Genomic DNA, 56,621 nt, shown 5'->3' on the forward strand with positions numbered 1-56,621 from the left:
AACCCCTCCTCAACCCACAGGACCACAACCAGTTCATCTGGGCGTCGGCCCGTTGGCTGCGGGGGGATTCGTGAAAGCGTTCACATTCACAAGCACAGTATGTAATACCAAGGAGAGGTAGCAGCCATGGACTGGCGTCACAACGCCGTTTGTCGTGAGGAAGACCCCGAGCTGTTCTTCCCCATCGGCAACACCGGTCCTGCGCTGCTGCAGATCGAGGAAGCCAAGGCCGTCTGCCGTCGCTGCCCCGTCATGGAGCAGTGCCTGCAGTGGGCGCTCGAGTCCGGCCAGGACTCCGGCGTCTGGGGTGGCCTCAGCGAGGACGAGCGCCGCGCCATGAAGCGCCGTGCCGCTCGCAACCGGGCGCGTAACGCCAGCGCCTGATCCGACGCCACCGCTACGAGCCTCAGCCAGGCGGCGCGTACAGCGTGTACGCACAACCCCGCCCCCGAGTCGCAGCGCGCAGTACCCCCGAAGCGCATGCATGAGCAGTGAGCCCGGGCCGTGATCAACGGTCCGGGCTCACTGCTGTGTTCGCGTCGGTCGCGGCCAGGGTTACTTCTCGGCCCGGACCGGGATGTCGAGGACGACCCTGGTGCCGCGCTCGGGGGCCGGGATCATTCCGAAGGTCCCGCTCAACTCGCCCTCCACCAGCGTCCGCACGATCTGCAGCCCCAGGTTGCCGGCACGCTGCGGGTCGAAGCCCTCGGGCAGACCGCAGCCGTCGTCCTGAACCGTGATCAGCAACCGTGTCCCGGCGGAGGAACCGCCGCGTACCGCCGACACATCGACCGTGCCGGACTCGGCGAGGGTGAAGGCGTGTTCCAGCGCGTTCTGCAGGACCTCGGTGAGCACCATCGCCAGCGGGGTGGCCACTTCGGCGTCGAGGATGCCGAAGCGTCCCGTCCGGCGGCAGGTGACCTTGCCCGGCGAGATCTCGGCGACCATCGCGATGACCCGGTCGGCGATCTCGTCGAACTCCACTCGCTCGTCCAGATTCTGGGACAGCGTCTCATGCACGATGGCGATCGAACCGACGCGCCGTACCGCCTCGTTGAGCGCCTCACGGCCTCGCACCGAGTCCATCCGGCGGGCCTGGAGCCGCAACAGGGCGGCGACGGTCTGGAGGTTGTTCTTCACCCGGTGGTGGATCTCCCGGATGGTGGCGTCCTTGGTGATCAACTCCCGCTCGCGGCGACGCAGTTCGGTGACGTCCCGGAGCAGGACCAGGGAGCCGATCCGGACACCCTTGGGCTTGAGCGGAATCGCCCGGAGCTGGATCACCCCGCCCGCGCACTCGACCTCGAACTCCCGGGGCGCGTAGCCGCTGGCGAGTTTGACCAGGGCCTCGTCCACCGGGCCCCGGGAGGGGGCGAGCTCGGCGGTGATCCCCCCCAGATGCTGGCCGACCAGGTCGGAGGCGAGGCCGAGACGGTGGTAGGCGGAGAGGCCGTTGGGGCTGGCGTACTGGACGACCCCGTCGGCGTCGAGCCTGATCAGTCCGTCGCCGACGCGCGGCGAGGCGTCCATGTCGACCTGCTGGCCGGGGAAGGGGAAGGCCCCGGCGGCGATCATCTGGGCCAGGTCGGAGGCCGACTGGAGGTAGGTGAGTTCCAGCCGGGACGGGGTACGGACGGTCAGGAGGTTGGTGTTGCGGGCGATGACGCCGAGGACCCGGCCCTCGCGCCGCACCGGGATCGACTCGACCCGTACCGGCACCTCCTCGCGCCACTCCGGGTCGCCCTCGCGCACGATCCGGCCCTCGTCCAGCGCCGCGTCGAGCAGGGGACGGCGGCCACGTGGCACCAAGTGGCCGACCATGTCGTCCTGGTAGGAGGTGGGGCCGGTGTTGGGCCGCATCTGGGCCACGGACACGTAGCGGGTGCCGTCCCGGGTGGGGACCCACAGCACGAGGTCGGCGAAGGACAGGTCGGAGAGCAGCTGCCACTCCGAGACCAGCAGGTGCAGCCACTCCAGGTCGGTGTCGCTGAGGGCTGTGTGCTGGCGGACGAGGTCGTTCATGGAGGGCACGTGTGCGAGCGTACCCGCGGATGGGCAATGGCTCCGAACCGTACGCCCGGGCGTACGTGTCAGGGAAGGAGGACCGGAAAACTGCGGTGCTCCGACGGATGGACACGGGCGAATGGTCTAGTCCACAATGCTCAAGACAGAGCTTCCGCTCTCCCCGCACAGGAGAGTGGATCGAGGTACCCGCGCTCTCTGCCCTGACTGCGCGAGCACCTCTCCCCGGCCGGGGGCACCGCACACCGCCGGCCGAGCAGACCGCCCCCCCCAGGTGGTGGTCGGTCTCAACTCCGGGCTGCGGTGCCGGACGGGCTGAGGGTCCCGCTCCGGTGCCGTGGCCCGCGGGTGTTCCACGGGCCCGTCGCGCGATCAGTGGGTCTCGGTGACCTTGGCCAGCGCGCGGGGCGCGTCCGGGTCCTGGCCACGGGCGATCGTCACCTCGTACGCCAGCAGCTGCAGCGGCAGGATCTCCAGGATCGGCTGGACCTCTTCGGCGACCCCGGCCGTCGGCAGCGCGAAGCCCGCGGACGCCGCCGCCACCTGGGCCTCGGGGCCGACCACGAACAGATCCGCGCCACGGCCGCGCAGCCGGTCCAGGACCGGCTGCAGCGCCTCGCCGCCCCGGCCGTCGGTGACGACCGCGATCACCGGGGAGATGTTGTCGACCATGGCGAGCGGCCCGTGCAGCAGATCGGCGCCGGAATAGGAGAGAGCGGGGATGTAGCTGGTCTCCATCAGCTTCAGCGCGGCCTCCTTGGCCGTGGGGTAACCGTAGCCGCGTGAGGTGATGACCATGCGCTCGGCGAAGCGGTAGCGCGCGGCCAGCGCCCTGACCTCGTCCTTGCGGGCCAGGATCGACTCGGCCCGCTCCGGCAGGATCGCGGCGGCCGCACCGTCGCCGCCGCTCAGACCCTCCACGAAGAGGTAGAGGGACAGCAGCGACGCCGTGTAGGTCTTGGTGGCCGGGAGGGCCTTCTCCGGGCCCGCAAGGATGTCGATGTGGTACTCGGAGACGGCGGCCAGGGGCGAATCCGGGTTGTTGGTGACGGCCAGGGTGATCGCGCCGGCCTCGCGGGCGGCCCGGGTGGAGGCCACCAGGTCGGGCGAGCCGCCGGACTGGCTGACGGTGACGACCAGCACGTCCCTGAGGTCGGGCTTCGCGCCGTACGCGGTCGTGGTGGACATGGAGGCGAGTCCGCAGGGCAGGCCGAGCCGGATCTCCAACAGGTACTTGGCGTAGAGCGCGGCGTTGTCCGACGTGCCGCGGGCGGTGAGGAGGACGAAGCGCGGCTTCCTCGCCGCGATCCCGGCGGCCACCTCGCGGATCGCGGGGGCTCCCTCATCGAGGATCCGGCGCAGCACTCCGGGCTGTTCTGCCATCTCACCGGACATGATCCGGCCGGGCTTCTCACGCTCCTCGGACGATGACGTGGCGGGCATGTCGAGCCTCCCAGGAGTGTTCCGGTGCGTCAGGAACGGCGTTCGCCCCAGTCGACCACGGGGAACCGGACACCCGCCAGCGGGGTGCGGCCGGGACGGGTACGGCCATCGTGTCCGCGCCGTCGGGTTCTGCTAGATTGGATCCCGATTGGTCTATACCACATGATTCAATTCTTCAGATCGGCAGGCCCCGCGTGGAAGTTGTCATCGTCCCGGACGCCAAGGCAGGCGGCGAACTCATCGCAGAAGCCATCGGCGCGCTGCTGAGCCGCAAGCCCGACGCCCTTCTCGGCGTTGCCACCGGCTCTACCCCGCTGCCCATCTACCAGGCCCTGGCGGCCAAGGTCCGTTCCGGCGCCGTGGACGCCTCGCGCGCCCGGATCTGCCAGCTGGACGAGTACGTCGGGCTGCCGGCGGGCCACCCCGAGTCCTACCGCTCCGTGGTGCTGCGCGAGGTCGTCGAACCGCTCGGTCTGTCGGAGGCGTCCTTCATGGGTCCCGACGGCTCCGCCGAGGACATCCCGGCGGCCTGCCAGGCGTACGACCGGGCGCTGACCGAGGCCGGCGGGGTGGACCTGCAGCTCCTCGGTATCGGCACGGACGGGCACATCGGCTTCAACGAGCCGTGCTCCTCGCTCGCCTCCCGTACCCGGATCAAGACGCTCACCGAGCAGACCCGGATCGACAACGCGCGCTTCTTCGACAACGACATCACGCAGGTGCCGCACCACGTGATCACCCAGGGCATAGGCACCATCCTGGAGTCCCGGCACCCGATCCTGCTCGCCACCGGCGAGGGCAAGGCCGACGCCGTGGCGCAGACGGTCGAGGGTCCGGTCGCCTCGATCGTGCCCGCCTCCGCGCTGCAACTGCACCCGCACGCGACGGTGGTGGTGGACGAGGCCGCGGCGTCGAAGCTGAAGCTGGCGGACTACTTCCGCGCCACGTACGCGTCGAAGCCGCTGTGGCAGGGCATTTAGGGCCTCCCGTCCGGATCATGCCGGGCTCGCGGGGTCCGGCGTGATCCGGAGACGCAGGACCCTGGCCGCAGCTGACGCGGGAGAGGGCCGGGACGCATCCCTGACGGGTGCGCCCCGGCCCTCTCGTATGCCGACGCGTGTCCTGTTGGACGTCCTCGGCCATCGCCCTCGCGGTACGGGGAAGCGCGGCCGTGGGAACAGGCGCCCTCCCCGCCGGGCGGGCTCGATCCGGCCCGGCGGGGAGGCGTGATGCGGCCCGGCGGAGAGGCGTGATGCCGCCCCTCGCCCCGCATCACGCCCGTACTCAGGCCCGGGGGTGGCCCGTACCGGCGGTGATGATCTCCGCGGCCGCCAGTCCGCAGACGCGGGCCGCGCCGTGGGTGGCGATGTGCAGGGCGCCCCTCGGGGCCGCCTGCGGGACGCCCATCTCGACCACCACCGTGTCGGGGCGCTCCGCCACCAGGGCGTCGAGGGCCTCCGTCATCCACGCGTGACGGTGGGCGTCGCGGACGACCACGACGACGCGCCGCTCCCCCGCGGCCCGCAGCACAGCGGCCACGGGCTCCTCGGTCTCGCTACTGTACGTGTCGGTCTCCGTGCCCGGCAGCAGCCGGCCCAGCTCCGCGGCGACGCCCCACGGGGTCTCGTCGCCGACCGCGATGTTCGCAGCGGAGGTGAACGCCGCGACGTACGCGGCCCCGGTCAGCGGCTCGGCGGAACCGGTCACCCGCACCGCGCGGCGGGCGGCGACCAGGCCGATGTCGGAACGGATTCCGGTGCCGGGCGCGGTCCCCTCCTGCACTGCCGCACCCGGCTCGGAACCGGTCCTGTCCCGGGCCCCCCGCGTCCACGACGCGAGGGCACGTACCCGTGCGGCCGCGTCCGCGAGACGCTCCTCCGCGAGTTCACCGCTGCGTACCGCCGCGACCAGCGCGTCGCGCAGCCGCTGCACCGTGCCGTCGTCCTGGAGACCGCCACCGACGCACAGCGCGTCGGCTCCGGCGGCGATGGCGAGGACGGAGCCGCGCTCGATGCCGTACGTCCCGGCGATGGCCTGCATCTCCACGGCGTCGGTGACGATCAGGCCGTCGTAGCCCATCTCCTCGCGCAGCAGACCGGTGAGGATCCGCGGGCTCACGGTTCCGGGGCGGTCCGGGTCGAGCGCCGGCAGCAGGATGTGCGCGCTCATCACGCACTTGGAACCCGCGGCGACGGCCGCCCCGAAGGGCACCAGTTCACGGGCGTGCAGGGTCTCCAGGTCCACGTCGATGCGCGGCAGCGCGTGGTGCGAGTCGACCGCGGTGTCGCCGTGACCGGGGAAGTGCTTGGTGCAGGCGGCGACTCCGGCGGCCTGGAGGCCTTCGATGTACGCGGCGGTGTGCCGGGCCACCAGCTGGGTGTCGGCACCGAAGGACCGCACGCCGATGATCGGATTGCCCGGGTTGGAGTTGACGTCCGCGGACGGCGCCCAGTTGAGGTTGACGCCGCACTCGGCGAGCCGGCGGCCCAGCTCCTGGGCGACCGCACGGGTCAGCTCCACGTCGTCGACATGGCCGAGCGCGAGGTTGCCGGGGAAGGAGGAGCCGGTGCGCACTTCGAGGCGGGTGACGTCGCCGCCCTCCTCGTCGATGGCCACGAGGACATCGTCACGCACGGCCCTGAGCTGGGCGGTGAGCGCGGAGACCTGCTCGGCCGTACGGATGTTGCGGCCGAAGAGGGCGACGGAGGCGAGTCCTTCGTCGACCCTGCGCAGCACCCAGTCCGGGGCGGTGGTGCCGGTGAATCCGGGTTGCAGTACGGCGAGGGCGTCGCGGGTGACGGTGTCCGTGGTGGATATCAGGGTGGTCATGAGGCAGCGTTATCCCTTCACGGCGCCGGAGGTGAGACCGGTTGCCATGTACTTCTGCACCAGCAGGAAGAAGGCCACTACCGGGATGGCGATCAGCGTCGAAGCCGCCATCAGCGCGCCGTAGTCGATGCCTCGCGAGGTGGTGAAGTTCATCAGCCAGACATTGAGGGTGTACTTGTCGTTGTCCTGGAGGACGACGTACGCGAGGAGGTACTCGTTCCACGCGGTGATCAGCGAGAAGATCGCGGCGGCCGCGAGCCCGGGAGCCAGGAGCGGGAAGGTGACCCGCCAGAAGGCTCCCATCCGGCTGCAGCCGTCGACCATGGCCGATTCCTCCAGCTCCGGCGGAATGTTGATCACGAATCCGCGGATCATCCACGTGGCGAACGGCAGCGTGGAGACGAGGTAGATGACGATGACGCCCCAGTACTCGTTCAGCCCGCCGAGGTCGTTGAGCTGGATGTAGATGGGGATCAGCATGGCCGTCGGGGGCAGCAGCTGCACCACGAGCAGCACGATCATGAAGAACTTGCGTCCGCGGAACTGGAACCGGCCGATGGCGAAGGCCGCGATCGTGGCGAGCAGCATGCCGCCGAGAACGGCGACGCCGCACACGATGAGGCTGGACTCGATGGCCGTACCGAAGTTCGGCTGCTTGATGGCCCGGGAGAAGTTGTCGAAGGTGATCGACGACGGCCAGAGCGTCTGGTCGTAGCTGCGGATCTCGGCGTTCGGCCGCAGGGAACTGACGACCAGCCAGTAGACCGGGAACGCCATCAGTACGAAGGCGATGAGGCCCGCGATGTTGTAGCCGAGCCGGCTCTTCTTGCGGTCCGGGCGGAGAACCTGGGGGGTGGAGGCGCTCACTCGACCTCTCCGATCTTGAGCAGCTGACGCAGGTAGTACACGGCGACGCCGGACAGCAGCAGGACCGTGATCAGCGAGATGGCAGCGCCCTGGCTGAACGAGTTGGACTCGAATGCCTTCTCGAACGAGTAGATGCCGAGGACCGAGTACTCCGGCTCCGGCTTGTTGCCCCGCATCAGGAAGATCTGGCCGAATACGTTGAAGTCCCACAGCACGGACAGAGTCGCGACCATCTGGAAGACGGGCTTGATGACCGGCCAGGTGACGTATCGGAAGATGCCGGCCGTGCCGGCGCCGTCGAGCGCCGCGGCCTCTTCGAGCTCCCTGGGAACCTGCGTCAGCGCGGCGTACAGCGTCACCGAGACGAAGGGAAGGGCTCCCCAGACGACGACCGCGCCGATGATGACGAAGCCCTGCTTGGGGTCGAGGAACCAGTTGTGTCCCTGCGCGTCGATCCCGAAGTACTTGGTCAGCACCATGTTGAGGACGCCGTAGTCGGAGTCCGCGAACCACCGGAAGATGGAAGTGGCAACCAGCAGAGGCATCGACCAGGCCGCGATCAGCGCGGCGGTCAGGAGCAGCCGCACCCAGGTGGACATGCGCTGCATGAGCATGGAGAGGCCCAGGCCGGCGCCCATCGTGGCGGCGACGCAGACGAGCATGAAGATGATGGTCCGCCAGACGACGTTCCAGAACTCGGCGTCTCCCAGGATGTTGGTGAACTGGTCGAAGCCCACCCAGGGGGCAGCCGATCCGGACCACAGCTCGCGGCGGCCCACGTCCTGGAAGGACATGATGACCGTCTTGATGAAGGGCCAGACGAAGACTGCGGCGATGGCGATGAACGCCGGGGCTATCAGGAGGTACGGCAGCAGAGCGCCGGCCTTCCGCGGTTTACGGGTCACACCGTTCGAGGGCTGAGGATCCTCACCCTCAGGAGCCCGCGGGACGGACACCGGCGGGTCGGCTGCTTTCATGTCGGCGGCACTCATTGTGCTTGCCTTCCGTTTCGGACCGGGTACCGGAGGGCGGGGGTGGCAGCCCGTTTCCGGACCGCCACCCCCGCAGATGATCAGTCGAGTCGGTGGCTCATAGACTCACCGGCCCGGACTCCGTGGGCTCGGGGCTCAGGAGTCCTTGTTGATCATCGAGTCGATCTCCGCGTCGGCCGCCTTGGTGGCGTCCGCGACCGACTTGCCCTTGATGATGTCGAGCAGCATGATCTCCAGCGTTTCCTTCTTCTCGATCGCCGTCCAGCCCGGGGCGATCGGCGTGAACCAGGCGTCCGGCACGGCGTTGGCGATGGCCGCGGTCTCCGGCTTGGCCTTCAGCGGCTCAAGCTGCTTGGTGTTGTTCGGAAGGATGTTCTTGGAGGCGAGGACTTCCTCGGACTTGCCACTGGTGAACATCGAGATCCACTCCTCGCCGAGGTCCTGGACCTTCGACTTGGAGATGGTGGCGAGGTCGGAACCGCCGATGAAGGAGGGGAGGGCCTTGCCGTTCGGGCCGGGCATACCCGCCGTGGCGATCTTGCCTTCCAGCTTCGGGTTGCCGTTCGCCTTGGAGTCGACGACGCTGCCGGCTTCCCAGCCGTTGCCGTAGAGAAGCGCGGTCTTCTCGTTGGCCATGACGTTGGCGTGGTCCGCCTCGTCCTTCGTCTTGTCCCCGTGGTTGTACTTCTTGACCAGCTCGACGAAGTCCGTGATGCCCTTCTGGGCCTCGGGGGTGGAGAGGGTGGACTTCCACTCCTTCTTGCCCTCGTCGTACTTGGCGATCCGGCCGCCCTCGGCAGCCACGTAGGACATCGCGGCGTACCAGTAACGACCCGGCAGGTACAGCGGCGAGAACGCCTTGTCCTTGCCGTACTTGTCGCCGATCTTGTCCAGCGCGGTGAACAGCTCGTCCTGCGTGGCGGGCAGGGTGTCCTTGCCGGTACCGGCCTTGAACATGTCCTTGTTGTAAATGGCGACGCGGGCGCCCGCGTAGTAAGGCACGCAGTACTGCTTGCCCTCGAAGGAGCAGGTGTCCTTCAGACCCTTGATCCAGGTGTCCGAGTTCTCGTACTTCTTCGGGTCGATCTCGCCGAGTGCCCCGTTGAGGATGTACGTCATGGTCTCGGTGTTACCGAGCTCCACCACGTCCGGGAACTTGTCACCGGCCAGGGCGGCGTCGAGCTTCTTGGCCTTGTCCGCCCAGGTCTGGTACTGAACGTTGACCTTGACGTTGGGGTACTTCGCCCTGAACTGGCTGTTGACGTCCTTGACCAGTTCGGGCCAGGTGCTCTGCGCGTCCGACATGAGCCAGACGGTGAGCGATTCCTTGCGGTCCTTCGGGTCCTTCGACGAGGCCTTGTCGTCGTCCGAACCACATGCTGCGATCGAAACCAACATGCCTGCGACGCCGATCGCCGCGATGAGCTTGCGCTTCACGCCAAACCCTCCTCAGGGAAACTGCAACCCCGCCCACCGCGAAGACATTCGACGAGTACTGCTGGGGCTGGACCTGGTCTTTAATGGTTTAGACCAGTACCGGGAGCTTGGCCTAGACCTTTTGGGGTGTCAAGGGTGTATAAGAAGTGCACTCGCGTCCGTTATAGGACCGACACCTAAGGGAGGGCGACGAGCCGTGACCGGACCGTGCCACCATGTGAGCCGCGACAGACGGAGGAGCCGGTGACGGCAGCAACGCAGCAGTCGGGAAGGCGGGCCATGGGTGCCGACGGGGGCAGTACGGAGAACGAGACGGGCGCGGCCACGCGGACGGCACGCGTCCCGAAGTACTACCGGCTGAAGCGACATCTCCTCGACATGACGGACACCATGCCGCCCGGCACACCCGTGCCACCGGAACGGACCCTGGCCGCCGAGTTCGACACCTCGCGCACCACCGTGCGCCAGGCGCTCCAGGAGCTGGTCGTCGAGGGCCGGCTGGAGCGCATCCAGGGCAAGGGCACCTTCGTCGCCAAGCCGAAGGTCTCGCAAGCCCTGCAACTCACCTCGTACACGGAGGACATGCGCGCCCAGGGGCTGGAACCGACGTCCCAGTTGCTGGACATCGGCTATGTCACGGCCGACGACACGCTCGCCGGGCTGCTCGACATCACGGCCGGTGGCCGCGTGCTGCGGATCGAGCGGCTGCGGCTCGCCAGCGGGGAGCCGATGGCGATCGAGACCACGCATCTCTCGGCCAAACGCTTTCCCGCGCTGCGCCGTTCGCTGGTGAAGTACACCTCGCTCTACACCGCGCTGGCCGAGGTGTACGACGTCCGGCTGGCCGAGGCCGAGGAGACCATCGAGACCTCGCTCGCCACCCCGCGCGAGGCCGGACTGCTCGGTACGGATGTGGGCCTGCCGATGCTGATGCTGTCCCGGCACTCGCTGGACGGGCAGGGCGAGCCGGTGGAGTGGGTGCGCTCGGTCTACCGCGGCGACCGGTACAAGTTCGTGGCACGCCTGAAGCGGCCGACGGACTGACCCCGGACGTGGCGGCCGACCGGTTTCGGCCCTTGCGTCCCCGCACACGACCGTCGACGGCCCCCTTGGAACGCGTCACTCCACGGGGGCCGTTCGCCTGCCTCCGCGCGGGCCGGCTCTCGCACGTTTGACAACATTCCGAACATTCGATCCCGTTCACGGGACCGTTGTCGGACCGCAATGCGGACAGGGGGTGACGGTGACCGGAAGCCTCCCCTAGATTTCCTGCGCATTACACCAGGTGATCAGCGAGGGGACGGAGTCGCCGCATGGCAGCAGACCCTGAAGGAAAACCGCCCACCATCACGCCCGTTCGGGTGGTCATCGCCCTCTGCCTCGTCGCACCGTTCGTGGCGATGCTCTGGGTGAGTTCGTACGCGAAGGTGGACCCCACCTTCATCGGCATCCCGTTCTTCTACTGGTACCAGATGCTCTGGGTGCTGATCTCCACCGCGCTCACGATGGTCGCGTACAAGCTGTGGCAGCGTGACCAGCGCTCCCGCAAGGGGGGTGCGTCGGCATGAAGGACGGCGTGAACGGCGTCGCGCTCGGCGTCTTCATCTTCTTCTTCCTGGCCGTCACGGTCATGGGCTTCCTGGCGGCGCGCTGGCGCAAGGCCGAGAACGAGGCCAGCCTCGACGAATGGGGCCTGGGTGGACGGTCGTTCGGCACCTGGGTCACCTGGTTCCTGCTCGGCGGCGACCTGTACACCGCGTACACCTTCGTCGCCGTGCCCGCGGCTATCTACGCGGCGGGCGCGGCCGGCTTCTTCGCCGTGCCGTACACCATCCTCGTGTACCCGCTGATCTTCACCTTCCTGCCACGGCTGTGGTCCGTCTCGCACAAGCACGGGTACGTCACCACCTCGGACTTCGTCCGCGGACGCTTCGGCTCGAAGGGCCTCTCGCTGGCGGTCGCCGTCACCGGCATCCTCGCCACGATGCCGTACATCGCGCTCCAGCTCGTCGGCATCCAGGCGGTGCTGGACGTGATGGGTGTCGGTGGCGGCGAGAACACCCACTGGTTCGTCAAGGACCTGCCGCTGCTGATCGCGTTCGCCGTGCTGGCCGCCTACACCTACTCGTCCGGCCTGCGGGCACCGGCGCTGATCGCGTTCGTCAAGGACGGGCTGATCTACCTGGTCATCGCGGTGGCGATCATCTACATCCCGATCAAACTGGGCGGGTTCCACGACATCTTCGCCAAGGCGAACGAGGCGTTCTCGCAGACCAACCCGGCGACCGGCAAGCCGCGCGGCGCGCTCGCACCCGGCGAGGCGGGCCAATGGGGTTACGCCACCCTGGCGTTGGGCTCGGCGCTCGCGCTCTTCATGTATCCGCACTCGATCACGGCGACGCTCTCCAGCCGCAGCCGCAACGTGATCCGGCGCAACACCACGATCCTGCCGCTGTACTCGCTGATGCTGGGCCTGCTCGCGCTGCTCGGCTTCATGGCGATCGCCGCCGGGATCAAGGTGGACAACGGGCAGTTGGCCATTCCCCAGCTGTTCGAGGACATGTTCCCCGACTGGTTCGCGGGGGTCGCGTTCGCGGCCATCGGCATCGGCGCTCTGGTGCCCGCCGCGATCATGTCGATCGCCGCCGCGAACCTCTTCACCCGCAACATCTACAAGGACTTCCTGAAGCCGGACGCCACCCCGGAGCAGGAGACCAAGGTCTCCAAGCTGGTGTCCCTGCTGGTGAAGGTCGGTGCGCTCGCCTTCGTCCTGACCATGGACAAGACGGTCGCGATCAACTTCCAGCTGCTCGGCGGGATCTGGATCCTCCAGACGATGCCGGCCCTGGTCGGCGGCCTGTTCACCCGCTGGTTCCACCGCTGGGCGCTGCTCGCGGGCTGGGCGGTGGGCATGGTGTACGGCACGGCGGCCGCGTACGGGGTCGCCAGCCCGACCCAGGCGCACTTCGGCGGTTCGTCCAAGGAGATTCCCGGTATCGGCGAGATCGGATACATCGGCCTGACGGCGTTCGTGCTGAACGTGGTCGTGACGGTGGTGCTCACCTTCGTCCTGAACGCCGTGAAGGCGCCCGTCGGAATCGACGAGACCGCCCCGGGCGACTACACGGCCGACGCGGGCGACCCGGGCGTCCAGGTCGAGCTCCCGCCGGCCACGGCCGGAGCTCCGGGCGGCGGTCACTGACAAGCGCTCCGACACCGGCCGACGGCCCGCCGAGCCCCCTCCTGCGGGGTTCGGCGGGCCGTCCGCATGGTCGGGGGCCCCGGGCTCCGAACAGGGCCGTACAGCTCGTTCTGCGGGCCCGGCCCACCTTGTACGACACAACATGTGGGGGCTGCCTCATCGGGCGGCCCCCACATGTATGCTCATGCTCGCTGTCGCCGCAGGGGAATCCGGTGCGAATCCGGAACTGTCCCGCAACGGTGTGTTCGGTGCGCTTTTGCGCACCCCCGAGTAAGTCCGAGGACCTGCCGACAGCGCATCCGGCTCGACCGAACCGGATGCCAGACGTCCGGGCCTCGCGGATGGGCCGGTGGACGCCGTACGGAGTGCTGCCCCGCTCGGGCCCGCCTCTGCCCGGCTGCCCCGTTCCCCGCCGGCCCCGAGCCGAGCGAGGGAGAGCACCACGTGACCATCGCGCCAGCCGATCCGGCTTCAGTCGCCGTGTCCGAAGCGGCCGAGTCCGAGGGGACCGCACACGACGGACCGGGGACCGCACTGCTGCGGACCCTGACCGACCTCACCGTCGATCTGCCCGACACCGACCCCGGTCGTGTCGCCGCCGCCGCGCTGCGCGGCCGCAGCGCCCGGTCCGACGAGGCCGAGCTGCGCTCGCTGGCCACCGAGGCCGCCGCGGGGCTGATCTCCGAGGACCCCGCCTACTCCCGGCTCGCCGCCAGGCTCCTGACCCGCACCATCGCGGACGAGGCGGTCGGTCAGGGCGCGGTCTCCTTCTCCGCCTCCGTCGCCGTCGGGCACCGCGAGGGCCTGATCGCGGACCGTACCGCCGAGTTCGTCGCGCTGCACGCGGACGCCCTCGACGCGCTGGTGGCACGCTCGCTCGCCGACGGCGCCGACGACCGGTTCGGTTACTTCGGGCTGCGGACCCTGCACAGCCGCTATCTGCTGCGCCACCCGCACACCCGCCAGGTCGTCGAGACGCCCCAGCACTTCATGCTGCGGGTCGCGTCCGGTCTCGCCGAGGACGATTCGCAGCGCGCCCTGGACGAAGTGGCCGCGCTGTACGGGCTGATGAGCCGGCTCGACTATCTGCCCTCCTCGCCGACCCTGTTCAACTCCGGTACGCGGCACCCGCAGATGTCCTCCTGCTATCTGCTGGACTCCCCGCTCGACGAGCTCGACTCGATCTACGACCGCTACCACCAGGTGGCGCGGCTCTCGAAGCACGCGGGCGGCATCGGGCTCTCGTACTCCCGCATCCGCGCCCGCGGTTCGCTGATCCGAGGCACCAACGGGCACTCCAACGGCATCGTGCCGTTCCTGAAGACGCTCGACGCCTCCGTCGCCGCGGTCAACCAGGGCGGTCGCCGCAAGGGCGCCGCCGCCGTCTACCTGGAGACCTGGCACGCGGACATCGAGGAGTTCCTGGAGCTGCGCGACAACACGGGCGAGGACCAGCGGCGTACGCACAACCTCAACCTGGCGCACTGGATCCCGGACGAGTTCATGCGCCGGGTCGACGCGGACGGCGACTGGTCGCTGTTCTCGCCCGCGGACGTGCCCGAGCTGGTCGACCTGTGGGGCGACGACTTCGACGCCGCGTACCGGGCCGCCGAGGCCGAGGGACTGGCCCGCAAGTCGATGCCGGCCCGCGAGCTGTACGGCCGGATGATGCGTACCCTCGCGCAGACCGGCCAGGGCTGGATGACGTTCAAGGACGCCTCCAACCGCACCGCGAACCAGACCGCCGAGCCGGGCCGCGTCGTCCACTCCTCGAATCTGTGCACCGAGATCCTCGAAGTCACCGATGACGGCGAGACGGCCGTCTGCAACCTGGGTTCGGTCAACCTCGGCGCGTTCGTCGCCGACGGCACCATCGACTGGGAGCGGCTGGACGCCACCGTCCGGACCGCCGTGACCTTCCTCGACCGGGTCGTCGACATCAACTTCTACCCGACCGAGCAGGCCGGCCGCTCCAACGCGAAGTGGCGCCCGGTCGGCCTGGGCGCGATGGGTCTGCAGGACGTCTTCTTCCAGCTGCGGCTGCCGTTCGACTCCCCCGAGGCGCGCGCGCTCTCCACCAAGATCTCCGAGCGGATCATGCTCGCGGCGTACGAGGCGTCCTGCGAGCTCGCCGAGCGGTCGGGCCCGCTGCCCGCCTGGGCCGAGACGCGGGCCGCGCGCGGGGTGCTGCACCCCGACCACTACGACACCGAGCTGAACTGGCCGGAGCGCTGGGACGCGCTGCGCGCCCGCGTCGCCAGGAGCGGCATGCGCAACTCGCTGCTGCTCGCCATCGCGCCCACGGCGACGATCGCCTCGATCGCAGGTGTGTACGAGTGCATCGAGCCCCAGGTCTCCAACCTCTTCAAGCGCGAGACGCTCAGCGGTGAGTTCCTCCAGGTCAACGCGTATCTGGTGGAGGAGCTGAAGCGGCTCGGCGTGTGGGACGCACGGACCCGTGAGGCACTGCGCGAGGCGAGCGGCTCCGTGCAGGGCTTCGCCTGGATCCCCGAGGACGTGCGGGCGCTGTACCGCACGGCGTGGGAGATCCCGCAGCGCGGACTGATCGACATGGCGGCGGCCCGTACGCCGTTCCTCGACCAGAGCCAGTCGCTGAACCTCTTCATGGAGACGCCGACGATCGGCAAGCTCTCCTCGATGTACGCGTACGCCTGGAAGCAGGGGCTGAAGACGACGTACTACCTGCGCTCACGCCCGGCGACCCGGATCGCCCGTGCGGCCTCCGGCCGGGCCGCGGCCACCGCCCCCATCCCCGTACAGCAGGCTTCGACGCCCGACGCCGACGCGATCGCCTGCTCCCTGGAAAACCCCGAGTCCTGCGAGGCCTGCCAGTAATGAGCTCCACCGACTCCGAGAAGAACCTGCTCGACCCGGGCTTCGAGCTGACCCTGCGGCCCATGCGCTACCCGGACTTCTACGAGCGCTACCGCGACGCGATCAAGAACACCTGGACGGTGGAGGAGGTCGACCTCCACTCCGACGTCGCCGACCTCGCGAAGCTCTCCCCCGGCGAGCAGCACATGATCGGCCGGCTCGTCGCGTTCTTCGCGACGGGTGACTCGATCGTCTCCAACAACCTCGTACTGACGCTGTACAAGCACATCAACTCCCCCGAGGCGCGGCTTTATCTGTCGCGACAGCTCTTCGAGGAGGCCGTGCACGTCCAGTTCTATCTGACGCTGCTGGACACCTATCTGCCCGACCCGGACGACCGTGCCGCCGCGTTCGACGCGGTCGAGGAGATCCCCTCGATCCGTGAGAAGGCGCAGTTCTGCTTCAAGTGGATGGATTCGGTCGAGAAGATCGAGCGGCTGGAGACGAAGGCCGACCGCCGCCGCTTCCTGTTGAACCTGATCTGCTTCGCGGCGTGCATCGAGGGGCTGTTCTTCTACGGCGCGTTCGCGTACGTCTACTGGTTCCGCTCGCGGGGTCTGCTGCACGGTCTCGCCACGGGTACCAACTGGGTCTTCCGTGACGAGACGATGCACATGAACTTCGCGTTCGAGGTCGTGGACACCGTCCGCAAGGAGGAGCCCGACCTCTTCGACGACGAGCTCCAGCAGCAGGTCACCGACATGCTGAAGGAGGCCGTGGCGGCGGAGCTGCAGTTCGGCCGCGATCTGTGCGGTGACGGTCTGCCGGGCATGAACACGGAGTCGATGCGGCAGTACCTGGAGTGCGTGGCCGACCAGCGGCTCACCCGGCTGGGCTTCCCGGCGGTCTACGGCTCCGAGAACCCGTTCTCGTTCATGGAGCTGCAGGGCGTGCAGGAGCTGACGAACTTCTTCGAGCGCCGACCGTCCGCGTACCAGGTGGCGGTGGAGGGATCGGTCGCGTTCGACGACGACTTCTAGGTCTTCCGGTCGGATCGGGCCGGATCGGCGAGCCCGGCGCGATCCGGACGAGCTACTCCTAGATCCTCGCCCAGCTTCTGACGTAGGGACGCCGCGCGGCCGCGACCGGTTGCGCGGCGTCCGTCGTTTCCGGGGGTCCGTCGCTCCGTGCCCGTTCCGCGGCGCGCAGCTCGCGGTCGATGCGGCGCTCCCGGGCGAGTCCGGCCAGGGCGGGCAGCAGGACGAGAGCGAAAAGTGCGGCTGTGCCCAGGACGTTCAGGAATGTGTTCATGGCTCTACTCTCGTCCGCGCGGACGGATGGCGGCAGTGGCAGGACTGTCATGGACCATCGAATTACTGCCACACTGGTGTCATGCTGAAGAATGTCGCCGCCCTGCTGCTCGACGAGGTCCATCCCTTCGAGCTGGGTGTGCTGTGCGAGGTCTTCGGGCTCGATCGCAGCGACGAGGGCCTGCCGGTCCACGACTTCGCCGTGGTCTCCGCCGAGGGCCCGGTGCTGCGGACCCACGCCGGATTCACCATCAGTACGCCGCACGGCCTCGACCGTCTGGAGGAGGCCGACCTCATCGCCGTACCGGCCGGCAGCCACTTCGTCGCACGGGACTACCCCGAGGAGATCCTCGACGCCCTGCGCCGGGCCGTGGACCGGGGCGCCCGGGTGATGAGCGTCTGCTCCGGGGCCTATGTGCTCGGGGCGGCCGGGCTGCTGGACGGCCGCCGCTGCACCACCCACTGGCGTCATGCCGACGAACTGGCCCGCCGCTTCCCGCGGGCGGTCGTCGAACCCGATGTGCTGTACGTGGACGAGGGCCCGGTCATCACCTCGGCGGGCACGGCGGCCGGGATCGACGCCTGTCTGCATCTGGTCCGGCAGGCGTACGGCCCCGACGCCGCCAACGCCATCGCCCGCCGCATGGTGGTGCCGCCGCACCGCGACGGCGGGCAGGCGCAGTACATCAAGCGGCCGCTGCCCCGCACGCGGTGCGACACGGTCGGCGGGACCCTGGCCTGGATGGAGCGCCACCTCGACCAGGAGGTGACCGTCGAACAGCTCGCCGCCCAGGCGCACATGTCCCCGCGCACCTTCGCCCGCCGCTTCCAGCAGGAGACGGGCACCACTCCGTACCGCTGGCTGCTCCGTCAGCGGGTGCTGCTGGCACAGCACCTCCTGGAGACATCCGATGAAACGGTGGACACGATCGCCGGGCGCACCGGCTTCGGAACAGCCGCCGCACTGCGCCATCAGTTCGTACGGTCGTTGGGCACTACGCCGAACGCCTACCGCCGCACTTTCCGCGGCCCGGGCGCAATGACCGAAGTCGCCTGATACCTAATAGATCTGACGTCGGATCATTCGTCCAACCGTTGACCACACCTGTCCATGGACCACGGCCCGGGCGACCCAAGAGGGTCGGTCGCAACCGCCGCACCACCGCCCGAGGTGCTGCCCTCTCTGCGCCAATGGCAGGCCGGTGCGGGCGAGTTCACGCTGGCCCAGCGGGCGCGGATCGTGCTGGACGGGGTGCGGGACAGCCGCACGGCCGACGACGCACGCCGCTTCGCGGGTGAACTGACCAGGAAGGCTTCGGTGTCGCGGGGCGCGGCGGCGGCCCGCAGCGGCGACATCGTGCTGCGACAGGACCCGTCCCTGAAGAAATCGCTGGGCGCGGAGGGCTATCGGCTCGACGTCGGCGACCGGGTCACGGTCACGGCCGCGACCTCCACCGGCGTCTTCTACGGTTCGCGGACCGTCCTCCAGCTGCTGAACGACGACGGCCGCGCCGCGCGCGGTTCGGCGACCGACGTGCCCGCGTACCGTGAGCGCGGGGTCGGGGTGTGCGCCTGCTACATCAACGTCTCGATCCCGTGGTTCGAGCGGCTGATGAAGGACATGGCGTCCCAGAAGCTCAACCAGCTGTGGATCGAGGCCAAGGTCAGGAGCGACACCGACCCGGCGTCGGCGTTCTGGGGCTACTACACGAAGCCGCAGGTCCGCTCCCTGGTCGCGCTGGCGAAGAAGTACCACATCGAGCTGGTGCCGGAGATCAACTCCCCCGGCCACATGGACACCTACCTGGAGAACCACCCGGAGCTCCAGCTCAAGGACAAGAACGGCGTCGCCTCCCCGCCCCGGCTCGACATCTCCCGGCCCGAGGCGCTGACGTACTACACCTCGATGGTCGACGAGGCCCTGAAGGTGTGGGACACCCGCACCTGGCACATGGGCGCCGACGAGTACATGATCGGCTCGTCCTACCCGAACCACCCGCAGCTGCAGACCGCGGCGACCGCGAAGTTCGGCGCGAGCGCGACCCCCGACGACCTCTTCGTCGACTTCATCGATCAGGTCGACGCGCAGGTGAAGGCCGGGGGCCGTTCGCTGCGGATCTGGAACGACGGCCTGGCGGGCCGCAACGGCGTCGTCCCGCTGAACCGTGACATCACCGTGGAGCACTGGCTGGGCGGCGGCGCCATCCAGAAGCCGTCCGCGCTGCTCGCCGAGGGCCGGCAGGTCATGAACTCGGCGTACGCGCTCTACCTCGTGCGCGGCGGCTACACGACGCAGACGCGACAACTCTACGAGAGCGACTGGACGCCGCTGCGCTTCGAGGGCGAGACGCTGCCCGCAACGGCCGCGAACCTCACCGGCGCCAAGATCAGCCTGTGGCCGGACAGTGCGGCGGCCGAGACCGAGAACGAGGTGGAGGCGAAGACCTTCATGCCGCTGCGCTTCCTCGCACAGGCCACCTGGGGCGGCCCGAAACCCAGTGAGACGTACGCCGGTTTCGAGGCGCTGGCCCGGCGGATCGGCCACGCGCCGGGCTGGTCGAACACCGACCGCACCCCGCTCGCCGACGGTACGTACCGGCTGACCGCGGGCGACCGGGCGCTCTCCCCCGCCGCGGACGCGGGTGTCTCCCTGGTGGGTGCCGGTGCCGCCTCCTGGACGCTGACGGCCACCGCCGACGGGTACTACACGGTGCGGTCGTCCGAGACCGGTCAGTGCCTGGACGCGGTGCGCGGAAAGAAGTATCTGGGCGCCCCGCTGGAGATGGGGGCGGAGCTCTCGCTCGGGGCCTGTTCGGCGACGGCGCGTACGCAGCGCTGGCAGCCGGACACCGCGGCCGGGGGGCTGACCCTGCGCAACGCCATCTCCCAGCTCCGTCTGACGGAGCGGGCTTCGGACGACGCCGCGGTCCAGACGACGGGCGCGACGCGGCTGACGGCAAGGACCTTCTGACACGGGCGGCACACGGAGAAGGGCCCCGTACGCCGGTTCGGACGGACCGGCGTACGGGGCCCTCGCCGTGTCAGATGCCGCAGTTCGGCGCCGACCAGAAGTGGCTGGGCCCCTGGTTGACGTGGACGTGGTCGCCGTGGTCCGGGTAGCCGGGGCCGAGGATCCCGTTGAAGCCGTGGTTGCGGGCCTCCTTGGCAAGGGTGCACAGCGCGTGCGGTCCGGCGCCGAGGTCGGCCGCGTCCCCGTACAGATGACGGCTGTTGGACGCGCCGCCGACCGCGCTGTTGCAGGAGGTGGAGCGGAATCCGCTGGTGATCCGGATCGACTGGTCGCCGAGCGCGTGCCGCAGCGCCTCCAGTTTCCACATGGTGCTCAGGGCGTTGGCCTTCGCCGTGCCCGCCGCGACGGCACCACCCGCCCAGGTCGTGTTGCACTGGTTGTGTTCGGCGTACGTGAAGTGGGCCGGGGTGCAGTCGTTGTCCTGGAGCTCATAGATCTTGGCCTGGGTGGCCGGACCCGCGATGCCGTCCGCGGCGAGACCGTAGGCGGCCTGGAAACGCTTGACGGCGGCGGTGGTGGCCGGTCCGTAGGAACCGTCGACGGCGAGCACGGAGTTGTAGCCCGGGTAGCCGGCCACCCGTATCTGGAGCTGGACCACGTCATTGCCGGTGGCGCCGGGGGACAGGGTGCGGGTCCACGTGTAGCAGCCGTCGGCCTGTGCGGTGCCGGCGGTGACCACGGCCCCACCCAAGGCGAAGGCCATGGTCATGACAAGACCGAGCAGAAGTCGTGCGGTTCGTCCGAGCATGAGGAGGCTCCCTATCACGACGGGGATGTGGTGAGCGAGCTTGTCGGACGAGTCGACGCGCGTCAACCGCCCATGAGCAAACGGCGGTTGACGGTCGATCAGAGGAGCGGGAACGACGGGCCCGGCCTCCCGCTCAGGGGATGCCGGGCCCGTCGGTGACGGCCGGACGTCAGTCGTTCGGCACGATCTCGTAGCGCGGCGTGTTCTCCGCCATCTGCCGCAGGGCGTCCTTGCGGTCCCGCTTCGAGAGCCGGTCGATGTACAGGTGTCCGTACAGGTGGTCCGTCTCGTGCTGGAGGCAGCGGGCGAAGTAGCCGTTGCCACGGATCCTGACCGGGTTGCCCTTGGCGTCCTGTCCGCGGACCACCGCGTAGTCCGGGCGGGCCAGCGAGGCGTACGCCGTCGGGACCGAGAGGCAGCCCTCGTTGGAGTCGTCCAGGACCCGGTCCTCGGGCGCCAGCTCTTCGAGCACCGGGTTGCAGACGGCCCCCACGTGCCGTACGCCGTCGTCGTCCGGGCAGTCGTAGACGAAGACCTTCAGGTCGACGCCGATCTGGTTGGCGGCCAGGCCGACACCCTCCGCCGTCCGCTGGCTGGCGAACATGTCGTCGATCAGCCGGGCCAGCTCGTCGTCGAACTCGGTGACGTCCCGGCACTCCTTGTGCAGCACCGGGTTGCCCACGACCGTGATCGGACGGGAGGTACCGCGCTCGCGATGTGCCGCTTCGCGCGCCTCGCAGTCCTCCGTGTCCACGACGAAACCTTCGTCGTCGAGGGTGATCTGCTCGTCCGTCTCCTGCTGCGCCATGTCCGCCGTACGCCTTCCTCAAAACCTGAAACCCGGGCATCCGAAGGTCCGGGGCCGGGTACCCGAGCACCGCGACCGGTGCCCGTACAGCCTACGGGCACCGGTCAGCAGACTTCTTCGAGATCTCGCCACTCACGGCTGTCCGGGCTGTCCGCCACCCAGCCGTCCAGCAGTCCGCGCACCAGCCCGGCCGGCGCCGCTATCCCGCACTCGCGCTCGGGCACCCACAGCTCACCGGCGGTGCGGTGCCCCAGCGGGCCCGGATGCCCCGGCTCGCTGTGGTCGTGCGGGTCCAGGTGCTCGCCGTCGCCCTCGTCGCTCTCCATCCTGCTCTCCGAGCAGGCCCGGCAGAGCAGCCGCACGGAGGACGACCAGTCCTCGGCGGCGAACCCCGCGTCGGAGGCCAGCTGTTCCAGCGCGTCCCGGTCCGCCTCGGTGGCCGCTTCGAGCAACACCACCCAGGTGGGAACGGGGGACGGCGCCCACAGCTCGATCTCGTCGAAGACGGGGTACGCCGGGCCGGCCGCGGTGACCCGCTCGCCGTGCGGCACCCCGTCGTGCAGGACGACCTCTCCCCAGCGCCGGCCGGACGACGGCAGCGGGATGGAGAGCACCTCCATCCGGGCCGGATCGAGCCTGCGGCCCCAGACGACCTCGGCCTCGCCCTCCGGCGACAGCCGTACCGCGGCGCTGCCGAGCTCCATGCCGACGGGCTCGCTGTTGGCCGCCGAGGTGTGCTGCCCGGCGCCCGGCACCTTCAGGCCGTACGCCTGCCAGGCGCGGCGCGCCAGCGGCCAGTCCTGCAGCGCGGTGGCGGCGATCCCGACGTTCCACCAGTCGGGAGCGCCGGACTCCTTGTCGAGCAGCGCGACGGCCCTGAGGCCTGCGGCTCTCGCCTGTTCCCAGTCATGCCGGAACTTGTGCAGCAGCGCCAGGTTGAACCATGACTCCGAGAGCCAGGGTTCCAGGTCCGCCGCACGTGTCAGCAGTGCGCCCGCGTCCTCGTACCGGCCGTCGCCGATCAGCGTGAACGCGCGGTCCGTGGCCTGCCGCCAAGAGGCGGAGGGCCGATGCCGTACCTTCCCGAAGATCCTCACGATTCCCGCCCGTCCCGACTGGACACCCTCGTTTTCCGCTCCTCTTCGCATCCAACCATGCCCGGCCGGACGCCCGCTCATTACCCATGGGTTACCCGGGCGGGACGGGGGTCGGACCGTCCCGTGCCAGGACCCGGGCCAGGGATTCCACGACCTCGGGCTGATAGTCGTGACCGGTCCCGAGCCTGAGTTGTTCCAGCGCGCCCAGCGGCCCGATGAGACTTTCCCCGGAGAGGTCGTCGTATGCGTTGACGGCCCTGACGATCCTGGCGGAAAGCGGCTGCTCGCGGAAGGGGTCCGCCTGTCGTTCCACCACGACCGCGACCCCGGTGTCCACCCCGGTCTGCCGGACCACGGCCCCGCCCAGCAGCGCGATGCGGCGCTGCTCGGCGGGGGGCAGGGTGGCCGTCGCCCCGTCCGGGACCGGATCGACCAGGGAGAGCTGGCCGATGTCGTGCATCAGGGCCGCGTACTCCAGCACGGTCAGCTCGTGTCCGGAGAGCCCCAGCTCGCGGCCGACGGCGGTGCAGAGCGTCGCGACCCTGCGGGCATGGCCGTGCGGGGTGTACCCGGCGATCTCGGTGGACCGGGCGAGCGAGGTGATCGTCTGCCGGTAGGTGGTGCGCACGGCGACGAACCGGCGGAACGAGACCTGGGTGAGCAGCAGCGGTACGCACAGGACGGGCAGCGCCCACAGCCCGGCGACGGCCACCCCGAGTGCCATCACGACCCCGGTCGCGCCGACCGCTGACCCGATGCCGATGAGGGCGCGCAGCTCGTCGTGGAGCAGCGGCCCGTACGGGTGGCGGGTGCGCGAGCGCAGCAGCAGCGCGGCGAGCACGGCGTCGCACAGCGCGGTCAGAACGAGGAGCAGGAGCGGGAAGAGCACGTAGTACGGGCCTTCGCCGAGCCGGCTCGCGACGCGGCCGGAGTTGTACAGCGGCTGGAAGCACGCGGCGGCGAAGGCGACGGTCAGGATGCGGCGGGCCACCCGGTCGAGCGAGGGTCCGCTGCCCCGGGCCACGTGCGGCACACAGGCGACGAGCTGTGCCGCGACGAGTACGGCCACCACCTGGAGGACACCGTGGCCGGTGGGCGAGCCGCCGCTGCGGCCGAGCAGGGCGTACGCGAGCGCTCCCGCGGCCCCGAGCGGCGCGGGCTCGCGTTCGCCGGGCAGCGCGCCCCAGCGGGCCAGTTCACCGACGGTGATGAGGACCCCGAAGGCGAGGGCGTGGCCGGGTTGGTGGACACCGTCCCAGAGGGTGTGGCCGAGCCCGGCGGCGGCGAGCGCGGCGGCGGCGCCGCGTACGGCGAGGACGGCCGGGGGCAGCGCCTTTCGCCGGGTGCGGGCCGGGCTCATCCGGGCCGGTCCGCGGACAGCTGCGGACCGGGGGCCGCCCCGAGGCCGTCGGCGGGCGTCGGAGGACCGGGCGCCGTGTCGAACGGGTCCGGCCGCAGTGGACGGGCCGGTGTCGGGGACACCGGCCCCTCCCCGCTCCGTGGCCGCGGAATCGCCTCGTCCGCCGTCACCGCGGTCGACGGCGACCACCCGTGCCGTTCCACTCCGCGCACCAGAGCCCGCACCATCTGCGGATCGAACTGCGTGCCCGAGCACCGCTTCAGTTCGTCCAGCGCCGCGGGCACCGGCCGCCCCCTGCGGTACGACCGGGTCGACGTCATCGCGTCGAAGGCGTCCGCCACCGCGACGACCCGGGCGAACTCGGGGATCGCCCGGCCGCTGAGCCCGTACGGGTAGCCGCTGCCGTCGAGCCGTTCGTGGTGATGCAGGATCGCGTCCCGGGCCTCGCCGAGGAAGCCGATGCCGCGGACGATCTCGTGGCCGTACTCCGGATGCAGTTCGATCACCCGCCGTTCCTCCGGGGTGAGCGGTCCGTCCTTGCGGAGCACCCGGGTCGGGACGCCGAGCTTGCCCACGTCGTGCAGGATGCCGGCGAACCGGAGGACCTCCAGGCGGCCCTGCTCCATGCCCAGTTCACGGGCGATGAGCACGGAGGCCTGTCCGACCCGTTCGCTGTGCCCCCGGGTGTACGCGTCCTTGATGTCGACGGCCTGCACCAGTGCCCTGATGGTGGCGCGGTGGGCGGCGTGCTCGCGGTGGTACTGGGCGAAGACCCAGCAGGAGATGTACATCGGCAGCAGGACGATGAGCGCGGACACCGGACCGTACGGACCGCGCCACAGCACGGCCATCATCAGTCCGGCGAGTCCGTGCACCAGGTGCGGTCCCAGCGAGCGGGACAGCAGCCCGTCCCAGGCGCGCCGTACGGGCAGCCGTTCGGCCGCGACCAGGATGGAGCCGTCCAGAGCGGCCAGGACGAGGCTGAAGGCCAGGGCGGCCGCGCAGGCGGGCAGCAGGGCGTAGGGGAGGTCGGGGAGCCGGTCGGTGCCGGACCCGCCGAGCGTGGCCGCGCCGCCCAGCAGCCCGTGGACCAACGAGGCGGCCCCGACGGTGACGGCGAGCTGCGCGGCTCGCCAGACCCGCCGTGCGGCGGCGGGCCGGTTCTCCACCCGGCCGGCGAGCGATCCGGGGATCGCGACCAGGCCGGCCGCGGCGGGAGGCAGCAGAAAGGCGGCGGCGAGCAGCAGCGGGAAGAACGATCCGGCTCCGATCGGCACGGAGCTGCCGAAGAAGGGGCAGCGCCCGGGGAGTTCACAGGCCAGATAGAGCGCGGTCAGCAGTCCGACGGTGGCCCAGGGGGTCCCGGCGCCCGTGCGCAGCGCGGGCAGCACACAGAGCAGGGCACCGGCCGCGGCCACCAGGACGTACGCGCGCGCTGCCCCGTGTGTCGCTCCCACCCGCCCGGCCCGCCCCCCAACATGGTCAATGGAGGCGCCAGGCTAGCGAGTTGTGTTTCCCACCGAGCCCCGATGAGCCCGATTAGCACATTCGGGTGATGTGGTGCGAACGCGGACGATGCGCGGGCGGGCCGGGCCCCGGCGGGACGGCCGCCGGGCTACGGCTTCATTCCGTGGCGGCGGTCGGCTGTCCGGTCTCCGACGCCGTCACGTCCTGCTCGGGCACGGCCTGTCCCGAGCGGATCAGATCGATCCGGCCCATCACCTTGGAGCGCAGGTCGGTCGGCACGTCGTCCTGGCCGCAGCAGCGTTTCACCAGCTTCTTCACGGCCTGTTCCAGGCCGTACTTCTCCAGGCACGGGGAGCACTCCTCGAAGTGGACCTCGAACTTGGTGCAGTCGCTGTCGGGCATCTCGTGGTCGAGGAACTCATAGAGATGATCGAGGACCTCTGAGCAGTCCGTCTCGTGCGGCTCTCCGCAGCTCATGAGCCCGAGCCTTTCCGATCGTCCGACTCTCCGGCACCGGCCGGGACGAGCCCGCGCTCACGGGCGTAGTCCTCCAGCATGCCGCGCAGCTGGCGGCGGCCCCGGTGCAGTCGGGACATCACCGTACCGATGGGAGTCCCCATGATGTCCGCGATCTCCTTGTAGGCAAAGCCCTCTACATCGGCGAGATACACGGCGATGCGGAACTCTTCGGGGATCGCCTGCAGGGCGGACTTCACATCCGAGTCGGGCAGGTGGTCGAGAGCCTGCGACTCGGCGGAGCGCAGGCCGGTCGACATGTGCGACTCGGCGCGCGCCAGCTGCCAGTCCTCGATCTCCTCGGCGGCGCTGCGCTGAGGTTCGCGCTGCTTCTTGCGGTACGAGTTGATGAACGTATTGGTGAGGATGCGGTACATCCACGCCTTGAGGTTGGTGCCCTCACGGAACTGGTGGAAGGAGCCGTAGGCCTTGGCATACGTCTCCTGGACCAGGTCCTCGGCGTCTGCGGGGTTGCGCGTCATGCGCAGCGCGGCCGAGTACATCTGGTCGAGGAAACCGAGAGCGTCCCGCTCGAAGCGCGCGTTGCGCTCGGCAGTCGTCTCCTGCGCGCGGCCGTCGTCGGTCCCTGTGTCGGTCCCAGTGACCGGACCCACCTCCTCCAACGCTGTGGCGGAGCCGAAACCGGACCCGCTCGAATCGGAGAATAGTCGACCTTGCTTCGATACGGGCTGTCGATCCGATCCGCTCAGTACCCGCTCGGGAGTGGTCTTGGCCGCATGCAGGACCGTCCACTCCAGGTCAGCGGCGTTCGAGCGGCGCGGGCAGATGGTCGAACCCATGCGACGGACTCCCTCTCCACGTACGACGTTGATGTACCGATGACACCGACAACAGTGGCCCCCGGCTCAACATTCCCGGGGTGCGCCCGGCCGCCTGCACGGTGCGACCGGCACCCTCCCCGGAGGGACGAAGCTCACACGAGGGCCGACAGCCACGCGGTCACGGCGGTGGTCAGGATCTCCATCGCCTGATCCTCGGTCAGGCCGGACTTCTTCGGAACGGCGAACCCGTGGTCCCCGTACGGCACCTCGGCGATCCCGTACTCCCCCGGAGGGAATTCGGCGGGCCGCCCGAACGGGTCGTTGCCGCCCTGCACGACGAGCGTGGGTACGCCGGCCCCGAGGAGCTCGTCCGCGCGGGACCTCTCCGGCTTCCCCGGAGGATGCAGCGGGAAACTCAGCGCGAGGACGGCGTGGGCGCCGAGCTCCGTCGCCGTCCGGCACGCCACCCGGGCCCCGGCGCTGCGCCCGCCGGCGACGACGGGCAGCCCCGGGACGGTGAGCGCGGGCCACAGGCCCCGCCATCCGGTGTCCAGGGTCTTCGGGGCGGGCGCGATCCTCTTGCCGGCGACCCGCCACGGCTGCTCCACGAGCGCGACGGCCACCCCGTGGGCGGGCAGCACGGCGGCCAGGGCCCGCAGGTCACGGGTCTCGATGCCGCCGCCCGCGCCATGGCCGACGGCGAGCACCAGGCGTGCGTTCCCCGGGCCCTCAGGGCCCTTCGGGCCTTTCGGGTCCTTCAGCTCCCCAGGGCTCTTCGCGGGCAGCCAGGTGATCCTGGCCGGCCCGGCGTCCGTGTCGACCGTCTCGGTCCTGCGGCCTGTCTCAGCGGTACTCACATGCCCCATCCTGCCTGCTCGGAACGGGGTCAGAACAGCGTGCTCACCTCCGGCGCGGCCAGCTCCTCCAGCAGTTCGGGACCGTTGTTGCGCACATTGCTGACGGCCGTGGCCACCGGATAGGCGCGCATCAGCCCGCCCGGCGGCGGCGCGAGCAGCGCCCGCAGCTCCTCGGCGTCGGTGTGTGACGGATCGAGCCAGGCATCCCACCGGTCAGGGGTCAGCATGAGCGGCATCCTGGGGTGGATGTCGGCGAGCGTGGCCGGTCCCTCGGCGGGGGCGACGGCGAGCGGAGTGGTCTCCGCCTCGGTCGTGATCACCGAGCAGGTCACCCACCAGGCCATCGGGTGGTCGTCCGGCAGGGTCCGGTCGCGCCAGAACTCGTACAGTCCGGCCATCGCGAAGACCGATCCGTCGGCGGGTGTCACGAAGTAGGGCTGCTTGCGCGGCCGCTTCTTCTTCCCCTTCTCCTCCAGCTGCCGCTCATCGGCGCCGGTGACCCACTCGTAGTAGCCGTCGGCGGGCAGAATGCAGCGCCGGGAGACGAAGGGGCGGCGGAAGGACGGCTTCTCGTGGACGGTCTCCGCGCGGGCGTTGATCATGCGTGCCGCCCCCTCGGGGGACTTCGCCCAGGACGGCACGAGTCCCCACTTCAGAGCACGCAACTGGCGAACCGGACGCTGATCGTCTGCGTCTTTCAATGGACGTTCCAGTACGGCGTAGACCTCCTTGGTCGGCGCCACGTTCCAATCGGGCGCCAGGGTCTCCTCCGGTTCCCACTTCTCGACCCGGAAGAGTCCGGTCAGGTCCTCGGGCCGCCGACTCGCTGCATACCGTCCGCACATAAGTGCCAGACTGCCACGACCGCCGCGCCGACAGGACGCCGATACCGCAAGGAGCCGCCCGCACCATGGACAGCACCGACCTGGGCAATCTGTGGGACCGCGTGTTCGGCACCCAGCCCGCACCCGAGCAGTGGCTGGTGGTGGTGACCGGCACGCTCGCGCTGATCGCCGTCGTGCCGAACCCGATATGGCGGCTGACCCGCAACGCGATCACCATCGCGCACGAGGGCGGGCACGGGCTGATCGCGCTGTGCACCGGGCGGCAGCTGTCCGGCATCCGGCTGCACTCGGACACCAGCGGGCTGACCGTCAGCCGCGGCAGGCCGACCGGCATCGGAATGATCCTGACGGCGGCGGCCGGCTACACCGCCCCGCCGCTGCTGGGCCTGGGCGGGGCGTGGCTGCTGGTCAGCGGCAGGATCACGTTGCTGCTGTGGCTGGCCACCGCGCTGCTCGCGGTGATGCTGGTGATGATCCGCAACGTGTACGGGGCACTGGCGGTGATCTTCACGGGGTCGGCGTTCCTGCTGGTGTCCTGGCTGGCCTCACCCGCCGTGCAGTCGCTGTTCGCGTACACCGTGGTCTGGTTCCTGCTGCTCGGCGGCGTACGCCCGGCCTTCGAGCTCCAGTCGAAGCGGCGGCACGGCGGCGCGCCGGACTCGGACGCGGACCAGTTGTCGCGGCTGACCGATGTGCCGGCCGCGCTGTGGCTGTTCCTCTTCCACGCGATGTCGCTCTGCTCGCTGATCGGCGGCGGGCGCTGGCTGCTCGGCATCTGAGGGCCGGTCCCGCACGGCGCCGCCTACCACACATGCGTTACGCACCCGTTTCGACTCATTTGATCGAGATTCGGGTTTGCGGTGAGCCACTAAAGTGAGGTCCATGACCGAACGTTCCGTGCACCCCGCCCTCTGGCCCGCCCCGCATGCGACCGGAGCCGTCGATGCGACCGTCACCGTGCCCGGATCGAAATCGGTCACCAATCGCGCGCTGGTCCTCGCCTCTCTCGCCGCCGAGCCCGGCTGGCTGCGCCGCCCGCTGCGCTCCCGCGACACCCTGCTGATGGCCGAGGCACTGCGTGCGATGGGCGTCGGCATCGAGGAGACGGTGTCGTCCAGCTCCTCCGTCGCGGACGGCCCGGACGCCGCCGGTGAGGCCTGGCGGGTCATCCCGGCCGGGCTGCACGGCCCCACCACGATCGACGTCGGCAACGCCGGCACGGTCATGCGCTTCCTGCCGCCGGTCGCGGCGCTGGCCGACGGCCCGATCCACTTCGACGGCGACCCCCGTTCGTACGAACGCCCGCTGAACGGCGTGATCGACGCGCTGCGGGTGCTGGGCGCCCGGATCGACGACGACGGGCGCGGCGCGCTGCCCCTGACGGTGCACGGCAGCGGCGCCCTGGACGGCGGCGCGGTGGAGATCGACGCCTCCTCGTCCTCGCAGTTCGTCTCGGCGCTGCTGCTGTCGGCGCCGCGCTACAACCAAGGGGTGGAGGTCCGTCACACCGGCGCCCGGCTCCCCTCCATGCCGCACATCCGGATGACCGTCGACATGCTCCGGGCCGTCGGCGCCCAGGTCGACGAGCCGGAGACGGGCGGTGAGCCGAACGTCTGGCGGGTCTCGCCCTCCGCCCTGCTCGGCCGTGATATCATCGTCGAGCCCGATCTCTCGAATGCCCAGCCGTTCCTCGCCGCCGCGCTGGTCACCGGCGGCCGGGTCACCATCCCCGACTGGCCCGAGTACACCACCCAGCCGGGCGACGCGCTGCGGGAGATCTTCACCGCGATGGGCGGCAGTTGCGAGCTGACCGAGCACGGACTCACCTTCACCGGTTCGGGCCGTATCCACGGCATCGACGTCGACCTCGGCGAGGTCGGCGAGCTCACCCCGGGCATCGCGGCCGTCGCGGCCCTCGCGGACGGCCCGTCCACCCTGAGCGGCGTCGCCCACCTGCGGCTGCACGAGACGGACCGGCTCGCCGCGCTCACCAAGGAGATCAACGAGCTCGGCGGCGACGTCACCGAGACCGCCGACGGGCTGCACATCCGGCCCAGGCCGCTGCACGGCGGTACCTTCCATACGTATGACGACCACCGGATGGCCACCGCGGGGTCGATCATCGGCCTCGCCGTCCCCGGAGTGGAGATCGAGAACGTGGCGACCACCGCCAAGACCCTGCCGGACTTCCCGCAGATGTGGACCGGAATGCTCGGGGCCTGAGACATGCGCCGCTACGGCAAGAACCCCGACGAGGACGACATCCGGTTCCGCCCCAACCCGAAGGGCAACCGGCCCCGTACCCATACCCGACCGAAGCACGAGGACGCCGAGGACGGCATGGTCCTCACCGTCGACCGGGGCCGCCTCACCTGTCTCGTGGACGGCCGCACGGTCATGGCGATGAAGGCCCGTGAGCTGGGCCGGAAGGCCGCCGTGGTGGGCGACACCGTCTCCATCGTCGGCGATCTGTCCGGCGACAAGGACACTCTCGCCCGCATCGTCCGCATCGGTGAACGCCGCTCGGTGCTCCGCCGTACCGCGGACGACGACGATCCGTACGAGCGGGTCGTCGTCGCCAACGCCGACCAGCTGGCGATCGTCACCGCGCTGGCCGATCCGGAACCCCGGCCGCGGATGATCGACCGCTGTCTGGTCGCCGCGTACGACGGTGGACTCTCCCCGCTCCTCGTGCTCACCAAGTCGGACCTCGCCTCCCCGGACAAACTGCTGGAGGCGTACACCCCGCTGGGCGTCCCCTTCATCGTCACCAGCCGCGAGGAACTGGAGAACGGCGACGCGGCCGAGCGGGTCCGCGAGCAGCTGAACGACCGGGTCACCGCCTTCGTCGGCCACTCCGGTGTGGGGAAGACGACCCTGGTCAACGCGCTCGTGCCGAAGGACCGGCGGCGTACCACCGGCGTCGTCAACGCGGTCACCGGCCGGGGCAGGCACACCACCACATCGGCGCTGGCGCTCCCCCTGCCCGACTACCGCGGCTGGGTGATCGACACCCCCGGCGTGCGCTCCTTCGGGCTCCACCACATCGATCCGTCCCGGGTGATCCACGCGTTCCCGGACCTGGAGCCCGGTACCGAGGACTGCCCGCGCGGCTGCACCCATGACGGCAACCAGCCGGAGTGCGCCCTGGACGCCTGGGTGGCGGACGGCCACGCCGATCCGGCGCGACTGGATTCGCTGCGGCGGCTGCTGTCCACGCGGGAGCGGCGCGAGGGCGACTGACCCGGGCGACGTTTGCGATCCGCCGTCGTCGGTAAGTGCATAATCACACCCAGCGAGGCAAGGCGGTCACCGAAGTGGGAGGGCACTGACGATGGCGTGGCTGCTGGTCGTGGTCGCGGGGCTGCTGGAGACAGGCTTCGCCGTCTGTCTGAAGCTCTCGCACGGATTCACCCGGCTCTGGCCGACCATCGCGTTCTGCATCTTCGCCCTCGGCAGCTTCGGTCTGCTGACGCTGTCACTGAAGAAGCTCGACGTCGGGCCCGCCTACGCCGTGTGGACCGGCATCGGCGCGGCGGGCACCGCGATCTACGGCATGGTCTTCCTCGACGACCTGGTCTCCACCCTCAAGCTGATCTCGATCTCCCTGGTGATCCTCGGCGTGATCGGTCTGCAGCTCTCGGGCTCGTCGCACTGACCGCCCGGCGGGCTCACACCGTGACCAGCAGCGGCGGGCCCGGTCCTCATCCGGTCGACCGTCCCTCCACCACCGTGCGCACCAGCGGTGCCGTCTCGCCCGGGGAAGCCGGCACCAGCGCGTAGCTCAGCGCGAGCCGCAGCACGATCTCGCAGGTCGCGGCCAGTGGCTCCGGGTCGTGCGGCGGCCGGCCCCCGGCGAGGGCGGCCACCATGCGGTCCCTGACCTGGCCGAGCAGTTCGGCGGGTGTCGGCGTTCCGGCATCGGCCCACCGCTGGGCGGGGACGGGCGACGAGGTCGGCACCGCCGGGCGTGCGGGACGGGGTAATCGCTCACCCCAGCAGCCCGTGAGCAACCCTCGGACGAGGGCGTTCGTCCGTACGGCACGGACGGTCCAGGCGGCGGTGGCGGCCGGCCCGTCCCTCGGGTCGGCGACCGATCGCAGCGCCCGGTCGACGCCTGCCAGGTAGCCGTCCGCGGCACCTCGGACCAGGGCACGGGCCAGGCCCTCCTTGCCGCCGAACTCGTTGTAGAGGGTCTGCCGGGAGACCCCGGCGGCGGACGCGACATCGACCATGCGCACCGACGACCAGGGCAGCGTGGCCAGCGCCGAGAGTGCGGCGTCCAGCAATGCGTCTCGCGCCGTGGGCATCGTCGCCTCCCGCGCCATGGGGCCTGCGTTCCAGAGTTGACGTGCCGCCGGGGACTGTCAATGGTCCGGGCCGCCGCGGACCCCTGTGGCTCCGTTCACCTGCGGTCGATACTGTGACGGCATGCCCGATTACCACGATGATCTGCGCCTCGCCCATGTGCTGGCGGATGCCGCCGACGCGGTGACGATGGACCGGTTCAAGGCTCTGGACCTCAAGGTCGAGACCAAGCCGGACATGACGCCGGTGAGTGAGGCCGACAAGGCCGCCGAGGAGCTGATCCGGGGCCACCTCCATCGGGCACGCCCGCGCGACGCGATTCTGGGCGAGGAGTTCGGGATCGAGGGCACCGGTCCGCGGCGCTGGGTCGTCGACCCGATCGACGGCACCAAGAACTACGTCCGGGGCGTGCCGGTCTGGGCGACTCTGATCTCCCTGATGGAGGCCGGTGAGGAGGGGTTCCAGCCGGTGGTCGGCGTGGTCTCGGCCCCCGCCCTGAACCGGCGCTGGTGGGCGGCGAAGGGCGCGGGCGCGTTCTCCGGCCGCAGTCTGACCTCGGCGACCCGGCTGCAGGTGTCGAAGGTGGAGCGGATCGCGGACGCCTCGTTCGCGTACGCGTCGCTGAGCGGCTGGGAGGAGCAGGGCCGGCTCGACGGGTTCCTGGATCTGACCAGGGCCTGCTGGCGCACTCGTGGCTACGGGGACTTCTGGCCGTACATGATGGTCGCCGAGGGGTCGGTCGACATCTGCGCGGAGCCCGAGCTCTCGCTCTGGGACATGGCCGCGAACGCGATCATCGTCCAGGAGGCCGGCGGGAGGTTCACCAGCCTGGACGGGGTCTCCGGCCCCGGCGGCGGCAACGCGGCGGCCTCGAACGGACTGCTCCACCACGAACTGCTGGGCTATCTGAATCAGCGCTACTGATCCGGATCGCGCCCCCGAGGGGCGTCGCGCACCACCGCACGCCCCTCGGACGCTCCCGCCGCCCCTTGTTCCGGTTCCGCATCGGTGCAACTCTGAGAGTCCCCCCGCTTGTGAACTTGTGAACCGACTCACATGGTCGCTTCACGAAGGAGGTGGCTCCCTTCATGCTCGTCCGTGACGCCATGAGCACGCTGGTCCTCACCATCGGACCGACCCACACGCTCCGCCAGGCCGCCCGGCTGATGTCGGTCCGCCGCGTCGGGGCCGCGGTCGTCCTCGACCAGGACACCAGCGGACTCGGCATTCTCACCGAGCGCGACATCCTCGACGCGGTCGGCTCCGGCAAGAACCCCGATGTCGAGACGGCCTCCACCCACACCACCACCGATGTGGTCTTCGCCGCGCCCACCTGGACCCTGGAAGAGGCCGCGGAGGCCATGACGCACGGCGGATTCCGTCATCTGATCGTGCTGGACGACCACGGACCCGTCGGCATCGTCTCGGTCCGCGACATCCTGCGCTGCTGGGCGCCCATCAGGCGCCGCCACCACGCGGAACTCGTCGGCTGAGCCCCGGGAACGACCGGTGGGCCGGTCCCCTCCGAAGAGGGAACCGGCCCACCGTCGACGACAGGCGTCGGTTCAGCCGCGAAGGGCCTGGACCGCGGCCTCCAGACGCTTGCCGAAGTCGCCGTCCGCCTGGCGGAAGTTGTTGATCGCGCGCTCGGCGATGTCGTCGCGCGACACCTTGGCGATGAACCCGGCGAGGTTGTCGATCAGCCGGACCTTCTCGTCCTCGGAGAAGAGCCGGTAGAGGTTTCCGGCCTGCACGAAGTCGTTGTCCTCGGCGTGGCTCGGGGCCTCGTGCGTACCGATCTCGCCCGCGACCGGGGTGGCCTCCCACAGCGGCCGGTCCGTCTGGGCCGGGCCGCCGAAGCTGTTCGGCTCGTAGTTCTTCGCGCCCTTGTGACGGCCGTCGTACAGGTAGCCGTCACGGCTGTTGGTGCGCGCCTCGGTGGCGTGCGGGCGGTTGACCGGCAGGTGGTCGGCGTTGATGCCGACGCGGTAGCGGTGGGCGTCGCCGTACGCGAAGAGACGGCCCTGGAGCATCTTGTCGGGGGACGGACCGATGCCCGGCACGAAGTGCGCGGGGCTGAAGATCGACTGCTCGACCTCGGCGAAGATGTTCTCCGGGTTGCGGTTGAGCTCCAGCTTCCCGATCTCGATCGGCGGGTAGTCCTCGTGCGGCCATACCTTGGTGAGGTCAAACGGGTTGAAGCGGTATGTGGCCGCCTCGGCCGCCGGCATGATCTGGACCTGCACCGTCCAGGACGGGAAGTCACCGCGCTCGATCGCCTCGCGCAGATCACGCTGGTGGCTGTCGGGGTCCTCACCGGCGAGCTTGTTGGCCTCGTCCTGGGTGAGATTCTTGATGCCCTGGTCGGTCTTGAAGTGGTACTTGACCCAGAAGACCTCGCCGGCCTCGTTGCTCCACTGGTACGTGTGCGAGCCGTACCCGTTCATGTGACGCAGTGTGGCCGGGATGCCGCGGTCACCGAAGAGCCAGGTCACTTGATGGGTGGACTCGGGCGACAGACCCCAGAAGTCCCAGACGTTGTCCGCCTCCTGCGAGCCGGTGTACGGGTCGCGCTTCTGGGTGTGGATGAAGTCGGGGAACTTGATGGCGTCCTTGATGAAGAACACCGGGGTGTTGTTGCCGACGAGGTCGTAGTTGCCCTCTTCGGTGTAGAACTTCAACGCGAAGCCGCGGGGGTCGCGCACCGCGTCGGCCGAACCGAGGTTGCCCGCGACGGTCGAGAAGCGGAGGAACGTCTCGGTCTGCTTGCCGACCTCGGAGAGGAACTTCGCCCGCGTCCACCGGGAGACGTCACGGGTGAGCGTGAACGTGCCGTACGCACCGGCGCCGCGGGCGTGCACGATCCGCTCCGGGATGCGCTCACGGTTGAAGTGCGCGAGCTTCTCCAGCAGCGACTGGTCCTGCACCAGCACAGGCCCGCCGACGCCCGCGGTCTGGCTGTTCTGGTTGTCGGCGACCGGCGCGCCGGCCTCCGTGGTGAGCGGTCCCTGCGTCACGTGCGCCTCCTGCGTCGTTCCTGCACATTCGTCATGTCCTGCACAGCCTGTCCCTTGGCTTATGCCGGTCTCGATCCTACAATGGACATTGTCCAAGTCAAGTGACCATCCAAAGTCACACCTGTTCGGGACCTGGTCCCCTCACTGTTAGGCTTGTTCTTATGAGTGACCTGTTGGAACGACTTCGCGGACGCGGCTGGCGCATGACTGCGCAGCGGCGCGTCGTGGCCGAGGTCCTCGACGGGGACCATGTGCACCTGACGGCCGACGAGGTCCACGCCCGGGCCGTCACCAAGCTGCCCGAGATCTCCCGCGCCACCGTCTACAACACCTTGGGCGAGATGGTGACGCTCGGCGAGGTCATCGAGGTCTCCACGGACCGCCGGGCCAAGCGCTACGACCCGAACGCACACCGCCCCCATCACCACCTCGTCTGCGCGAACTGCGGCATCATCCGCGACGTGCACCCGGCGGGCGACCCGCTGGCGGACCTGCCGAGCAACGAGCGGTTCGGATTCACGGTCTCCGGCGTCGAGGTCACCTACCGCGGCATCTGCCCGAACTGCGCCGCGACGAGCTGAGTCCCACCACGAAGGGCCCCGGTGCGAGCATCCTGCCCACCGGGGCCCTTCGCATGCCTGCCGGACGCGCGGACCACACGCCCGTGAGCCGACCGGCAAAACGCGCGGAGCGGTCGCCGCCGAGGCGCCGAGCGCCTCGGGCCACCCCGGCCGCCCCGCCCGCGGTCGAGGACGGAACGGACACCGGGCGGACCCGTCACACCCCCGCACCCTCGATCCGGCCACGCGCGCACCCCCTTCCCTGATCTGACGGACCGTCATATCGTCGGCGGCGATCACGTCCGCCCCGCGGCGGATCCGCACCTCGATACGCGCGAGGAGAGACCCGTGGGAGTTCCGCACCCGACCACACCCACACCCACTGCCCCAGCCACCCGTCCCAAACTCCGCGCCGACGCGCTCACCCGTTCGTTCGGACGCGGCGCCAAGGCCCTTCCCGCCCTCGGTCCGGTCGATCTCTCCGTCGCACCGGGTGAGTTCACCTGCATCGTCGGCCCGTCCGGCTGCGGCAAGTCCACGCTGCTACGGATCGCCGCCGGGCTGCTCCGCCCCAGCTCGGGCGAGCTCTCCATCCGTACGGCCTCGTCCCGCCCGGCGGCGATGATCTTCCAGGACTACGGGATCCACGACTGGAAGACCGTACTCGCCAATGTCCGCTTCGGCCTCGACATCCAGCGCGTACCACGCAAGGAGGCCGACGCCAGGGCTCGCGACTGGCTGGCCCGGATGGGGCTCTCGGACTTCGCGGGGGCGTATCCGGCCGCTCTCTCCGGCGGGATGCGGCAACGGGTCGCCATCGCCCGCGCCCTCGCCGTCGAACCCGAGATGCTGCTGATGGACGAGCCGTTCGCGGCACTGGACGCCCAACTGCGCACGATCCTCCAGGACGAGCTGCTCGATCTCACCCAGACCACCCGTACCACCACCCTCTTCATCACCCACAGCCTCGAAGAGGCGATCGTGCTCGGGGACAGGGTGCTGGTGATGTCCGCCGGACCGGGCCGGATCATCGCCGAGCGCCGTCCGCCGTTCGCCCGGCCTCGCACCGGCGACGAGGTCCGGTCGGCACCCGAGTTCACCGCGTTGAAGAGCGAGTTGTGGGAGCTGCTGCGCGGCGAGGTGCGAAGGGGAGTGGTCCCGGCATGAGCCCCACCGTGAACGCCACGAAACCCGACGAGGGTGTACTGGTCCGCAGGCCCGGTCCGCAGGAACTGCGTCCGGTGCGCACCCACCGCGGGCGGCGCGCCCTGGAACTCTCGCTCGCCCTCGCCGTACCGCTGGTGCTCGTGCTGCTCTGGCAACTGGCCGCCGAGCGGTCCTGGATCGACGACCGGGTCTACCCCGCTCCCTCCACCATCCTGGCGGACGGCTGGGACCGGGCGGGCGCCGGTGAGCTCTGGCCGGATGTGTGGGCCACGCTCAAGCGGGTCCTCGGCGGCTATGCGATCGGCACCGTCGCCGGATACGCGCTCGGACTGCTGATGGGCTCACTCCCTCTCGTACGGGCTGCGCTGGAGCCATTGCTCGACGCCCTGTACGTCGTACCGAAGCTGGCCCTGCTGCCGGTCTTCCTCAATATGTTCGGTCTCGGCGAGGGGCCGCAGATCGCCCTGGTCGCGGCGACCGTCTTCTTCTTCGTCTGGATCTCCACCATGGCGGCCGTGCTCGCCGTCCCGACCGGCCACCGGGACGCCGGTGAGGTCTTCGGCGCCTCTCCGTGGCAGATGTTCCGCCATGTGCTGCTGCCGGCGTCGCTGCCCGCTGTCCTGGTCGGGGCGCGGATCGCGGCAGGAGTGGCCGTGCTGGTCATCGTCGCCTCGGAACAGATCGCGGCGGCCGACGGACTCGGGCATCTGATCTTCGACTCCCGGGCGCTGTTCCAGAACGACGTGATGTTCGTCGGCATCGTGTGTGTCGCGGTCCTGGGCGTCGTCTTCTCCGAAGTGGTACGCGTCGCCGGGCGGTTGCTCACACCGTGGGCCCCGCGCGATCGCGGCCGCGGCCGGTCCTGAACGACTCCCCTCGTTCCTCGTACGGAGGCACTGTGCGTACACGTACCCTTTTCACCCGCACCGTCGTACTCGTCACCGCATCCCTGTTCGGCGCGGCGGGCTGTGCCGGGAAGAACTCCGCCGGCGACCGCGACGCCCCTGCCGCGCCGCGGACCGTCAAGCCCGTCGCGGGCTGCGGCTCCGCCGGCTGGACCGACCCGGCCGACCTCGCCCCCGACCGGAAACCGGCCCGTTGCGACAGCGGTGCGCCGGGCCCCCGCCCCCTGGCGAAGAAACGGAAGATCACCGTCGCCACCGGCACCCTGAGCGCGGAGTATGTCGCTCCGCTCCAGGTCGCGGTGGCGAAGGGCGAGTTCGCGAAGGAGGGGCTGGACGTCGAACTGAAGGTGCTGCCCACCCCGGACGCCCTGCCACTGCTCGCCAGGGGCGATGTGGACGCCCAGTGGGCGGCACCCGAGGCGGCCGTGATGAACGGCATCAACGGCGGCTTCGACATCAAGTGGGTGGCGGGGAACTTCTCCCCCGACCCCACCTCCAAGAGCGGCCTGTGGGTGCGGCTCAAGAACGGCGAGAGCGCCGATCACGTCGAGATGGCGGGCCGGAAGATGGGCACGATGATCGGCAAGGGCTCGGTCATCGCGTACCCGATGGGCACCTCCCTGAAGAAGCACGGCGGTGGCCTCGACAGGATCAGCTTCCAGCAGCTCGGTTCCGCGGACGTGCTGACCGCGCTGCGGAACGGCGGCGTGGACTCGGCCTGGCTGCTCGACCCGGTCTGGCGCAAGGTGGACGGCGACCGGAAGTACGCGTTCCTCGGCGGCCAGCCGCTCGGTGAGCCGCTCGGCGGTCTGCTCTTCGGCCCGACGCTGCTGAACAAGGACCCGGACGCGGGCGTCGCCCTCCTCCGGGCCTACATCCGGACCTTGAACACCTACTTCGCCGGCGACTACAAGGCGGACCCCGCGTTCGTCGCCGAGCTGGCGAGGCTGATGAAGACCGACGAGGCCACACTGCGGGCGACGCCGTCGATGCGGATGGACTGGGAGATACGCAGAGGTACGACGGACCGGTTGCAGAAGGCGTACGCGGACGCAGGGGTCTTCAAGGGTGCCGCGGTGCCGGAGGCGAAGGCCGTCGACCGGGCGATGTACTCGGAGGCGGTGGGTCACAGGCTCTGAGCACGGGGCCGGGTCGGATGATGCACGGAAGGCCGGATCCTTCAAAGGATCCGGCCTTCCGTCTTCAGTAGCGGGGACAGGATTTGAACCTGCGACCTCTGGGTTATGAGCCCAGCGAGCTACCGAGCTGCTCCACCCCGCGTCGTTGTGTTCCCCACCGTACGTCACCGCTCCGGACCAGCGCAAATCGGTTCCGGGGCCCTGCGCGCGGGCGCCAGGCGCCGGGGCCGGGGCCGGGGCCGGGGCCGGGGCCGCTACAACGACGCCCCGCCTACGCGGTGAGTTCCTGGTGCAGCGCCTCCCGCAGCCGGGCGGCCCGCTCGGCGACCTCCGCCGGACCCAGCTCGACCGCCCGCGCGCACCAGCGCTGCCCCTCGGTGAGCTCGCCGCGGCGGGCGGCCAGCAGCGCGAGGCGCAGGGCGGCCCGCCCGTGCCCGTCGTTCGCGGCGCGGCTCCACCACAGCGCGGCCTCCCGCTCACTGCCCTCACGGGCGAGCAGCAGCCCGAGGTTGAAGGCACCGTTGCGGCTGCCCGACTCGGCGGCCTCGCGGTACCAGCGGGCCGCGCTGTCCACGTCGCCGCGGGCCGCCGCGAGCATCCCGACGCGCACCTGGGCACGCCGGTGCCCCTGCTCGGCGGCCCGCTCGTACCACTCCTCGCACTCGGTCTTCTCCGGCATCGGCTCGCCGAGCGCCGGAGGGCCGGGCGGCGGCTGCCGCGAGTCCAGCACCCCGGCCAGCCGGAAGGCCGCCTCGGCGCTGCCGCCGCCCGCCGCGCAGCGCAGATGGCGCTCGGCCTCCTGCTCCTCGCCGTGGTGCAGCAGGGCCATGCCGACCTGGAGCGCGGCCTCGGTGTGGCCCGCGGCCGCGGCGCGCTCGTACCAGACCAGTGCCGTACGGTCCTCGTCCCGCCCGGCGTACAGGATGCCGAGGTTGAAGGCCGCGTCGACGCTGCCCGCCTCGGCGGCCTTGGAGAACCAGGGCTCGGCGCCGGTCGCGTCGCCCGCCTGGAGCAGGAGCACGGCGAGCGCGTTGGCGGCCTCGCGGTGACCCGCGTATGCGGCGCGGCGGTACCACTGCTCGGCCTGCGGCGTACGGTCCTGCGCCGCGCAGAGCAGCCCCAGGTTGTAGGCGCCGTTGACGTCGCCCGCGTCCATGGCGGCGCGGTACCAGCGCTCGGCGGTCTGCTGCTCACCGCGGGCGGCGTGCAGGGCGCCCAGGGCGTTGGCCGCGTTCCCGTCACCGTCCTGGGCGGCACGCAGCCACCACACGGCGGCGCTCTCCTCGTCACCGGCGTCGCGCAGCAGGAATCCGAGCGCGCAGGCGGCCCGCGCCTCCCCGGCCTTCGCGGAGATCAGGTACCAGCGGCCGGCCTCCTTGGGCTCGCCGCGCTGTTCGAGGATGGCGCCGAGGTGCAGGGCGGCCCGCCGGTGGCCGCGCGCGGCGGCCTGCCGGTACCACTGCTCGGCCTCGCCCACGCGCCCGGTCGCCGGACCCGCCACGGGGCCGTCGTCCTTGCGCGCCCCGGACCGGCCGACCGCACCCGGGCGCTCGGTGCCCGCGCCGGGGCCGGGGCTGAGCCCCGGGCGGCCGAAGGCGTCGTGCGGGTCGTCGGCCGCGTTGCGGTCCAGCATGCGCGCGAGGCGGTAGGCGGCCTCGCGGTGTCCCTGTTCGGCGGCGGCACGCAGCCACCGCTCGGCGCCGACGTCGCTGCGGTGTTCCAGCAGATCGGCGAGGGCGTAGGCGCCCAGCGCGTGGCCCTGTTCGGCGGACTGCCGCAGCCAGTACTCGGCACCGGGCTCGTCACCGCGCTCCCGGTAGTGGCGGCCGAGGGCATGCGCGGCGGCGGCGGAACCGGCGACGGCCGCGATACGCCACCACCCGGCCGCGTCGTCGGTGTATCCGCGCTGGTGGAGGAGGACGCCCAGGTTGTTGGCCGCGGCCCGGTCGCCGTCGGCGGTGGCCCCGCGCAGATACGGTTCGGCCCCGTCCAGATCGCCGCGGCGCAGCAGCAGGGCACCGAGGACGCTCATCGACGTGGTGTCCCCCGCGTCGGCTGCGCGACGGTGGCGCTCCTCGCTCTCGGCGCTCTCCGGGCTCTCGGAAGTCTCCTGGACCCCGGGGCCCTCCCCGGCCCCGATGGACCCGGCGCTCCCCGCGCCCTCCGCGCCCTCCGCGCTCTCGGTGCTTTCTGTGCTCTCGACGGTCGCGGCACACCCCGCAGTCTCGGCGGTCTCGGTCGTCCCGATGATCCCAGTGTTCTCGGCGGTCTCGCTGTTCTCCCCGGCGGCAACACCAAAAGCCTCATTCATCACGCTATCCGGCCGATGAACGCGACGCTGCACAAACCGCCCTGTCTCCAACAGAGTTGCCCTGTCCCCCATAAATACCATCGTCGCACCACCTGCAACCCGCGTACAGCTCGTATACCGCGGCCAGTGAGGTCACTTCAGCGTTTTGTCGACATGCCCACAGAGAGATAAGTCAAACACGCCCGGACCCAACTCGTGCCCCGCGAACCGCCCTTCACGCACTCCGCACAAGAAAGTCGCGAGAACATGACGAAGGCCCGGATCCTCGAAAGGATCCGGGCCTTCGTCTTTCAGTAGCGGGGACAGGATTTGAACCTGCGACCTCTGGGTTATGAGCCCAGCGAGCTACCGAGCTGCTCCACCCCGCGTCGTTGTGGTGAAACCGTACCACGACACGGGGGTGGGCCCTTACCGAGTCACTCAGCCATCACCAGCCCCGGATGATTTATCCGTTTTGCCGGAATTGCCTGCATCGCTCGTGGAGCCCGGCTTGGGCTGGGCGGCCGCCGCACGCTGCAGCGCGTCCTGCAGATCCGCCTGGGCCTTGCCGTAGGCGGTCCAGTCCTGCTTCTTCAGGGCTGCCTCGCCTTCCGCGTAGGCCTTCTGCGCGTCCGCGATCGCCTTCTTCAGCGCCGCGTCACCAGTGGCCGGTGGCTGCGTGGTGCCCGGTGGCCGGGTGGTCTCCGCGGGTGGCTGGGTGGTGCCCGGGCCCGTCACGCCGAAGACCGAGTTGAGCGCCTCCCCGAGACTGTTCTCGAAGACGGTCTTCGACCCGTACGAGGCGGCGACCTTGCGCAGCAGCGGATAGTTCTGCGTGCCACCGCGCGTGTACACCGGCTCGATGTAGAGGAAGCCCCCTTCGAGCGGCACGGTGAGCAGGTTGCCGTACTCGATGTCGGAGTCGGTCCCCTTGAGGTTCCTCACGAACTCGGCCACGTCGTCGTTGCCGTTGAGCTCACTCTGTACCTGGCCGGGACCCTTCACCGTGGTGGTGACTCTCAACAGCCTTATCGTGCCGTAGTCCTTGCTCGCCGCGTCCGCGTCCACCGCCATGAACGCGCCGAGGTCGGGCCGCCCCTTTGGGGTGAACGTCGTGGTCAGCGAGAACTTCTGGGCCGGCTGGTCCGGCATCTTTATGCTCAGGTAGTACGGCGGGACGGCGCCGGACTCCTTGTTGGTCGGGTCGTCCGGGACCTGCCACGCGTCACTGCCGCTGTAGAACTGGGCGGGGTTCGTGACGTGGTAACGGGTGAGCAGCTCGCGCTGCACCTTGAACAGGTCCTGCGGGTACCGCAGGTGGTCCATGAGCTGCTGCGGAATGTCCGCCCTGGGCTGCACGGTCCCCGGGAACGCCTTGCGCCAGGTCTTGAGGACCGGGTCCTTGGTGTCCCACTCGTAGAGCTTGACCGTGCCGTCGTACGCGTCGACGGTGGCCTTCACCGAGTTGCGGATGTAGTTGACCTGGTTCTGCTGGGCGACGACCGCACGCTGGTTGGTGGTCAGCGAGTCGGCCGTGGTGTCGCCGAGCGTCGTACGCGAGGCGTACGGGTAGCCGTTGGTGGTGGTGTACGCGTCGACGACCCACTGGATGCGGTGGTTCACCACGGCCGGGTAGGCATCGCCGTCGATGGTCAGCCACGGAGCGACCGCCTCGACGCGCTCCTTGGGCGTGCGGTTGTAGAGGATCCGGGAGCCGTCGCCGATGGCCCCCGAGTAGAGGATCTGCGGCTCGCTGAACGCGACCGCGTAGGCGGCGCGGTTGAAGGCGTTGGAGAGACTGACCCCGCTGTTGCCCTGATAGCTGGTGGTCTTCTCGCCGTCCTCCTCGTAGTCGAGCTCCTTCTGGGGCCCACCGACGATGGAGTACTGCTCGGTCTTCTCGCCGTAGTAGATCTGTTGCTCGTACTTGCCCAGATCACCCGTGGTGGGCAGACCGGCCTCGGTGAAGTCCGGGGAACCCTTCGGGTTCTTGCCTGTCGTCGTGCCCCGGGCCGCGATGGCCCCGTAGCCGTGGGTGTAGGTGAAGTGGTCGTTGATCCAGTTGCGCTTGGGGATGCCGTCGAGGTTGAGCTCACGCAGACCGATGACCGTGTCCTGGTCCTTGCCGTCGGCGTCCTTGTAGCGGTCCACGTCCAGGGTCTTGGGGAACTGGTAGTAGTTCCTCTTCTGCTGGAGCTGCTGGAAGGCCGGGGAGACGACGTTGGGGTCCATCACCCGGTAACTGGCGGCGTCGTCCGCGCTCGCGCGCAGCTTGGCGTCGTCGTCCGTCGTGCTCTTGCCCGAGTAGTCGTGCACCTGGGCGTTGTCGATGTCGTACGCGTCACGCGTCGCTTCGATGTTCTTCCGGATGAACGGGGCTTCCTTGGCCTGCTCGTTCGGCTGGACCTGGAACTTCTGCACGATCGCCGGGTACAGCCCACCGATCAGGATCGCCGAGAGCACCATCAGGCCGAAGCCGATCATCGGGAGCTGCCAGGTGCGGCGCCAGAGCGTCGCGAAGAAGAGCACGGCACAGATCGCGGCGATGCAGAACAGAATGGTCTTCGCCGGAAGGTAGGCGTTGGCGTCGACGTACCGCAGGCCCGTCCAGTTGTCCGTGGCCTTGAAGTCGCTGGACTTCACGGCCAGACCGTAGCGGTCCAGCCAGTACGCCACGGCCTTCAGCGAGACGAAGACACCGAGCAGCACCGACAGATGGCCGGTGGCCGCGCCGGTCGCCCGCGCACCGGGGCTGGTGATGCGGAGTCCGCCGTACAGGTAGTGGGTCAGCGCGGCGGCGATCAGCGAGAGCACCGTTGCCGCGAACCCGAAGCCCAGCAGGAAGCGGTACCAGGGCAGGTCGAACGCGTAGAAGGAGACGTCCAGGTGGAACTGGGGGTCCTTCTGGTGGAACGCCACGCCGTTCACATACATCAGCCAGGTACGCCACTGGCCGGAGGCGGATGCTCCGGCGATCAGTCCGACGAGCGCGGTGATCGCGAGCAGCACCCACTTCTTGTACGGGGCGAGACTCATCCGGTAGCGGTCCAGGCTCTGCTGTTCCAGCGACATCGCGCTCAGCGGCGGCCGGAGCCGGTACGCGAGCCAGATGTTCAGACCGACGGCGATCGCCATCAGCAGTCCGAAGACGAGAAACAGCCCGATCTTGGTCCACAGAGTGGTGGTGAAGACGGACGAATACGCGACCGACCGGTACCAGAGCCAGTCCGTCCAGAACCCGGCGAACATGACGAACGCCATGGCGAGGACCGCCAGGACGCCCAGTGTCATGAGCAGGGTACGGGCGCGCCGGGACGGGCGGCCGACTCTGATCCGTGGCCCGGTCGGGCCTCCGCCGCGGTCCGGCATCTGGAAAGCCAACGTGCGCACCTCGAAGTTCGCGGGTCGTGTGGAGCGGGCCCAGCGATCGTAGGGCCCACCTATGCAACTTACTGAGGCTTTACCTAGTTCCCGCTCCCGGGGCGGAAGGAGGCAGGATATTGGCCATGCCCAACGTTTCCCCCTCAGGCCCCCCGATGGCCGCGAGCCCTCTCACCGTCGCCGTCCTCGAAATCGACGAATACATCTCCGGCCTCGGCTGGGACCAGCCGGCCCGGCTCTTCGCTCTCGTCGACACCGCCAGGCTGCGCGCCCAGGAACCCGGCCTCGCCGCCCAGCTCGGTCTCGACAGCGCAGACTCCCCGACCGCCTCACTCACCCCCATCGAGCAGGAGGAGCTGCCGCCGGGCACCGCCCTGGACGAGTTCCTCGCCACGATCGCCTGGCCCGACGCGGTGATCGGGTGTGCGATGACGGTGGAGCGGCTGATGCTGCCGCCGTCCGCCGAGGCCTCCGTGCCGGAGGGGCTCAGCGACACCCAGCTGACGAAGTGGGTCGCCAAGCACCCGGAGCGCCAGGAGGTGCGGATGACCGTGGCCGTCCTCCGGGACGGTACGCGCGAGGCGGCCGTACGGCTCCGCGGGAAGGACTCCCCGAGCGAGGTGCGGACGGGCGCCGGTCTGGTACCCGGCCTGGCCGACGCTCTGGCCGCGACCTTCGAGGCCTGACTCCCGCCACACCCCACGGGAGACGCGGTCAGCCTGCCGAGCAGCTCGGCAGGCCGGCCGTGTCCCCCGCCCGGATCTTCTCCAGCGACTTCTTCGCGTCGTCGATCGTCCCGACCTTCACCAGCTTCAGTCCGCCCGGGGTGTCGGAGGCGGCGGCCTTGCAGTTCTCGGCCGGCGTCAGGAAGTAGCGGGCGCCAGCGTCGCGTGCGCCGACCAGCTTCATGTTGATGCCGCCGATCGGGCCGACCTTGCCCTTGTCGTCGATCGTGCCGGTGCCCGCGATGAACTTGCCGCCCGTGAGGTCGGTGGGCGTCAGCTTGTCGATGATGCCCAGGGAGAACATCAGTCCGGCGCTCGGACCGCCGACGTCGGCGAGCTTGATGTCGATCCGGAACGGGAACGTGTGGTCCGTCCCGGCCTGGATGCCGACGATCGCCCGGTTCTCCTTGGGCGCCTTCGCGGTGGTGATGGCGATCTTCCGGGTGCCCTCCGGCTCCTTGCCGGCCTTCTCCGCCGCCTGCGCCGTCTTCGCCGGGATGATCGTGAACGTGACCTCCTCGCCGGGCGTGTGGCGGGTGACGAGCTTCGCGACGTCCTCGGGCTGCTTGACCGCCGTACCGTCGACCTGCTTGATCACGTCGCCTGCGTGCAGCTTGCCCTGGGCCGGACTGCCCTTGACGACCGTGGAGACCACGACGCGCGACGGCACCGTGATCCCCATCTCGTTCAGAGCGGCGACCTTGGCGCTCTCCTGGGACTGGCTGAACTCCTCGGCGTTCTCCTGCGTCGACTGCTGCTCGGTCTTGCCGTCGGGGTAAAGGGTGTCGTGCGGTACGACGACGCTGTCGTGGGCCAGCCAGCCGTAGACGGCCTCGACGAGATTCATCCGGTAGTCGGCCCCGGTGACTCTGACCGTCGTCATATTGAGATTGCCGGACGTCGGATACGTCTTGTGCCCGGAAATCTGCAGGACGGGTTCACCGTCGACCTTGCCGAGGGTGTTCACGGTCGGCCCGGGAGACATCTCCGAATACGGCACTTTGATCAGCACGCCTGCGCAGAGCAGCGCGATGAGGATCAGGGTGGAGGCGAGCATCGTCGCGGTGCGGCGTGGCATGGAACGACAGTACGGGAAGGGTACGTAAGTGCACCGTCGGGGCCCGTCCACGCGAGGCGGGAAGGAGGACCCGGAGCCGTGCCGGGGGCGTCGGCAATCAGCGGCGCGTTGCGGATTGGCGACTGCGTACGTTCGAAGGAGGGTCAGACAACATCGGAACCGGAGCGCGACTTCTCCATCGCCTCACGGAACCGGGCATACCCGGCGAGTTCCGAACCATCACCGGCCGTGCGATTACGGGCGGCCCAGCTTCCCCATATCGCGGCACCGAGCGCAGCGAAAAGCGGAATCAGCAACCAGGCGAGTGCTGCCATTACGACCTCCCTACCCCATGAGCGACCGCAACTGACCGATCAGCAGATTAACCATCTGCAGGATCAACGCTCACGGCAGGGGGGCGGTTACGCAAATCGGGGCGGATGACCACCCGATCGGCTTGCACTCAGCAGGCTCCGACCCACTCCTCGGTGCCGTCCGAAAAACGCTGGTGCTTCCAGATCGGCACCTCGTGCTTGAGGTCGTCGATGAGCTTGCGGCACGCCTCGAACGCCTCCGCGCGGTGCGGGCAGGAGACGGCGACGACCACGGCGAGATCGCCCACTTGGAGGTCACCCACTCGGTGGACGGCGGCCAGCGCCCGGACCGGGAATTCCGCTACCACCTTCTCGGCCACCCGGCGCATCTCGTCCTGCGCCGAGGGATGGCAGGAGTAGCCGAGCGCACCGACGTCCTGACCACCGTCGTGGTTGCGCACCGTGCCGACGAAGAGCGCGGTGCCGCCCGCGGCGTCGTCCCCGACGGCCCGGAAGATCTCGTCGACCGACAACGGCGTGTCGCGGATCGCCAGCAGCCGGACGGGGTCGATCGCCGCCTGCTCGCCGCGGTGGTCGTGGGTGGGAGCCATGGGGCCCATGGTGCCGTACCGCACCGACATCCCGGAATAGCGTTTTCCACCGGCGGACCGCCCCTGACCTTGGAGCCTTCTACAGACGGCCCGAACTCCCGCCGGGGCCGTCCCTGATCTCCGGCGGGCACACGACGACGGCCGCGGCAGCCCGTCGAGGCGTCGGGCCGTCCGGCCGCGCCCGGCAGGAGGACGCTCCTGCGCATTGTGCCGCACGGCATCCGGCTCCGCGGGCCGATCCCTCAGGGATCGTGGGACGGCGTCAGATGCGGCGGCGGGCCTTGCGGGCGCGGCGGACCAGGGCGGCGGTGCCGAGCAGCGCCACGGTCGCCCCGGCGGCACCCGCCGCCGTGGCGTCCTTGCGGCCGAGACGGCGCCCAGCAACGGTGTGCCGGCCCTCGACCTCCTCGAGGAGCGCGGCGAGCACCTCCTCGTTGGTCCAGCTCGGGCGCCAGCCCGCGTCGTGCAGCCGGCTCACGCTCACCACCCAGGGGTGCATGGTGTATGCCAGATCACCCGCCGGGGACGGGGTGAGGCCGATCCTGTGCAACCGGGCCGCGGCGCCGAGGGCCACGGCGGAGGGAAGCTCCATCCGACGGACGCCGCTGAGCTCCTCGACCTCCTCCTGTTCCAGCCAGCCGTCGCAGCCGACCGCGAACTCGCCGTCGATCTTCTCCAGCGCCGCGTACTCCAGGGCCGTGACCAGGTCGTCGACGTGGCAGAACTGCCAGGTGGGCCGGGATCCGGCGACGACCAGGAGGCGTGGCGACTCGAAGTAGCGGGTCAGCGCCGTGTCCGTGCCGCCGACCAGGACGGTCGGCCGGACCACGGTCACGTTGAGCCCCGGGTGGGCACGGGGCGCGCGGCGGCCGAGCCGTTCGATCTCCAGGAGGTCGCCCACGCCCGTGGCCTCGGCCGTGGCGCGCAGCTCGGCGTCCTCGGCGAGCGGGATGTCATTGTCGGGCAGCGCCCCGTAGACCATCGCCGAGGTGCACAGCACGACCCGGTGGACGCCCACGGCCGCGGCGGCCGTCAGCACGGTCTGGGTGCCGCGGACGTTGTAGGCGGTACGGGCCGCGGGGTCGGTCTCCAGGTCCAGATCGAGTGCCAGATGCACCACGACATCTGCGCCACGCAGCTTCTCCGCGATCGCGGGGTCCCGGACGTCGAGGATGTGCCAGGTCGCCTCGGAGACGTCTCCGCGACGTTCATCGATGGCGATGACCTGCTTGATCTCCTCGGATGCCGCGAGGCGGGCGGTGAGCAGTTCACCGACGCCGCTCGCGGCACCGGTGACCGCGACGACGGGGCCACGGTTCCTGGAGCGGCTTTTTGCGGGCTCGTCCGCGGTCGAGGGGTCGGACAGGTTTCGCGCTGCGCGAACCTGAGGATCTGGGGAACTCACCGGGCGTCTCCAGCGGTTGTCTTCAGTACGTACCCGAATGACGCGTACGTACCAGGTGGCGTCCATCCTGCCGCAGGCCGGGAGCCGGCGGAGCACTGAGGCCCCGAGCGGACTTTTGGTGTCTACGCTGGATGGTGATGTCGGGCAGTCGCCGTCGGTTCGAGCCGGCGGCCCTACGAGCCGAGGAAACCCGTGAGTGACACCCCATTCGGATTCGGCCTTCCGCCGGAGGAGCCGGAGCACGGCGACGAGGGCAAGAAGAAGGACCCCACCGGAGGTGGGCAGGGTTCGGGCGGGCCGGCGAACCCGTTCGGCTTCGGTCCGGGCGCGGGCGGGGAGAACCCGTTCGCGGCGATGTTCGGCACGATGAACCCCAACGACCTGGGGGCGGCCTTCCAGCAGCTCGGCCAGATGCTGAGCTACGAGGGCGGTCCCGTGAACTGGGACATGGCCAAGCAGATCGCCCGCCAGACGGTCTCGCAGGGCACGTCGGACGGCACCAAGGACGCGAGCGTGGGCCCGTCGGAGCGGTCCGCGGTCGACGAGGCGCTGCGGCTGGCCGACCTCTGGCTGGACGGTGTGACGTCGCTGCCCTCCGGTTCCGTCTCCACCGTGGCGTGGAGCCGCGCGGAGTGGGTCGAGGCGTCGCTCCCCGCCTGGCAGAAGCTGGTCGACCCGGTGGCCGAGCGCGTCGGTCTGGCCATGGGCGATGTGCTGCCCGAGGAGATGCAGGCGATGGCGGGCCCGCTGATCGGCATGATGCGGTCGATGGGCGGCGCGATGTTCGGCCAGCAGATCGGGCAGGCCGTCGGTGTGCTCGCGGGCGAGGTGGTCGGTTCGACCGACATCGGGCTGCCGCTGGGCCCGGCGGGCAAGGCCGCGCTCCTTCCGTTGAACGTCGAGAGGTTCGGCAAGGACCTCAGCGTGCCGCAGGACGAGGTGCGGCTGTATCTCGCCCTGCGCGAGGCCGCCCACCAGCGGCTCTTCGCTCATGTTCCGTGGCTGCGCTCCCATCTGTTCGGCGCCGTCGAGGGGTACGCCCGCGGTATCAAGGTCGACACGAGCAAGCTGGAGGACGTGGTCGGCCAGTTCGACCCGTCGCAGCCCGAGCAGCTGCAGGATGCCCTCCAGCAGGGCATGTTCCAGCCGGAGGACACACCGGAGCAGAAGGCCGCCCTGGCCAGGCTGGAGACGGCGCTCGCACTGGTGGAGGGCTGGGTGGACGCTGTGGTGCACGAGGCCGCGAAGTCCCGTCTGACCTCGGCGGACGCGCTGCGCGAGACCATGCGCAGGCGCCGCGCCTCCGGTGGGCCCGCCGAGCAGACGTTCGCCACGCTCATCGGCCTTCAGCTGCGTCCGCGGCGGCTGCGGGACGCCTCGCGCCTGTGGGCGTCGCTCACGGACGCCCGCGGTCTCGACGGGCGCGACGCCTTGTGGGAGCACCCCGACATGCTGCCGACCGCCCAGGACCTGGACGATCCGGACGGGTTTGTGCACCACGAGCAGCTGGACTTCTCCGAGCTGGACAAGATGCTCGGCGAGGCCGCGAAGGGCCCGCAGAAGCCCGGGGCCGACACGGACGGGGCCGGCTCCGAGGGAACCGGCGACCACGGGAGCGAAGGCAAGGGCGACAGCGACCGGTGAGCCTGTACGACGACGCCGTTCTCGTACTGAAGGAGTACGAGAACCCGCTGGATCCGGCCCAGGAGGCACTGCGCCAGGTCTATCTGGACCATCTGGCAGAGCATCCCGACGGCATGTGGAAGGCCTGCGGAGCCGGACATCTGACAGCCAGCGCACTGGTCGTCGACCCGGAGCGCGGGCGCGTGCTGCTCACCCTGCACCGCAAGCTGAGGATGTGGCTGCAGATGGGCGGCCACTGCGAACGACAGGACACCACGCTGGCCGCCGCGGCGCTGCGCGAGGCCACCGAGGAGTCCGGTATCAGCGGCCTGACCCTGCTGGCGGGCGGCCCGGTGACGCTGGACCGCCATCGGATCCCCGCGCCCTGCCACTGGCATCTGGACGTGCAGTACGCGGCGCTGGCGCCGGCGGGTGCGACGGAGCAGATCAGCGACGAGTCGCTGGACCTGCGCTGGTTCGCGTACGACGAGGTCGCGTCGGTGGCCGACACCTCGGTCGTACGGCTGATGACGCGGGCCCGCGCCGCGCTGGAGCAGCGCCGGTAGCCGCGACATGCGGTACGGGCGAGGGGCTCTCTCCACGGAGACCGCCCCTGGCCCGTACCGGTGCGTCGTGGTCAGTTCCAGGCGTTGTTCTGGTTCTGGCCGTGGGCGCCCTGCTGGCCCATCCCGTACTGCGCACGGATTCCCTGGCCGATCTGGGCGTTCTGCGGGGGCAGCACCTCGCTCGGCTGGACCAGGGCGAAGCCCTGGCCGAGGAAGCTGAGCTCCCAGCCCTCGCCGGTGTTTCCGCGCCGCCGCCAGACGCCCGAGGAGTGCGTCTGGGCCTGCATCTGCACCCGCAGAGAACTGGACCAGGCGACGATCGCGTCGGCGTCGGCGTTGACGTACTTGTCCGGCGTGACCTGCATCATCAGCGGCTGACCGGAGGTCATCAGGGCGACCTTGCCGGTCCCGGAGATGTTGAGCTGGTACTTGCCGGTGCCGGCGATGCCGTACTGGCTGTCCACCGCGATGACCTCGTGATGCAGCCCCGAGTCCAGTGCGAGCACATAGTCGCTGTCGACGGTCAGCCCGTCGTGGTCGACGTCCACCACGTGCACGTACTGCGCGAGGTTGGCGAGGAAGACGGTGCCCTGGCCGGAGCACCGCATGAGATCGAGGCCTTCACCGGTGTGGGCGCGGGAGTGGCTCTGGCCCCGTGACTGGTACTCCCCGTCGAACTCGACCAGTCCCTGGTACGCGACCATGCTGCCCTTGCGGGCCAGGATGTCGTCGTGACCGCCCAGCGTCACCCGGAGCATCTGCTCGTTCTGCAGGACGTAGCGGTCCGCGGACTGCTGTTCGGTGTGGTGGAAAAGCGGACTCTGCATGGTGTCTTCTCGCTCCCCTCAGCCCCGGGCCCGCAGGCGGTCGGTGCTGTCCTCGCTCGGCTGTACGACGACGATGCCCTGACCGGAGAAAGCCATCTGAAATGCCTCGCCGCTGCCGCGGCCGATCAAGGAGGCCGCCTTGAAGCTGCGCTTGCCCTTCACCTTGAGGTTCGGGGACCAGGCCACCAGCGCGTCGGGGTCGACATACGTCTCGTCCTCGCCGCTGCCGCAGTTGACGACGACAGGGGTTCCGCGCGAGGTCAGGGCGACCCAGCCGGTGCCCGAGACGGACACGTTCCACAGGCCCTGGCCGGCGAACTTGGCCATCCCCTTGACGCGCTCGACGCCCCACTGGAGCTGGGCGTCGAAGGCGAGGACGTTCGTGCCGTTGACCGACAGCGCCTCATTGTCGAGGTGAACCACCACGACATGGGCACCGTAGTCGGCCAGGTACAGCAGTCCGTCCCCGCTGCACTTCATGAGCGGGGCACCCTCACCGGTGATCCAGTCACGGGCGATCTGACGTACGGCGGGCGGATTCGGTTCGTACTGGATGAATCCCTCGTACGCGACCATCGAGCCCACCCGGGCGAGAAGGTCCTGACCCGTGGCCATGGCCACCTTCAGCATGGCGCTGCCGTGATTCTCCATACGGGCTGTGACGGGTGCGGGGGCGTACCCCGCGAGCTGCTGGTTCATTCCTCGGCTTCCTCAGACCTCGTACGGCTGGACGACGATGAAGTTGCCCGGGGCGCCCCGGAACTGAAGGTTCACCGACTCCCCGCTGTGTCCCGGGTAGGCGTTGTAGCGCAGCCGCACCTGGCTGGAGACGATGACCTGCGACGCGGCGGACCAGGCCACGATCGCGTCGCTGTCGGCGAAGGTCGTGGGCGTCACGGGCAGAACGACCGGAGTGCCGTGCGTCATCACCACGACCGTGCCGGTTCCCTGGAAGAGCATCGTGAACAGCGCGCCGCCCGGGATGCCGTGCCCTTCGATCCTCCGCACCTCGTACTGAAGGGACTCGTCGAAGGCGAGGACACGCTCGGCGGAGACGCAGATGCTGTCGCCCTGCAGCTCGATGGGGTGCAGATGGGCGCTGTCCTCCGCGAGGAAGATCTGGCCGCGGCCGGTGCAGCGCATGAGCTGCATCTCCTGGCCCGTGGCGTTCCCGACGATCCGACCGGCGAAGCCCGCTCCCTTGTAGCCGAAGTCGACCTTGCCCTGGTACATGACCATGCTGCCCTGACGGGCCAGGACGGGGGCGCCGTCCTCCCCGAGATCGACACGCACCAGTTGCTTGTTCTGCGCCGTCCAGCGCCGGCCCGTCGGCACCTCCTTGTAGAGGTTGGCGGCCGCTTGAAGTCCGCCACCGGACTGCGGCACACCTTGCGGAACCCCCGGGGCCATGCCGGGGGGCTGCTGCCCGTACGGAGCCGGAGCCGACCGGCCGTAGGGCGCGGGCGCCGGCTGGCCGTACGGGGCGGGCGCGGGCTGGCCGGGACCCTGACCGAACTGCGGTTGCCCGCCCGGTCGTCCGTACGGCGCGGGCGCGGGTGCGGGCGGCGGAACGGTGCCGCCCTGCGGTGCCATGGGGGCCATCGGCGCCGCCATCGTCGGCGCGTTGTGGATCTGTTGCTGCGGGACGGGCGCGGGTGCGGGGGCGCCGAAGGACGGGGCCGGCTGCGGAGCTTGGGGCGCCTGCGGTGCGGCGGGGACACCGAAGGACGGGGCGGGCGCCGGTGCGGCGGTCTGGGTGGGCGGCGCGAACGACGGGACGGCGGCCGGCGGCTGAGGTGCGGCCGGCTCCTCCTCGGCGACCTCGCCACCGAAGTTCTTCAGCAGCGCTTCCAGACCACCGTCGAAACCCTGCCCGACGGCGGCGAACCGCCAGACGTCCTTCAGATAGAAGTCGCCCAGCATCACCGCGCGCTCGGTGGTGAACTCCGAACCGGTGAAGGCGTACCTGACGACCTCTTCGCCGCCCGCGACGATTCGGATGTATCCGGGACCGACCTGGGACATCTGGCCGGCGCCGTCGACCGTGGCGGTGAACGACAGCTTGTGGATGTTCGCCGGAATGCGGTCCAGGGTGACGCGGAACGACTCGGTGTCACCGGCCTGGGCTCCGAGGAGCTGAATGGACTCCTCGGGCGATTTAGGCTGATTGAAGAAGATGAAATACCGGTCGTCGGAGAGCTGCTCATTGGCATCCAGCCCGAAGCAGCTGATGTCAAAGGTCAGTCCCGGGCCGGCGATCTGCACACCTACGTACAGGTCCGTCCCCGGCGTGAGATCGCTGATCTTGGCCTTGTGGCCGCGTTGGAATTCCCTGGCCATGCGTAACGACCGTCCCCCATCCCGAATGTGAATGCGTCGCGCCAGGCTAACCGCAATCTCCGGCCTTGGGCCAAGCCGGTACACACCCGGTACAGAATCGCCGAACGTCACTCCCCGCGTGCGGCGGGCAGATGCGGCAGCCGGTCGGCCGCCACCACGCCCTCCAGGTAGCCGCGGGCGCGTTCGGTGCGCGGATACGCCTCCAGCAGCCGCCAGAAGCGTGGACCGTGGCCGGGGACGAGCAGATGGGCCAGTTCATGGACCAGTACGTAGTCGACGACGTACTCGGGCATGCCCTGCAGCCGGTGCGACAGCCGGATGCTGCCCTCCGCCGGGGTACAGGATCCCCACCGGGTGTTCTGATTGGTCACCCAGCGCACCGACACGGGTCTGGCCCGGCCCTCGAAATACTGGGCGGACAACCGCTCGGCCCGCTCGGCGAGTTCGCTGTCGCCGAGGACGCGTTTGCTCTCCTGGGCCGCGAGTTTGTCGAGCATCACGTTCACCCACCGCTGCTCCTCGGCCGCCGACATCCGGGCGGGGATGAGCACGATGGTGCGGTTCCCCTCCCTGTACGCGGAGACCGTTCTGCTGCGGCGGTCGCTCCTGCGGACCTCGACCGCGCTCGTTGCCGAGGCGCGGGGCGGACGGTCTGCCGCGCTGCGCTGATGGGTTCCGGCGCTGCGCGCGCGGGACTCCCCGGCGATTCCGGGTGACGGGTCGGCGGGCACGCCACGACGTTACCCGGTGTCAGTGGGGGAAGTCCCGCCTCCGGGACGGTTCGCGCGTGATCCGCTCCGCGGCATGCACCATTTGAACGACTAATACCCCACACCTGTGGATAACTTTCTGCACGTTTCGACGGCTGCCTGCATTCTGACAACGGATCTCGCGATGATCCGGACACAGCCCACGCACAGAGATCAAGGAACACAGACCGGGGGAAGCCGTGTATCCGATGTTGAAGCCCGCACTGCGCCGTGCCTGGCGCGGCCGAGGCACCGTGCAATTCGGGGTGACACCCGCTCATGCGGTCAAGCTCGGTCCGATGGATATCGCCACGGGCTGTTTTCTGGAACTGCTCGACGGTACGCGCGGTCTTCCGCTGCTACGCGAAGAAGCGCGGGCACTGAACATGTCTGACCATCAAATGGACACGTTGGTGCAGCGCTTGACGGCCGCCGGCCTGATCGACGACGTGCGGTCCGCCGGCCCCGAGATCGATGCGCTGCGGAAGCGGTCCGGTGTCCTGGAGCGGCACCGCCCCGATCTGGCGTCGCTCTCCGTCGTCCATCCGGAGCCGGGCGGCGGGATGCGGCGGCTGGCCGCCCGCCGGGCGATGCGGGTCCAGGTGCGGGGCGCCGGGCGGGTCGGTGCCGCGATCGCGGCGGTGCTGTCCGGTTCCGGAGTGGGCCGGGTGGAGGTGCTGGACGGCGGGCACACGGAGCCGTGGGACGTCTCACCCGGCGGGCTGCCACCGGCAGCGGTCGGGGAACGCAGGGACACCGCCGCCCGGCAACTGGTGCGCAGGGCCGCCGCCGGTTCGGCTCCTCGGGAAGCGGAGGCGGCGGCTTCCTCCGCGGGTGGCGAGCCGGGACTCTCGCTGATCGTGGTCGCCCCTCGCGACGGGCTCGGGGTGTACGTCCCCGACCCGCGCACGGCCGAACCCTGGATCACTTCGGGAACACCCCATCTCTATGCCGGAGTGATGGAGGCGACGGGAGTGGTCGGGCCCCTGGTCCTGCCCGGTGGTACGGCATGCGCGGGCTGTCTGGCGCTGGATCGTGCGGACGGGGACGAGCAGTGGACCAGGATGCTGTCCCAGTGGCAGTCCGGGCGGCGCACCGCCGTGCAGGCCTGTGATCTGGCGCTGGCGACGGCGGTGGCAGGCCTCGCGGCCGCGCATGCGCTGTCGTTTCTGGACGGGGAGCTGCCCGC

Annotated in this window: 51 protein-coding genes, 2 tRNA genes and 1 riboswitch (1 of these 54 cut by a window edge); of the genes, 23 read left to right on the plus strand and 30 right to left on the minus strand. The window is 69.9% G+C overall.

Annotated elements, in window-relative coordinates:
• Positions 1–126: 126 nt before the first annotated feature.
• On the plus strand, positions 127–384 hold the full coding sequence (locus tag ACIOHC_RS24440) for a WhiB family transcriptional regulator (RefSeq protein ID WP_003953983.1): 258 nt from the start codon (positions 127–129) through the stop codon (positions 382–384).
• 171 nt (positions 385–555) lie between these two features.
• Here the strand turns inward: ACIOHC_RS24440 and ACIOHC_RS24445 are convergent, their stop codons facing one another.
• Both ACIOHC_RS24445 and ACIOHC_RS24450 read right to left on the minus strand, forming a co-directional pair.
• Positions 556–2,022 (minus strand): histidine kinase N-terminal domain-containing protein, encoded by a 1,467-nt coding sequence (locus tag ACIOHC_RS24445; RefSeq protein ID WP_351078638.1) that lies wholly within the window; start codon positions 2,020–2,022, stop codon positions 556–558.
• A 372-nt stretch (positions 2,023–2,394) separates the two neighbouring features.
• Positions 2,395–3,465: an SIS domain-containing protein gene (locus ACIOHC_RS24450; RefSeq protein ID WP_351078488.1), complete on the minus strand. Its 1,071-nt coding sequence runs from the start codon at positions 3,463–3,465 to the stop codon at positions 2,395–2,397.
• Between the two features lie 194 nt (positions 3,466–3,659).
• Between ACIOHC_RS24450 and nagB the strand changes: the two genes are divergently transcribed.
• Positions 3,660–4,445, plus strand: a complete 786-nt coding sequence (nagB, locus tag ACIOHC_RS24455) for a glucosamine-6-phosphate deaminase (RefSeq protein WP_351078486.1) — start codon at positions 3,660–3,662, stop codon at positions 4,443–4,445.
• A gap of 304 nt (positions 4,446–4,749) precedes the next feature.
• On the opposite strand, the gene ACIOHC_RS24460 is transcribed toward nagB, so the two are convergent.
• From ACIOHC_RS24460 to ACIOHC_RS24475, 4 genes are all read right to left on the minus strand, one after another.
• Positions 4,750–6,294: a glycoside hydrolase family 3 protein gene (locus ACIOHC_RS24460; RefSeq protein WP_351078484.1), complete on the minus strand. Its 1,545-nt coding sequence runs from the start codon at positions 6,292–6,294 to the stop codon at positions 4,750–4,752.
• Between the two features lie 9 nt (positions 6,295–6,303).
• Positions 6,304–7,161 carry a carbohydrate ABC transporter permease gene (locus tag ACIOHC_RS24465; RefSeq protein ID WP_351078482.1) on the minus strand — a complete coding sequence of 286 codons (858 nt, stop codon included), beginning with the start codon at positions 7,159–7,161 and terminating at the stop codon, positions 6,304–6,306.
• Entirely contained in the window at positions 7,158–8,153 is a 996-nt protein-coding gene (locus ACIOHC_RS24470; RefSeq protein ID WP_351078479.1) for a sugar ABC transporter permease, read from the minus strand. The genes ACIOHC_RS24465 and ACIOHC_RS24470 overlap by 4 nt, the downstream gene beginning before the upstream one ends.
• 135 nt (positions 8,154–8,288) lie before the next feature.
• Positions 8,289–9,590: a sugar ABC transporter substrate-binding protein gene (locus ACIOHC_RS24475; RefSeq protein WP_351078477.1), complete on the minus strand. Its 1,302-nt coding sequence runs from the start codon at positions 9,588–9,590 to the stop codon at positions 8,289–8,291.
• 279 nt (positions 9,591–9,869) lie between these two features.
• Between ACIOHC_RS24475 and ACIOHC_RS24480 the strand changes: the two genes are divergently transcribed.
• The 5 genes from ACIOHC_RS24480 (at position 9,870) to ACIOHC_RS24500 (ending at position 16,667) form a co-directional block, all read left to right on the plus strand.
• Complete coding sequence (locus ACIOHC_RS24480; RefSeq protein ID WP_351078635.1) at positions 9,870–10,634, plus strand: GntR family transcriptional regulator; 765 nt, start codon at positions 9,870–9,872, stop codon at positions 10,632–10,634.
• Positions 10,635–10,903: 269 nt separating this feature from the next.
• Positions 10,904–11,158, plus strand: coding sequence for a DUF3311 domain-containing protein (locus ACIOHC_RS24485; protein ID WP_401844026.1), 255 nt, complete (start codon positions 10,904–10,906; stop codon positions 11,156–11,158).
• On the plus strand, positions 11,155–12,792 hold the full coding sequence (gene mctP, locus ACIOHC_RS24490; protein WP_351078474.1) for a monocarboxylate uptake permease MctP: 1,638 nt from the start codon (positions 11,155–11,157) through the stop codon (positions 12,790–12,792). The genes ACIOHC_RS24485 and mctP overlap by 4 nt, the downstream gene beginning before the upstream one ends.
• 171 nt (positions 12,793–12,963) lie before the next feature.
• A riboswitch (cobalamin riboswitch) is annotated at positions 12,964–13,099 on the plus strand.
• Between the two features lie 137 nt (positions 13,100–13,236).
• The gene (locus tag ACIOHC_RS24495; protein ID WP_351078471.1) at positions 13,237–15,648 is read left to right on the plus strand and encodes a ribonucleoside-diphosphate reductase subunit alpha; all 2,412 of its coding nucleotides are present in this window, start codon (positions 13,237–13,239) and stop codon (positions 15,646–15,648) included.
• Positions 15,648–16,667 carry a ribonucleotide-diphosphate reductase subunit beta gene (locus ACIOHC_RS24500; RefSeq protein ID WP_351078468.1) on the plus strand — a complete coding sequence of 340 codons (1,020 nt, stop codon included), beginning with the start codon at positions 15,648–15,650 and terminating at the stop codon, positions 16,665–16,667. Before ACIOHC_RS24495 ends, ACIOHC_RS24500 begins: the two co-directional genes overlap by 1 nt.
• A gap of 58 nt (positions 16,668–16,725) precedes the next feature.
• Here the strand turns inward: ACIOHC_RS24500 and ACIOHC_RS24505 are convergent, their stop codons facing one another.
• Positions 16,726–16,938, minus strand: a complete 213-nt coding sequence (locus tag ACIOHC_RS24505) for a hypothetical protein (RefSeq protein WP_351078465.1) — start codon at positions 16,936–16,938, stop codon at positions 16,726–16,728.
• 81 nt (positions 16,939–17,019) lie between these two features.
• On the opposite strand from ACIOHC_RS24505, the gene ACIOHC_RS24510 reads away from it, so the two are divergent.
• Complete coding sequence (locus ACIOHC_RS24510) at positions 17,020–17,994, plus strand: helix-turn-helix domain-containing protein (protein ID WP_365692092.1); 975 nt, start codon at positions 17,020–17,022, stop codon at positions 17,992–17,994.
• Positions 17,995–18,108: 114 nt separating this feature from the next.
• The gene (locus tag ACIOHC_RS24515; RefSeq protein WP_401844029.1) at positions 18,109–19,908 is read left to right on the plus strand and encodes a family 20 glycosylhydrolase; all 1,800 of its coding nucleotides are present in this window, start codon (positions 18,109–18,111) and stop codon (positions 19,906–19,908) included.
• Positions 19,909–19,978: 70 nt separating this feature from the next.
• Here the strand turns inward: ACIOHC_RS24515 and ACIOHC_RS24520 are convergent, their stop codons facing one another.
• From ACIOHC_RS24520 to ACIOHC_RS24560, 9 genes are all read right to left on the minus strand, one after another.
• Entirely contained in the window at positions 19,979–20,716 is a 738-nt protein-coding gene (locus tag ACIOHC_RS24520) for a D-Ala-D-Ala carboxypeptidase family metallohydrolase (protein ID WP_351075399.1), read from the minus strand.
• A 169-nt stretch (positions 20,717–20,885) separates the two neighbouring features.
• A complete protein-coding gene (gene def / locus ACIOHC_RS24525) occupies positions 20,886–21,524 on the minus strand; it encodes a peptide deformylase (protein ID WP_351075400.1) in 639 nt (212 codons plus the stop codon).
• Positions 21,525–21,628: 104 nt separating this feature from the next.
• Positions 21,629–22,621 (minus strand): hypothetical protein, encoded by a 993-nt coding sequence (locus ACIOHC_RS24530; protein WP_351075401.1) that lies wholly within the window; start codon positions 22,619–22,621, stop codon positions 21,629–21,631.
• A gap of 91 nt (positions 22,622–22,712) precedes the next feature.
• Positions 22,713–23,981, minus strand: coding sequence for a metal-dependent phosphohydrolase (locus ACIOHC_RS24535; RefSeq protein ID WP_351075402.1), 1,269 nt, complete (start codon positions 23,979–23,981; stop codon positions 22,713–22,715).
• The gene (locus tag ACIOHC_RS24540; protein WP_351075403.1) at positions 23,978–25,438 is read right to left on the minus strand and encodes an HD-GYP domain-containing protein; all 1,461 of its coding nucleotides are present in this window, start codon (positions 25,436–25,438) and stop codon (positions 23,978–23,980) included. Before ACIOHC_RS24540 ends, ACIOHC_RS24535 begins: the two co-directional genes overlap by 4 nt.
• A gap of 166 nt (positions 25,439–25,604) precedes the next feature.
• Entirely contained in the window at positions 25,605–25,925 is a 321-nt protein-coding gene (gene rsrA / locus ACIOHC_RS24545; protein ID WP_351075405.1) for a mycothiol system anti-sigma-R factor, read from the minus strand.
• Positions 25,922–26,578 (minus strand): sigma-70 family RNA polymerase sigma factor, encoded by a 657-nt coding sequence (locus tag ACIOHC_RS24550; RefSeq protein ID WP_189273941.1) that lies wholly within the window; start codon positions 26,576–26,578, stop codon positions 25,922–25,924. Before ACIOHC_RS24550 ends, rsrA begins: the two co-directional genes overlap by 4 nt.
• Before the next feature lie 320 nt (positions 26,579–26,898).
• Complete coding sequence (locus ACIOHC_RS24555; protein ID WP_351075406.1) at positions 26,899–27,612, minus strand: alpha/beta family hydrolase; 714 nt, start codon at positions 27,610–27,612, stop codon at positions 26,899–26,901.
• 20 nt (positions 27,613–27,632) lie between these two features.
• Positions 27,633–28,448: an SOS response-associated peptidase gene (locus ACIOHC_RS24560; RefSeq protein WP_351075407.1), complete on the minus strand. Its 816-nt coding sequence runs from the start codon at positions 28,446–28,448 to the stop codon at positions 27,633–27,635.
• Positions 28,449–28,513: 65 nt separating this feature from the next.
• Between ACIOHC_RS24560 and ACIOHC_RS24565 the strand changes: the two genes are divergently transcribed.
• The 4 genes from ACIOHC_RS24565 to ACIOHC_RS24580 all read left to right on the plus strand — a co-directional run bounded on the left by ACIOHC_RS24565 (position 28,514) and on the right by ACIOHC_RS24580 (position 32,106).
• Complete coding sequence (locus tag ACIOHC_RS24565) at positions 28,514–29,227, plus strand: M50 family metallopeptidase (protein ID WP_365692099.1); 714 nt, start codon at positions 28,514–28,516, stop codon at positions 29,225–29,227.
• A 103-nt stretch (positions 29,228–29,330) separates the two neighbouring features.
• Positions 29,331–30,671, plus strand: coding sequence for a 3-phosphoshikimate 1-carboxyvinyltransferase (gene aroA, locus ACIOHC_RS24570; protein ID WP_401844032.1), 1,341 nt, complete (start codon positions 29,331–29,333; stop codon positions 30,669–30,671).
• Positions 30,672–30,674: 3 nt separating this feature from the next.
• A complete protein-coding gene (gene rsgA / locus ACIOHC_RS24575; protein ID WP_351075412.1) occupies positions 30,675–31,691 on the plus strand; it encodes a ribosome small subunit-dependent GTPase A in 1,017 nt (338 codons plus the stop codon).
• A gap of 91 nt (positions 31,692–31,782) precedes the next feature.
• A complete protein-coding gene (locus ACIOHC_RS24580; RefSeq protein ID WP_351075413.1) occupies positions 31,783–32,106 on the plus strand; it encodes a multidrug efflux SMR transporter in 324 nt (107 codons plus the stop codon).
• A 46-nt stretch (positions 32,107–32,152) separates the two neighbouring features.
• Here the strand turns inward: ACIOHC_RS24580 and ACIOHC_RS24585 are convergent, their stop codons facing one another.
• The gene (locus ACIOHC_RS24585; RefSeq protein WP_365692100.1) at positions 32,153–32,758 is read right to left on the minus strand and encodes a TetR/AcrR family transcriptional regulator; all 606 of its coding nucleotides are present in this window, start codon (positions 32,756–32,758) and stop codon (positions 32,153–32,155) included.
• A 121-nt stretch (positions 32,759–32,879) separates the two neighbouring features.
• Between ACIOHC_RS24585 and hisN the strand changes: the two genes are divergently transcribed.
• A complete protein-coding gene (hisN, locus tag ACIOHC_RS24590) occupies positions 32,880–33,680 on the plus strand; it encodes a histidinol-phosphatase (protein WP_351075415.1) in 801 nt (266 codons plus the stop codon).
• 164 nt (positions 33,681–33,844) lie between these two features.
• Positions 33,845–34,249, plus strand: coding sequence for a CBS domain-containing protein (locus ACIOHC_RS24595; protein ID WP_351075417.1), 405 nt, complete (start codon positions 33,845–33,847; stop codon positions 34,247–34,249).
• Positions 34,250–34,321: 72 nt separating this feature from the next.
• Here the strand turns inward: ACIOHC_RS24595 and ACIOHC_RS24600 are convergent, their stop codons facing one another.
• On the minus strand, positions 34,322–35,773 hold the full coding sequence (locus tag ACIOHC_RS24600) for a catalase (RefSeq protein WP_351075418.1): 1,452 nt from the start codon (positions 35,771–35,773) through the stop codon (positions 34,322–34,324).
• 161 nt (positions 35,774–35,934) lie between these two features.
• Between ACIOHC_RS24600 and ACIOHC_RS24605 the strand changes: the two genes are divergently transcribed.
• From ACIOHC_RS24605 to ACIOHC_RS24620, 4 genes are all read left to right on the plus strand, one after another.
• On the plus strand, positions 35,935–36,354 hold the full coding sequence (locus tag ACIOHC_RS24605; protein ID WP_351075419.1) for a Fur family transcriptional regulator: 420 nt from the start codon (positions 35,935–35,937) through the stop codon (positions 36,352–36,354).
• Between the two features lie 327 nt (positions 36,355–36,681).
• Positions 36,682–37,500 carry an ABC transporter ATP-binding protein gene (locus ACIOHC_RS24610; protein WP_389636437.1) on the plus strand — a complete coding sequence of 273 codons (819 nt, stop codon included), beginning with the start codon at positions 36,682–36,684 and terminating at the stop codon, positions 37,498–37,500.
• Positions 37,497–38,366, plus strand: coding sequence for an ABC transporter permease (locus ACIOHC_RS24615; protein ID WP_351075421.1), 870 nt, complete (start codon positions 37,497–37,499; stop codon positions 38,364–38,366). The genes ACIOHC_RS24610 and ACIOHC_RS24615 overlap by 4 nt, the downstream gene beginning before the upstream one ends.
• A 32-nt stretch (positions 38,367–38,398) precedes the next feature.
• A complete protein-coding gene (locus tag ACIOHC_RS24620; protein ID WP_365692103.1) occupies positions 38,399–39,544 on the plus strand; it encodes an ABC transporter substrate-binding protein in 1,146 nt (381 codons plus the stop codon).
• Positions 39,545–39,612: 68 nt separating this feature from the next.
• On the opposite strand, the gene ACIOHC_RS24625 is transcribed toward ACIOHC_RS24620, so the two are convergent.
• From ACIOHC_RS24625 to ACIOHC_RS24640, 4 genes are all read right to left on the minus strand, one after another.
• Positions 39,613–39,686 (minus strand) — tRNA-Met (locus tag ACIOHC_RS24625).
• A 129-nt stretch (positions 39,687–39,815) separates the two neighbouring features.
• Positions 39,816–41,936, minus strand: coding sequence for a tetratricopeptide repeat protein (locus ACIOHC_RS24630; protein ID WP_365692105.1), 2,121 nt, complete (start codon positions 41,934–41,936; stop codon positions 39,816–39,818).
• 213 nt (positions 41,937–42,149) lie between these two features.
• Positions 42,150–42,223: transfer RNA gene (locus ACIOHC_RS24635), tRNA-Met, on the minus strand.
• Positions 42,224–42,275: 52 nt separating this feature from the next.
• Complete coding sequence (locus tag ACIOHC_RS24640; protein ID WP_365692119.1) at positions 42,276–45,203, minus strand: UPF0182 family protein; 2,928 nt, start codon at positions 45,201–45,203, stop codon at positions 42,276–42,278.
• A 137-nt stretch (positions 45,204–45,340) separates the two neighbouring features.
• On the opposite strand from ACIOHC_RS24640, the gene ACIOHC_RS24645 reads away from it, so the two are divergent.
• Positions 45,341–45,901, plus strand: a complete 561-nt coding sequence (locus ACIOHC_RS24645) for a PPA1309 family protein (protein WP_401844036.1) — start codon at positions 45,341–45,343, stop codon at positions 45,899–45,901.
• Between the two features lie 28 nt (positions 45,902–45,929).
• On the opposite strand, the gene ACIOHC_RS24650 is transcribed toward ACIOHC_RS24645, so the two are convergent.
• From ACIOHC_RS24650 to ACIOHC_RS24665, 4 genes are all read right to left on the minus strand, one after another.
• Positions 45,930–47,018 carry a PDZ domain-containing protein gene (locus ACIOHC_RS24650; RefSeq protein WP_351075427.1) on the minus strand — a complete coding sequence of 363 codons (1,089 nt, stop codon included), beginning with the start codon at positions 47,016–47,018 and terminating at the stop codon, positions 45,930–45,932.
• Positions 47,019–47,161: 143 nt separating this feature from the next.
• A complete protein-coding gene (locus tag ACIOHC_RS24655; protein ID WP_351075429.1) occupies positions 47,162–47,332 on the minus strand; it encodes a hypothetical protein in 171 nt (56 codons plus the stop codon).
• A 128-nt stretch (positions 47,333–47,460) separates the two neighbouring features.
• Entirely contained in the window at positions 47,461–47,922 is a 462-nt protein-coding gene (locus tag ACIOHC_RS24660; RefSeq protein ID WP_351075431.1) for a molybdenum cofactor biosynthesis protein MoaE, read from the minus strand.
• A gap of 262 nt (positions 47,923–48,184) precedes the next feature.
• The gene (locus tag ACIOHC_RS24665) at positions 48,185–49,327 is read right to left on the minus strand and encodes an SDR family oxidoreductase (RefSeq protein ID WP_351075433.1); all 1,143 of its coding nucleotides are present in this window, start codon (positions 49,325–49,327) and stop codon (positions 48,185–48,187) included.
• Positions 49,328–49,519: 192 nt separating this feature from the next.
• Between ACIOHC_RS24665 and ACIOHC_RS24670 the strand changes: the two genes are divergently transcribed.
• On the plus strand, positions 49,520–50,971 hold the full coding sequence (locus tag ACIOHC_RS24670; RefSeq protein WP_351075434.1) for a zinc-dependent metalloprotease: 1,452 nt from the start codon (positions 49,520–49,522) through the stop codon (positions 50,969–50,971).
• Complete coding sequence (locus ACIOHC_RS24675) at positions 50,968–51,516, plus strand: NUDIX hydrolase (RefSeq protein ID WP_401844040.1); 549 nt, start codon at positions 50,968–50,970, stop codon at positions 51,514–51,516. Before ACIOHC_RS24670 ends, ACIOHC_RS24675 begins: the two co-directional genes overlap by 4 nt.
• Positions 51,517–51,587: 71 nt before the next feature.
• On the opposite strand, the gene ACIOHC_RS24680 is transcribed toward ACIOHC_RS24675, so the two are convergent.
• The 4 genes from ACIOHC_RS24680 to ACIOHC_RS24695 form a co-directional block, all read right to left on the minus strand.
• A complete protein-coding gene (locus ACIOHC_RS24680; RefSeq protein ID WP_351075438.1) occupies positions 51,588–52,343 on the minus strand; it encodes an AIM24 family protein in 756 nt (251 codons plus the stop codon).
• Between the two features lie 18 nt (positions 52,344–52,361).
• The gene (locus ACIOHC_RS24685; RefSeq protein WP_351075440.1) at positions 52,362–53,042 is read right to left on the minus strand and encodes an AIM24 family protein; all 681 of its coding nucleotides are present in this window, start codon (positions 53,040–53,042) and stop codon (positions 52,362–52,364) included.
• Positions 53,043–53,054: 12 nt separating this feature from the next.
• A complete protein-coding gene (locus ACIOHC_RS24690) occupies positions 53,055–54,683 on the minus strand; it encodes a TerD family protein (RefSeq protein ID WP_401844042.1) in 1,629 nt (542 codons plus the stop codon).
• 107 nt (positions 54,684–54,790) lie between these two features.
• Positions 54,791–55,414 carry a M48 family metallopeptidase gene (locus tag ACIOHC_RS24695; protein WP_351075445.1) on the minus strand — a complete coding sequence of 208 codons (624 nt, stop codon included), beginning with the start codon at positions 55,412–55,414 and terminating at the stop codon, positions 54,791–54,793.
• A 218-nt stretch (positions 55,415–55,632) separates the two neighbouring features.
• Here ACIOHC_RS24695 and ACIOHC_RS24700 point away from each other — a divergent pair, with 218 nt between their 5' ends.
• Positions 55,633–56,621, plus strand: partial view of a ThiF family adenylyltransferase gene (locus ACIOHC_RS24700; RefSeq protein ID WP_351075447.1) — the 5' portion only. Its footprint extends 160 nt past the window's final position; only the first 989 of its 1,149 coding nucleotides appear in the window; it begins with the start codon at positions 55,633–55,635; the stop codon falls past the right edge of the window.

It is taken from the genome of Streptomyces sp. NPDC088252, from assembly GCF_044740965.1.
Lineage (GTDB): Bacteria > Actinomycetota > Actinomycetes > Streptomycetales > Streptomycetaceae > Streptomyces.

Excerpts from the sequence above, each read along its gene's own strand:
- ACIOHC_RS24440 (WP_003953983.1), top strand. The coding sequence starts at position 127 with ATGGACTGGCGTCACAACGCCGTTTGTCGTGAGGAAGACCCCGAGCTG.
- ACIOHC_RS24445 (WP_351078638.1), bottom strand. The coding sequence starts at position 2,022 with ATGAACGACCTCGTCCGCCAGCACACAGCCCTCAGCGACACCGACCTG.
- ACIOHC_RS24450 (WP_351078488.1), bottom strand. The coding sequence starts at position 3,465 with ATGCCCGCCACGTCATCGTCCGAGGAGCGTGAGAAGCCCGGCCGGATC.
- ACIOHC_RS24460 (WP_351078484.1), bottom strand. The coding sequence starts at position 6,294 with ATGACCACCCTGATATCCACCACGGACACCGTCACCCGCGACGCCCTC.
- ACIOHC_RS24470 (WP_351078479.1), bottom strand. The coding sequence starts at position 8,153 with ATGAGTGCCGCCGACATGAAAGCAGCCGACCCGCCGGTGTCCGTCCCG.
- ACIOHC_RS24480 (WP_351078635.1), top strand. The coding sequence starts at position 9,870 with ATGGGTGCCGACGGGGGCAGTACGGAGAACGAGACGGGCGCGGCCACG.
- ACIOHC_RS24485 (WP_401844026.1), top strand. The coding sequence starts at position 10,904 with ATGGCAGCAGACCCTGAAGGAAAACCGCCCACCATCACGCCCGTTCGG.
- mctP (WP_351078474.1), top strand. The coding sequence starts at position 11,155 with ATGAAGGACGGCGTGAACGGCGTCGCGCTCGGCGTCTTCATCTTCTTC.
- ACIOHC_RS24500 (WP_351078468.1), top strand. The coding sequence starts at position 15,648 with ATGAGCTCCACCGACTCCGAGAAGAACCTGCTCGACCCGGGCTTCGAG.
- ACIOHC_RS24505 (WP_351078465.1), bottom strand. The coding sequence starts at position 16,938 with ATGAACACATTCCTGAACGTCCTGGGCACAGCCGCACTTTTCGCTCTC.
- ACIOHC_RS24510 (WP_365692092.1), top strand. The coding sequence starts at position 17,020 with ATGCTGAAGAATGTCGCCGCCCTGCTGCTCGACGAGGTCCATCCCTTC.
- ACIOHC_RS24520 (WP_351075399.1), bottom strand. The coding sequence starts at position 20,716 with ATGCTCGGACGAACCGCACGACTTCTGCTCGGTCTTGTCATGACCATG.
- def (WP_351075400.1), bottom strand. The coding sequence starts at position 21,524 with ATGGCGCAGCAGGAGACGGACGAGCAGATCACCCTCGACGACGAAGGT.
- ACIOHC_RS24535 (WP_351075402.1), bottom strand. The coding sequence starts at position 23,981 with ATGAGCCCGGCCCGCACCCGGCGAAAGGCGCTGCCCCCGGCCGTCCTC.
- rsrA (WP_351075405.1), bottom strand. The coding sequence starts at position 25,925 with ATGAGCTGCGGAGAGCCGCACGAGACGGACTGCTCAGAGGTCCTCGAT.
- ACIOHC_RS24555 (WP_351075406.1), bottom strand. The coding sequence starts at position 27,612 with ATGGGGCATGTGAGTACCGCTGAGACAGGCCGCAGGACCGAGACGGTC.
- ACIOHC_RS24560 (WP_351075407.1), bottom strand. The coding sequence starts at position 28,448 with ATGTGCGGACGGTATGCAGCGAGTCGGCGGCCCGAGGACCTGACCGGA.
- ACIOHC_RS24565 (WP_365692099.1), top strand. The coding sequence starts at position 28,514 with ATGGACAGCACCGACCTGGGCAATCTGTGGGACCGCGTGTTCGGCACC.
- aroA (WP_401844032.1), top strand. The coding sequence starts at position 29,331 with ATGACCGAACGTTCCGTGCACCCCGCCCTCTGGCCCGCCCCGCATGCG.
- rsgA (WP_351075412.1), top strand. The coding sequence starts at position 30,675 with ATGCGCCGCTACGGCAAGAACCCCGACGAGGACGACATCCGGTTCCGC.
- ACIOHC_RS24580 (WP_351075413.1), top strand. The coding sequence starts at position 31,783 with ATGGCGTGGCTGCTGGTCGTGGTCGCGGGGCTGCTGGAGACAGGCTTC.
- ACIOHC_RS24585 (WP_365692100.1), bottom strand. The coding sequence starts at position 32,758 with ATGCCCACGGCGCGAGACGCATTGCTGGACGCCGCACTCTCGGCGCTG.
- hisN (WP_351075415.1), top strand. The coding sequence starts at position 32,880 with ATGCCCGATTACCACGATGATCTGCGCCTCGCCCATGTGCTGGCGGAT.
- ACIOHC_RS24595 (WP_351075417.1), top strand. The coding sequence starts at position 33,845 with ATGCTCGTCCGTGACGCCATGAGCACGCTGGTCCTCACCATCGGACCG.
- ACIOHC_RS24605 (WP_351075419.1), top strand. The coding sequence starts at position 35,935 with ATGAGTGACCTGTTGGAACGACTTCGCGGACGCGGCTGGCGCATGACT.
- ACIOHC_RS24615 (WP_351075421.1), top strand. The coding sequence starts at position 37,497 with ATGAGCCCCACCGTGAACGCCACGAAACCCGACGAGGGTGTACTGGTC.
- ACIOHC_RS24630 (WP_365692105.1), bottom strand. The coding sequence starts at position 41,936 with ATGGTATTTATGGGGGACAGGGCAACTCTGTTGGAGACAGGGCGGTTT.
- ACIOHC_RS24640 (WP_365692119.1), bottom strand. The coding sequence starts at position 45,203 with ATGCCGGACCGCGGCGGAGGCCCGACCGGGCCACGGATCAGAGTCGGC.
- ACIOHC_RS24645 (WP_401844036.1), top strand. The coding sequence starts at position 45,341 with ATGCCCAACGTTTCCCCCTCAGGCCCCCCGATGGCCGCGAGCCCTCTC.
- ACIOHC_RS24650 (WP_351075427.1), bottom strand. The coding sequence starts at position 47,018 with ATGCCACGCCGCACCGCGACGATGCTCGCCTCCACCCTGATCCTCATC.
- ACIOHC_RS24655 (WP_351075429.1), bottom strand. The coding sequence starts at position 47,332 with ATGGCAGCACTCGCCTGGTTGCTGATTCCGCTTTTCGCTGCGCTCGGT.
- ACIOHC_RS24660 (WP_351075431.1), bottom strand. The coding sequence starts at position 47,922 with ATGGCTCCCACCCACGACCACCGCGGCGAGCAGGCGGCGATCGACCCC.
- ACIOHC_RS24680 (WP_351075438.1), bottom strand. The coding sequence starts at position 52,343 with ATGCAGAGTCCGCTTTTCCACCACACCGAACAGCAGTCCGCGGACCGC.
- ACIOHC_RS24685 (WP_351075440.1), bottom strand. The coding sequence starts at position 53,042 with ATGAACCAGCAGCTCGCGGGGTACGCCCCCGCACCCGTCACAGCCCGT.
- ACIOHC_RS24690 (WP_401844042.1), bottom strand. The coding sequence starts at position 54,683 with ATGGCCAGGGAATTCCAACGCGGCCACAAGGCCAAGATCAGCGATCTC.